The following is a 56,275-nucleotide window of genomic DNA, read 5'->3' on the forward strand; positions in this document are numbered from 1 at the left end:
GAGCGCGCGGTCGAGGTCGGCTACCTCGAACGCGAGCGGCGGAACGGGCGGGACGCCGTGCGCGCCACCGCCCGCTACCCGGAGGACTGGGTCGGCGAGCTGGTCGCCGTCGAGAACAAGCCCGACCTCGGGACGCCCGGCGACCTGGAGGCGCAGTTGCGGTACGACGCGGCGCTCGGCCTGTTCGACGAGGTCGTCCTCGCGACCGCCTCCTACGTCACCCGCGCGCACCTCAACCGGATCCCCGACGCGGTCGGGGTCTGGCGGTTCGACCCCGAGACCGGGGCGCGCGAGGTCGTCCGCGAGCCGACGCCGCTCGACCCGGACGCGCCCGGCGTCGAGATCCGGGCGGAGCGCCCCTCCCGCACGGAGGTCGCCTTAGTCGATCCCGAGGCGAAGGCCCGCAAACGGCGGCGGATCGCCGAGCGCGCGTACGGGAAGGGGTGGCGCCCCGACCCGCCGGCGTGCGCGCACGGCGAGGCGACCGCCGACGGGCGGCCGCGCTGCGCGCACTTCGACCGCGTGGTCGACCCCGGCCGCGAGTGCGGGAGCGGGTGTCCGGCCTTCGAGCCCGCCGACCCGCCGGACGCGGAGCGCGACCGCCTGCGCGACGAGCGCACGGCGTGGGTCGCGGACCCCGACGGGGGCGGACCGCGCCGCCAGTCCGGGCTCTCTCGGTACCTGTGAGAACGCTTATACGGCGAGAGCGGGTCCTTCCGGTATGGACGAGATCGAAGACGTCTTCGTGGCGCGACTGATGTCGACGGACCTCCACACGGTGACCCCGGACACGCTGGTCGAGGACGCGGCCGCGGTGCTGCTCGAGAACGACATCAGCTCGGTGCTGGTCGTCGACGGCGACGGCGACCTCGTCGGAATCTTGACCTCGACGGACTTCGTCGACATCGTCGCGAAGAGCCGGCCGAAGGCCGAGACGACCGTCGAGCGGTACATGACGCGAGACCCGATCACGGCGGGCGCGCAGGACGACGTCGCGGCCGTCGCCGCGACGATGCTCGAACGCGGCTTCCACCACGTGCCGGTCGTCGACGGGGAGACGCCCATCGGCATCATCACCACCTCCGACTTCGCCGCGTACGTCTCCTCGCCGGAGTCGGTCTCGGCGTAGCGCGTCCCGCACCGAACCGGTCGCGGCGGCGGTCGACGCTGCCGCGGCGTCCCCTCGTCCGTCCGCGACAGCGACAAGTGCCGCCACTTCCTGTGTCCGTATTACCCCGGAGCGCGTACCGAGGTCCGTGTCCGATCACCTACATCTCAACCTCTTCACCATGTCCTCGGTCGAGCACGTCTCGCCCGGGTCGTGGCGGTACCCCGGCGACCGGTCGGCGGACTACGCCGACCGCGAGTACTGGACCGAGGTCGCGCGCACCGCCGAGCGGGGCGGGTTCGACGCCGTGTTCTTCGCCGACGTGCGCGGGATCTACGACGTGTACGGCGACGACCGCGAAACGGCCGTCGAGAAGGCGGTCCAGACGCCCGCGAACGACCCGCAGCTCGTCGTGCCCGCGATGGCGGAGGTCACCGACGACCTCGGCTTCGCGGTGACGCGCTCGACGACGTACACCCATCCCTACCAGCTCGCGCGGGAGTTCTCGACGCTCGATCACCTCACCGACGGGCGGGTCGCGCTCAACGTCGTCACCTCCTACCTGGAGTCGGCCGCCGAGAACCTCGGCCTGGACGAGCGGATGGACAAGGAGACGCGCTACGACCGCGCCGACGAGTTCCTCGACGTCTGCTACGAGCTGTGGGAGGAGTCGTGGGACGACGACGCGGTCGAGGCCGACCGCGAGGCCGGCCGGTATTCGGACCCCGAGAAGGTCCACGCCATCGACCACGAGGGCGACCACTTCTCGGTGCCGGGCCCGCACGGCTGCGAGCCGTCCCCCCAGCGCACCCCGGTCATCTACCAGGCCGGGTCCTCAGACCACGGCCGGTCGTTCGCCGCGCGCAACGCCGAGGCCGTCTTCGCCAGCCAGCCGACCGAGGAGGGCGTCGTCGAGTACATGGCGGACGTGAAGTCGCGCGCGGCCGACGCCGGCCGCGACCCCGAGAGCCTCCGCTTCTTTATCGGCGTGGTGCCGGTCGTCGGCGAGACGGAGGCGCTCGCGGAGGCGAAGTACGAGGAGTACAAGCGGCACGTCGACGTGGAGGCGACGCTCGCGCTGTTGTCCGGCTTCCTCGACATGGACCTCTCGGAGCTCGACCCCGACCAGAAGGTCGAACACATCGAGACGGACGCGATCCAGGGGACGATGAACGCGTTCACGAAGGCCCAGCCCGACCGCGAGTGGACGGTCCGCGAGGTCGCGGAGTTCTGCGGGCTCGGTACCACCTCGCCGAAGATCGTCGGGACGCCGGAGCAGGTCGCCGACGAGCTCCAGCGCTGGCACGAGGAGGTCGGCGTCCACGGGTTCAACGTCAAGGAGGTCGTCCGCCCCGACTCGCTCGTCGACTTCGTCGACCTCGTCGTCCCGGAGCTTCGCGAGCGCGGACTGGTCCCCCCGGCCGACGCCGAGCCCCCGGGCGAGACGCTCCGCGAGCGGCTCCTCGGCGAGGGGCAGACGGGGCTCCGCGGGGACCACCCCGCCCGGCAGTAGCGCGCGGAGACCGCTCGGAGTCCGATCCGACCGGACGCCTTCGCGTGGTTTCGCGGCTCGTGTGAGCGAGCTGTTGTGAACGCGTTGCCGCTAACTAATACGACAACGCTGCCGCCCCCGGCACGCTTAAGTGTCTACCACCGCTTGTTTCAGGTGACGCTTCGCTTGGAGGGCCGAAGCGTCAGCGGGGACCTACAGAACGACACGCTCGTGCCATCTTTTCCCGGCACGGGCGTGCCGTTCGTTCCTTTACGCGCGGAGCGATTCGCTCGCGCAGCCGCCGGTAACCGACTACTCTAGGCCGACAGTGCGAAGTCGCTCCCGTTCGAGCCACGGGTATGCCGCTCTTACAGTTCGCGACGACGCTGTCGCTGTCGTCCGCCGAGCGCGAGGCGTTCGTCGCGTTCGTCACCGACCGGTACACCGAGGAGATGGAGACGAGCGCGGGCCACGTCGCGGTGACGATCGCGGAACACGAGCCGTCCGCGATGGCGATCGGGCGGGCGGTCGAGGGACCGCTCCTCTTCTTGGACGCCGAGATCCGCGAGGGCCGGCCCTTCGAGTACAAGCGCGCGTTCGCGCTGGCGGTGATGGAGCGGGCGGTCGAGGCGTTCGGCGTCCCCGAGCCGAACTGTAAGGTCGTCTTCACCGAGCACGCCGGCGAGGACATGATGGGGGTCGACCGCGTCGGCGGCGACTGGGACGGGGCGTAGGCGGCCCGCCGCCCCTCGATCGCTCTCCCGAGCGCGGCCGGCCCGCACCGCCGCTCAGAGGTTCTCTTTCTGGTAGTCGCCCTCGTACGTCCCCTCGTGGTCGGCCTCGGCGAAGACGAGCTGCGCGATCCGCGCGCCCGGCTCGATCTCGATCGGGTGGCCGACGTCGAGGCGTCCCTCGCCGACGCCCTCGTAGCCCGCGTCCCACACCGCGGTGTCGAGGGTACAGGCGTTCCGCAGCAGCGTCGAGCGCGGGAGGACGAACCCGATCCGCTCTTCCGGGATCCGCACCGGCTCGCCGTAGCGGACGACGTAGCTCCCGCGTTCGAGCCGGTAGCAGTCGCCCCGGGGCTCCAGCTCCCGCCGCTCGCCCACGCGCTTCCCGTCGCGCCCGAGCCGGCCCGGTTCGGTCTGTGCGAACACCGCGTCGACGGTGAGGTCGACGCCGTTCGGCTGTCGCTGCTCCTCGTCGAGGTCGGCGCCGGCCGCCTCCAGCGCCGCCGCGACCGCGGCTCCCGAGTCGTACATGCGCGTCCGGAACCGCGGGCGAGGCAAAACGGTGTCGTCCGCGGCGCGCGACGAGACCGGTCGAATCGGCGGGTTTCGCCGTGACCGCTGAGAGGCCCGATTTTGGCCGTTTCAGGCGTTTAATGTCCTAAAATACACTGGACGGCTACGTATTTCACGGTGCGTGGTATCACGCGGGGATCACAGCGAGCGTTGCCGCATCGCGGGATCTAACACGGTCGATCTTCGGGAAACTCGCGGGTTTTATATCCACGGGACGGCCATCTTCGCGTGATATGGGACAGACGATTACGGAGAAGATCCTCGATGACCATCTCGTCGAGGGCGAGCTGACGCCCGGCGAGGAGATCGGCATCGAGATCGACCAGGTGCTGACGCAGGACACGACGGGGACGATGGTGTGGCTGCAGTTCGAGGCGCTCGACTTGGACGAGGTCCAGACGGAGCTGGCCGCGCAGTACTGCGACCACCAGACGTACCAGTTCGACTTCAAGAACACCGACGACCACCGCTTCCTCCGCTCCGCGGCGGGCACGTACGGCGCCTACTTCTCCCGGCCCGGCAACGGTATCTGCCACCAGGTCCACAAGGAGAACTTCGCGGCGCCCGGCAAGACGCTGCTCGGCTCCGACTCGCACACGCCGACCCCCGGCGGGCTCGGCCAGCTCGCGATCGGCGCGGGCGGCCTCGACATCGCCGTCGCGATGGGCGGCGGCCCCTACTACGTCGAGATGCCGGAGGTCGTCAACGTCCACCTCGAAGGGGAGCTGCCCGAGTGGGCGACCGCGAAGGACGTCGCGCTCCACCTGCTCGGCGAGCTGACCGTCAAGGGCGGCGTCGGCAAGATCTTCGAGTACACCGGCCCCGGCGCCGAGAAGCTCACGATCCCCGAGCGCACCACGATCACGAACCTCGGCACCGAGCTCGGCGCCACCTCCTCGATCTTCGCGACCGACGAGAAGACGAAGGACTGGCTCGCGCGCCAGGACCGCGAGGAGGAGTACGTCGACCTCCAGCCCGACGACGACGCGGAGTACGCCGAGACGATCGAGGTCGACTTAAACGAGCTCGAACCGCTCGTGGCCGCGCCCTCGATGCCCGACAACGTCGCCCCCGTCAGCGAGTACGAGGGCACCGACGTCGAGCAGGTCATCGTCGGCTCCTGTACCAACGGCGCCTACGAGGACATCCTCCCCAGCGCGAAGATGCTGGAGGACCGCGAGGTCGCCAAGCAGACCGAGATGATCGTCGCGCCCGGCTCGAAGCAGGCCTCCGAGATGCTGGCCCGCGAGGGCTGGACCGCGGAGATGATGGCGGCCGGCGTCAACTTCTCCGAGGCGACCTGCGGCGCGTGCATCGGCATCGGTCACGTGCCCGCCTCCGACTCCGTCTCGCTGCGCACCTTCAACCGGAACTTCGAGGGTCGCTCCGGCATCGAGGACGACTCCGTCTTCCTCTGTTCGCCCGAGGTCGCCACCGCGGCGGCCATCACCGGCGAGATCGTCGACCCGCGCGACCTCGCGGACGAGCTCGGCGACCTCGAGGCGCCCGGCCTGGAGATGGGGACGAAGTACGGCCCCGGCATGGGCGAGGACGACTCGGACATCATCTCGCCCGACGAGGCGATCGACGACGGCCTCGTCAAGGGCCCGAACATCGGCGACGTGCCGCTGAAAGACGACATCGACGTGGACGGCGGTGAGGCCCTCCTCAAGATGGAGGACAACATCACCACCGACCACATCATCCCGGCGACGGCGGACATCCTCAAGTTCCGCTCGAACATCGAGAAGCTCTCCGAGTTCACGCTCTCGCGCGTCGACGACACGTTCGCCGAGCGCGCGCTCGCCGCCGACGGCGGCGTCCTCGTGGCCGGCGAGAACTACGGCCAGGGCTCCTCGCGCGAACACGCCGCGCTCTGTCCGATGTACCTCGGCATCGAGGCCGTCTTCGCCCAGAGCTTCGCCCGCATCCACAAGGCGAACCTCTTCAACTTCGGGATCGTCCCGCTGGCGATCGACGAGGAGACGTACGAGAAGATCGACCAGGGCGACGACCTCGAGATCGTCGACGACGTGCCCGCGGGCGTCCGCTCCGGGCAGGAGGAGTTCACCGTGAGCGTCAACGGCGAGTGGGAGTTCACCGCCGACCTCGACGCCTCCGAGCGCGAGCGCGACATCCTCGCGGCCGGCGGCAAGCTCTCGTGGGTCAAACAGCAGCACGCCGACGGCGGCTCCGGCGCGGCGCCGGCCGACGACTGAGCGCGCTGTCACGCGAGACTCGACGGTCCGGTTTCCCGATTTTTTCGACGCGTCCGTGCTCGTAGCGGCGGCCGTGCGCATCGGCGGCGCCTCGTCGATATCGACGTGAACGAGAGCGGGAGTGAGTATCGCAGATCGGTGGCGACGAGACAGTATTTAAATAGCCGTGAGCGACGGCGACAAGCGCTTATAAAAAGAGAATGCGGTGGCGCGCCTGCGAGCGGCCGCCATCGGCGGCCGCGAGCCAGCCCGCGAGGGAGTCAGTCGCCGGAGCGAAGCGGAGGCGACTGACGAGGTTGGGGAGGCGTGAGGTGCGGTCGCTGTGCGGTGCGGGTGGGACTCAAAGGGGCAGTCGCGAGGCGGCCGCAGGCGACGGAAGCACCGCAGCGAAGGAGCGCCAGCGACTGAGCGAGGAGCGCAGCGAGCGTGCGCCCGCCTCGCGACTGGGGCTTTGGCGGTCGTCATCCCAGCAGCGTCAGTCATTTATAAACAGCCGACAATGACACCGCGATTCTCCTTATAAACAACTACGCCATCACACTGAGCAACGTACTACACTCACTCCCGCTATCAATCGAGGGTCTTCCAGTCCGATCCACACACCTCAACGCCGAACAGCGCTACCGCTCCGCGCTTGGAGTCGAAACGGAAAACCGCGAAAACGCGACCGGTCGGTCCGAACGCTGAACCGGCGTTAGCGGGCCGCGGCGGCGACGCGTTCGCGCTCCTCCTTCTGCGAGATGGAGTAGGAGCCCTCGACGTCGTAGTCGGCGGCGGCGACGAGCTCGTTCGCGAGCGCCTCGGCGGCGGCGGTCGTCGACTTGTACGTCGCGCTGGCGACGGCGTCGGAGATGAAAAGCAGCGCTTGGTCGACGCGGCGCTGGGGCGCGACGTCGACCGCCTTCGGGACGGAGATGCCGCCGTACTTCAGGCGGACGGTCTCCTCGCGGGGCGCGGCGTTCTCGACGGCCGTCACGAGGACCTGAACCGGGTTCTCCTCGGTCCGATCGTGGACGATGTCGAAGGCGTCGCGGACGATCCGCGTCGCCTGCTGCTTCTTCCCCGTGTTCTCGTCGGTCTGCATCAGGCGGTTGATCAGCCGCTCGACTAAGGAGATCTCGCTTTTCTTGAACTGTTTCGACGCGTGGCGGCCCATGGTGTGCGCGATGGGCGTCACGGTCATGTAGCGCTTCGTCGAGGGGTCCTCGTAGGCGATCTCGGTGACGTCCCAGACGCCGAACAGCTTGGCGTTCTCGTTGGCGGCCTCGCTGGAGGCGGGCGCCTCCGGGTCCGGCTCGTCGGCGGCGACGTCCTCCTCGGACGGCGCCTCGGTCTCTTCGCCGCTCATCTGACCGGCTTCTCCGCGTTGCCGCGAACCAGTTCGATCATCGACACGCCGTTGACCTTCTCGACCTTGTAGTTGACGCCGGAGAGGTCGCCCATCGCGCGGCCCTTCGCACCGCCGATCCCGGCGATGGTGACCTCGTCGTGCTCGTCGATGAAGGAGATCGCGCCGTCACCGGGACAGAACGCGGTGACCTGCTTCCCGTTTTTGATGAGCTGAACCCGAACGCACTTTCGGATCGCCGAGTTCGGCTGCTTTGCCTCGATGCCGACCTTCTCGAGGACGATGCCGCGCGCCTGCGGGGCACCTTCCAGGGGGTCGGACTTCGTCTTGAGCCCGCGCTCGCGCCGAGCGTACTCGGAGTCGGACCAGCGGCGCTTCTGCCGGTCCTTTTTGAGCTTACGGGCCGCGTACTTGCCGTTCGCCATCGTACGCCTACTTCCGAACGGAGCTACTTAAGCGTCGTCTTTCTCCGCCGCGAAACGCCCTCAGATCCCCCGAGCGGTCCCTCTCGACGGATCTGAGGGTGTTTCACGAATCAGTTCGGCCGAAAACGACGGGCGTTCGCTCCCGCTGAGCCGGTAAGCCGGCGAGAGCGCCCGTCGTTTCGTCCGGAAACGATCCGGGCCGCGCTCCGAGAGTCAGGAGCTCGTCTCCTCGCGCGCCGTCTCGACCCACTCCGGCTCCGACACCGTCGCGCCGAGGTCGCGGTAGTCGATGTCGACGTCGACAGTCGCCTCCCCGCCGTCGTGTTCGCCCGCCCACGACTGTTCGAGCCGCGGCACGACGCCGGAGTCGTACACGTGAACCGTCGCCGACGCCGTCTCGACGGTCTCGGGGATATTTCGGTCGCCCTCGAAGGCGTCGGCGACAAACTGCGCGGTCTCCTCGCCGCGCACCTCGCCCGCCCCGTCGCTCGCGGGGTTCCACAGGTTCAGCCCCTCGTACTCCGTCTCGCCGCTCGCGGTCTCGCTCTCGACGCGGATCCCGGTCACCATCTCCGAGCGCATCGCCGACTCGAGCTCGCCAGACGACCGGTCGACCGCTCGACGGGCGTACCGCGTCCCGTCGCCGGTCCGACGGCGGATGAAGGCCATCCCGTCGGCGACGTACAGCTCCGAGACGTCCGGCTCGTCGGTCTCGGTCACCGCCTGTCGCACGTGCTGGCGTCCGTTTTCGAGGTCGTACGCGGCCTCGTACTCCTGGGAGGGGAGCCACGGGCTCGGTTCCGCTTCGCCGGCGTGACTCGTCGCCGCCGTCGAGAACAGCGTAGCGCCCCCGGCGTCGACGAGCGCGTCGGCGTGTCGCTCCGCCAGCGTCTCGACGTCGAGCCCCTCGCCGTCGCGCCACGCGGCGTCGGGGAACGGGCGATCGGCGGTGTCGCCGCCGTCGCTTTCGTTGCCGCCGTCGCCGGAACAGCCGGCGAGTCCGACCGCGGTGACGGTTCCGAGACCGGCGAGGAGGCGTCTGCGGTTCATGGGTCGACAAGCGGGCCGGCGGGCAAAAGGGCGCGGGTTCGGCCTCAGGTCAGTTGGACGTCGTCGACGTCGTAGTGGCGCTCCGCGAGCCGGCGGGCGGTCTCGATGTTGTCGCCGTCCGCACCGATGGCGACGCCGCGGTCCGCCTCCTCGACCTCGACGTACGCCACGCGGTCGTTCTGCTCGGAGATGGTGACGGCGTTGACGGCCGCCGGCGCGAGCGCGCTCGCGACGAATGCCTCGGCCGTGTCGGCGTCCTCGACCAGTTCGATCGACTTGTCGAGCCGCCGTTCGGCCTCCGCGACGGTCTCGCCGCCCTGGCCGATCGCGGCCGCCATCTCGCCGGCGGGCACCACGAACACGAGCCGGTCGCCCTCCACGAGGCAGTCGGTCGGCGTGACGCCGGTCAGCTCGTCGAACCGACCGATGTAGCGCCGCGCCTCGTCGGAGAGCTCGACGCGCATTAGTCGTCGCTCACGACGCGCGACCCCATCCGGAGGTCGACGTCGCCGGTCCCCATCGAGATGGGCTTGCCGGCGATGACGTTCTCGATGACGCCGTCGAGGTCGTCGTACTCGCCGTGGATCGCGGCGTCGAGCAGGTGGTTGACCGTCACCTCGAACGCCGCGCGCGCAAGCACCGAGTCCTTGTTGCCGGAGATGCCGTGCCGGCCGATCGACTCGATCTCGCCGTTGTTCGTCATGATGTCGGCGACGAGCATGAGGTGCCGGACGTTCACGTCGTCGAGCCCCTGCTCTTCGAGCGTGTTCTTCGTCTCGTCGATGATCGTCTCGCGGGCCGCTTCGACCCCGAGGTTGCGGTAGATCTCGTGGATGTTGTTACACGTCGTCCGCGAGGCGTCGACGCCCTCGATGTCGAGGGCGTCGCCGAACGCCGACCCCTCGGTGTAGAGGACGAACTCCTCGTCGCCGTCGATCTCCTCTTTGCGGATGACGACGCGCTCGATCTCCTCGATCCCCTTGAACACGATCTCCCGGAGCCGCTCGACGAGCTGGAGCAGCTCGCGGTAGCTCGGCTCGTTGGGACCGAACTCGATGACGGTGCCGGCCTGCCGGGCGTCGACGCCCAGCGAGTCCTCGATCGTCTCGGCGATGATCTCCGCGACCTCCGTCGGGTCGGAGTGGGTGGGCCACCGCTCGAGCAGGGTGTCGTCGTTCAGGTCGATCCGGACCAGCATGTCCGCGACGTTCGTCGACACGTCGCCGAGCGCGAGGATGCGCGTCGCCTCGATCGACCAGACGACCTCGTGGGCCTTCTCCCGGTCGGTCGCGTACTCCCCGTCGAGGTGGACCGTCATCATCGGCGTGTCCGGCGTCTTCCGGGCGTCCACCAGCTCGATGAGCCGAGGGAGCCCCTGCGTAACGTCGATTTCTGCGACGCCAGCGTAGTGAAAAGTATTCATTGTCATCTGAGTACCCGGTTCACCGATCGATTGGGCAGAAACAGTGCCCACAGGGTCCAAGGGATCAACCCGCGTCTGCTCGTAGCGGTTCACGACGCCGTCGACGATGTCGGTCGCCTGTTCGATGGTGACCTCGCCGGCCTCCTCGGCCTTCCGGTCGATGGCGTCGTACACCTTCGACTTGAGCCGGCGCGGGAGCTCGGTCGCCTCCACGACCGCCTCCATGTCGTCGGTGACGTGGTCGTGCTCAGTCATCGGACTCCACCCCCGGCCCGCCGGCCTTGTTGAGTCCCGGCCCGGCGTGCTCCGAGAGGTTCGTCGGCGGCTCGCGCTCGCCGAGGAACCGCTCCTTCTCCTCGTCGGAGGCGAACTCGGCGTCGACCACGCGGTCGACGATGCCGTCGACGTCGATGCCGTCCTCCTCGCCGGAGGAGACCTTCACCGGCGAGGTGCCGTCCTCGCCGAACTCGAACTGGACGATCCGGCCCGAGGTGTCCCGGACCGTCCCGTCGTACTGCGCCTCCAGCTCGGAGAGCGCGTTGATGAGCCGCCGCTGGAGGTAGCCGGACTTGGAGGTCCGGACCGCCGTGTCGACGAGCCCCTCGCGGCCGCCCATCGCGTGGAAGAAGAACTCCTGGGGCGTGAGCCCGCCGCGGTAGGAGTTCTCCACGAAGCCGTGCGCCTCCGAAGAGAGGTCGTTCGGCCGGTAGTGCGAGAGCGTCCGGTCCTCGTAGCCGCGGTTGATCCGCTCGCCGCGGACCGCCTGCTGGCCGACGGAGCCGGCCATCTGCGTCAGGTTCAGCATCGAGCCGCGGGCGCCGGAGCGGGCCATCACGACCGCCGGGTTGTCGTCGTCGAAGTGCTGGTCGGCGATCTCACCCGCCGAGTCGCGGGCCTTCCCGAGCGTCTGCATGATCTTCATCTCCAGCGTCTCGTCGACGCCGCGGCCGGGCAGCGACTCCAGCTCGCCGGCCTCGTACGTCTCGATGAGCTCCTGGACGCGGTCGTAGGCGCTCTCGATAGCGTCGTCGACCTGCTCTTCGGCCTCCGGCGGGATCGACTCGTCGTCGATCCCGATCGAGAACCCGAAGTTCATGATCGCGCGCATCGCCAGCGACGCGATCTCGTTGATGAACACGCGGGCGCGCGTCTCGCCGTACTCCTTCGTGAGCGTGTCGACGACCTCGCCGCCGAACGCGCCGACCGCGTCCTCGTCGATGGTCCCCTCGATCAGCTGACCGTCCTCGATGACGACGCTGTCGCCGGCCGAGGAGGTAAAGGAGAGGTCCAGATCGTCCGGGAGCAGTTCCGAGAACAGCGTCCGGCCGGTCCAGAACTCGCGGCCGTCGTCGCCGACGCCGTCGGCCTCGGGCAACTCGTCGACTCGGGTGGCGCGCAGCAGGTCCAGCGCCTGCGTCTCCGTGAACTCGGGGTTCGAGTGGGTGAGCAGGTAGGTGCCGGAGATGTGGTCCTGAATGGCGCCGATGATGTTCCCGCCGAACCGCGGCGAGAGGATCTGCTCTTGGACGCGCATGAGGACGCGCGCCTCGGCGCGGGCCTCCTCGTTTTGCAGCGCGTGCATGTTCATCTCGTCGCCGTCGAAGTCGGCGTTGTACGGCGGACAGACGACGGTGTTGAGCCGGAACGTCTTGTACGGCATCACCACGACCTCGTGGGCCATGATGGACATCCGGTGCAGCGAGGGCTGCCGGTTGAAGATCACGATGTCGCCGTCCACGAGGTGGCGGTTCACCTCCCAATCGGCCTCGACCTTCTCGGCGAGCTCCTCGCAGTTCTTCTCGGTCACCTTCAGCCGGCGGCCGTCGGGGCGGCGCACGTAGTTGGCGCCCGGGTGGGCCTCGGGCCCGTTCCGGACGTACTGCCGCGCCTCCTCGACGTTGCGCTCGGTGACGTTGAGCGTCTGGGTCATCTCCTTGGCGACGCGGTCCGGGACGCCGACCTCGTTCAGCGAGAGCGTCGGGTCGGGCGAGATGACGGTACGGGCCGAGAAGTTGACGCGCTTGCCCGAAAGCGAGCCGCGGAAGCGGCCCTCCTTCCCCTTCAGCCGCTGGCTGAGCGTCTTGAGGGGGCGGCCGGAGCGGTGTCGCGCCGGCGGCGTCCCGCTGATCTCGTTGTCGACGAACGTGGTGACGTGGTACTGTAACAGCTCCCAGAGGTCCTCGATGATCAGCTGCGGGGCGCCGGCCTCGCGGTTCTCCATGAACCGCTGGTTGATCCGGATGATGTCGACCAGCTTGTGCGTGAGGTCGTCCTCGGAGCGCTGGCCGTTGTCGAGCGTGATGGAGGGGCGGGTGGTGACCGGCGGCACCGGCAGCACCGTCAGGATCATCCACTCCGGGCGGGAGTGCTCGGCGTCGATGCCGAGGACCTCGAGGTCCTCGTCCGGGATGTCCTCGAACCAGTCGCGGATGTCCGAGGGCATCAGCTTGTTCATGTCCTCCTCGGTGAGGTCGACGTCCAGCGCCGTCTCGATGGCGCGGCGGTCCTCCTTGCGCGGGCGGAACTCGCCGGCCATGATCTCGTTGATCCGGTCGACGGCGATGTCAGTCTCGTCGGCGAGTTCCTGCGGCGAGGTGCCCGGGTCGTCCTCTTCCTCGTCGGGCTGCATCGCGGCCGCGATGCGCTCGGAGTAGTCGCCCGAGAGCACGTCCTGGACCTCGTAGTAGGTGGTCGGCTTCTCGTGTTTGATGTCCGCCTGCGGCTCGCCGCAGAAGGGGCAGGTCGACGCCTTTCGGGCCTGCCGGACGGCGGCCTTCAACACGTCGTGCTCGTCGTCGCCGAGCTCCTTCGCCCGCTCGTAGCGGTCGCGGAACTCGTCGCGCTGCGCCTCGTCTAAGGCGAGCCGACCGCACTCTCGGCACGTCGAGCGGAGCAGCCGCCGGATGAGCTTCGTGAAGCCCACGTGGATGACCGGGGCGGCCAGCTCGATGTGGCCGAAGTGGCCGTTACAGGAGCCGGAGTGGGAGCCGCAGGTTCGACACTCCAGGCCGGGGTCGATGACGCCCAGCCGCGGGTCCATCAGCCCCATGTCGATCGGATAGCCGTCGTCGTCGTACGTGTCGGCCGTGATCACCTTCGTCGCGGACATGTCCCGGTACGTCTCCGGGTCCATGAGGCCGAAGTCGATCCCGCCGAGCACTTTCGGTGTTTGCATTGACATCTAAATCGCGTCCTCCAGTTCGAGTTTCGGTCGGATGCCGAGAGCGATCATCTCGTCGAGCAGCAGCTTGAACGCGTAGCTGACCTCCAGCTCGTGGATGTCGTCCTCGTCGCCCGTCACCGGGTCGTACACGCGGCGCTGCTCGCGGTCCTCGACGGCGACGAGCCCGGTCTCGGCGGAGACGTGGACCGTCTCGGCGTCCGAGGACTCCAGCAGTCGCTCGTTGAGCACCATCGACGCGCCGTGGCCGATGATCGTGTCGCGCTCCATCTCCCCGACGCGCAGGCCGCCCTCGCGGGCCCGCCCCTCGGTCGGCTGGCGCGTGAGCACCTGGACCGGCCCGCGCGAGCGGGCGTGGAGCTTGTTCGACACCATGTGGTACAGCTTGTGGTAGAAGATCGTCCCGACGAAGATCTCGGCGTCGATCTTCTCGCCGGTGACGCCGGAGTACATCACTTCCTTGCCGGAGGACTTGAACCCGTGCTCCTCTAACTGCTCGCGGAGCTCCTCCTCGTCTTCGCCCTGGAACGGCGTGCCGTCGACCCGGGAGCCGCGGAGCGAGCCGACCTTGCCGCCGAGCATCTCCAGCACGTGGCCGACCGTCATCCGCGACGGCAGCGCGTGCGGGTTCATCACGAGGTCGGGAACGACCCCCTCCTCGGTGAAGGGCATGTCCTCCTGGGGCGCGAGGTGGCCCACGACGCCCTTCTGTCCGTGTCGGGACGCGAACTTGTCGCCCAGCTCGGGGACGCGCTGGTCGCGCACCTTCACCTTCGAGAGCTTGGAGCCGTCCTCGCCCTCCATCAGCGTCACCGTGTCGACGACGCCCGACTCGCCCGAGCGCATCGTCACCGAGGTCTCGCGGCGCTTCTGCGGGGAGAGCCCGCCCATGTCGTCGGGCTCTTCGAGGAAGCGCGGCGGGCTGGTCTTGCCGAGCAGGACCGAGGACTCGTCCACCTTCGTCTCGGGGTTGACGAGGCCGTCCTCGTCGAGGTGGGTGTACGCGTCCTCGCCGCGGGCGCCGCGCACGTCCTGTTCTGGGATCTCGAAGCGGTCCTCCTGACCGCCGGGGTAGCGGCGCTCCTCGCCCTCGTACGTCCGGAAGAAGTGCGAGCGGGTGAGCGCGCGGTCGACGGAACCCTGGTTCATCACCAGCGCGTCCTCGATGTTGAACCCCTCGTAGGACATCACGGCGACGACGAAGTTCTGCGCCGCCGGCCGCTTGTCGAAGCTGATCTGGTCGGAGGTCTGCGTCTTCACCATCGCCAGCTGCGGGTAGTGGAGGAGGTGCTGGCGCGTGTCCGGCCGGATGCGGTAGTTCGCCGAGGGGAGCCCGAGCGACTGCTTCATCATCCCCGCGCCCATCGTAATGCGGGGCGAGGCGTTGTGCTCGGGGTAGGGGATCATCCCCGCGCCGATGCCGAAGACGAGCTGCGGGTCGATCTCGAGGTGCGTGTGGTCCTCGGTCACGTCCTCCTCGTCGACGGCGACGAGGATGTCCTCCTCCTCCTCCGCGTCGATGAACTCGACGTAGCCGCGCTCGACGAGGTCCTCGAACTCGACGTCGCCGCGTTCGAGCGCCTCGATCTCCTCGTCGCCGAGGAGCGGCTCGCCGTTCTCGACGACGATGAGCGGACGCCGCGCCCGCCCCGCGTCGGCGTTGACGATGACCTCGCGGGTCCGGTCTTTCACCGAGACGTTCACCATCTCCGAGACGTCGCCGCGGCGGCGCGCCTCGCGGATCTGTTCCGCGAGCTCCTGGGGGTTCTCGTGGGTGCCCACGAGGCTCCCGTTGACGTACACCTTCGCTTCGCGTTCTGCTTGTGCCATGTTAGTCGTCCGCCGTCTGTCGTTCGACGCCCTCGATGCCGGGGATCCCCTCGACACCCATCGACGCCAGTTCTCGTTTGAGTCCCTGTTCGTCCTCGACCGTCTGCGACAGCTCCATCGCCTGCGCGAAGTTCTTCACGAGCCCGCAGTTCGGCCCCTCCGGCGTCTCGGAGGGGCAGATGCGACCCCACTGGGTCGCGTGGAGGTCCCGCGCCTCGAAGTGCGGCTGCGACCGCGACAGCGGCGAGCGCAGGCGCCGGAGGTGCGAGAGCACGCCCATGTAGTCCGTCCGGTCGACGAGCTGGGAGACGCCCGAGCGGCCGCCCACCCAGTTGCCGGTCGCGATCGGGTGTTCGAGCCGCTCGGTCAGCACGTCGGACCGGACGACCGTGTTGACGGTGAGCTGCCGGTTCCGCATGTTGGCGCGTTCGAGCTGGTACTTCACGTCGCGCGCCAGCTTGTTCAGGGCGGTCCGGAACAGGTCGCGCATCAGGTCGCCGGAGACCTTCAGGCGCTTGTTCGCGTAGTGGTCCTTGTCGTCAGCCTCCCGGCGGTCCAAGGCGAGTTCGAAGCACGCCTCGGCCATCCGGCAGAGGTAGTACGCCTTGTTGATGCGGACGTCCTCCTCGTCGACGCCCTCCTCGTGGAGGTGCGGGAGGAGGTAGCGGTCGATGACGTAGTTCGCCCGCTTGAGCTGGTAGTTCTTCCCCTGGCCGCTCGCGACGCGCTCGCCGAGGGTCTCGATGGCCTCCTCGGTCGTCTGGACGTCGGCCTCCTCCAGATTCTCCAGCATGAACTTCACGATCTCGGGGTCGTCCGAGACGCGGTGGACGATCTCCTCGTCGGATTCGAGTCCGAGCGCCCGGACGAGCGTCACGAAGTCGATGGAGCCGGAGACGGAGGGGAACGACACTTCGAGCAGCCCCTCGCGGTTGCGCTCGCAGAGGACCAGCGCGCGGTAGCCGCGGCGCTGGGAGAACGTCTTGGCGACCTGGATCTCGTCGCCGTACTTCGAGTCGTACTCCGCGAGGATCTTGTTCGGCGCCAGGTCCTCCGAGGTCATCAGCACGCGCTCGGAGCCGTTGACGATGAAGTAGCCGCCGGGGTCGACGGGGTCCTCGCCGATGTCGATGAGCTCCTCGTCGGAGAAGCCCGCCATGTTACACTTGTTCGAGCCGACCATGATCGGCATCCGGCCGACCTTGGTCTCGGTCGTGTCGACGACCTCCTCGGGCTCGTCCTCGCCGCCGCGCACGATGGACATCTCCATGAACACGGGCGCCGAGTAGGTGATGTTGCGGAGCCGCGCCTCCTGGGGGTAGAGCAGCTCCTCGGAGCCGTCGGCCTCGCGGACGCGCGGGGTGACCATCCGCACGTCGCCGAGCTCGACGTAGACGGGCTCCTGGCCCTCCTTGTCGCCGATGTCCGTCTCGATCGTCTCCTTCTCGTCGACCACTTCCTGCATGCCGCGGTCCAGGAAGTTGTTGAACGAGCGGAAGTGGTGTTCTGCGAGCCGTTCGTCCGAGAAGTACTCGCGTGAAACCACGCGTCGATCTTGCCTGTTCATGAGACGACCAGTCGGTACACGACCGCCTCGTCGGTCGTGCGGGAGTCGCGAACGATCTTCACCACGTCGCCGACCTCGGCTTCGTCGGGGAGCGCGGGATCCGTGCGTTTGATCTTCGGTAAGTTCGTTTTCTTCACGTCGTACTCCGCCAGGACCTCCTCGACCTCCTCGGGGTCGTCGAGGAGAACGTGGTCCGGGACGAGTTCGTGTTGGCTTACGTCTACCATGGGTGCTGGTGGTGGGGAGAAGCTATCACGAGATACTACAGGTACGTATATACGCCAGCGGCATAAGAGTTACCAAGCGCTGCCGCGCGCGGCTCACGGACCGAGGGCGTTCGACACTCTCACGCACGCGAGGTCGACACAAAAGGATACCGGCCGCGGCCCCGACCGCGCCCCTCGGCGTCCCGGCTCGGACGTCCCGATTCCCTGTCACCGACCCGCACTCCCGTCAGGGATGACAAGCCTTATTTGCCAGACAGGGATACGAACTGATGCGACAAGCCCGGATGGTGTAGTGGCCCATCATACGACCCTGTCACGGTCGTGACGCGGGTTCAAATCCCGCTCCGGGCGTCCCCTCTTTCGGGGCGCTGTCGCTGTTTGCCCGGATGGTGTAGTGGCCCATCATACGACCCTGTCACGGTCGTGACGCGGGTTCAAATCCCGCTCCGGGCGTTCCTGTCGACGCCGACTACGAGCGAGGAGCGCCAGCGACGAGCGAGTCCGGCGTCGACGAACGCAGACTGAAGGGATTTGAACCAGGGAGTGGAGCGAGCGGTGCGAGGCGCGAGCGAAGTGAGCGCCTCGAAAAGCGAGCGGAAAGACTGAGGTACAAATCCCGCTCCGGGCGCTTCTGCTGCCGCAACAACGAACGAGGAGCGCTAGCGACGAGCGCGTCCGGCGGCGGTTCCGATCCCGAGCTACAGCCCCAGTGCCGCCCGGAGGTCGTCGACGAGCGTTTCCGTCTTCTCGTCCGGCTCCTCGTCGGTGTCGACGGGCGTCCGCCCGTCGTACGTCTCGTGGACCATGGAGACCCCCTCGGCGAGCGTGTCGAGACCGTAGCCGCCCTCCAGCACGTACGCGTCGGCGGCGCCGACGTCGTCGGCGAGCGTCCGGATCCGGTCGGTCAACAGCGCGTACCCCTCCGAGGAGACGCGCATCCGCGAGATTGGATCGTGGCGGTGCGCGTCGAACCCGGCCGAGACGATCAGCAGGTCGGGGTCGAACCGGTCGACGGCGGGCGCGATCCCCTCGTCGACCGCGTACAGGTAGTCGGCGTCGCCGGCGCCGGCCGCCAGCGGGAGGTTCGCGGTGGTCCCCTCGCCGTCCCCCTCGCCGGTCTCGTCGAGGTCGCCCGTGTCCGGGTACAGCCCGTCCTCGTGGATCGACGCGTAGAACACGTCGCCGCGGTCGTAGAAGATGTCCTGCGTGCCGTTCCCGTGGTGGACGTCCCAGTCGAAGATCGCGACGCGGTCCGCGAGGTCCTCGTCGAGCGCGGTCTGGGCCGCGACCGCGGCGTTGTTGAAGAAGCAGAACCCCATCGCGTCGTCGGTGACGGCGTGGTGGCCCGGCGGGCGGCCGATCGCGAACGGCGTCCGTCGGCCGGTCGACCCGTCGAGCGCCTCGCGGGCGGCCCACTGGGCGAGTCCGGCGGAGCTGAGCGCGGCGTCCCACGTCCCGTCGCTGGCGACGGTGTCGGGGTCCCAGCTCCCGCCGCCGTCCGCGACGAACGACTCCAGTTCGTCGACGTAGTCCGGGTCGTGGACCGCCGTGACCGCCGCCTTCTCGGCGGGGTCCGCCTCGACGTACTCGACGCCGTGTCGCTTCGCGAGGCCGCGGCGGATCGCGCGGAGCCGGTCCGGGTTCTCCGGGTGTCGCTCGCCGGTGTCGTGGTCGAGACACCGCTCGCTGTAGCCGAACCGCATCTACTCGAACAACGCGAAGTACGTCTCGATATCCTCGGCCTGTACCGTTCGCCGGTCCGCGTGGCGGGCCAGCGTCGCGGCCGCGCTCGCGACGTTGTCGGCGTAGTCCTCCAGAATATCGGCCAGCGCGACCCGCGCGTCGACGCCGACCCGGTATCGGTCGTCGATCCGGAGCCGAGCGATCCGGTCGATCGGCGCGACCGGCAGCGTGAGGTCCTCCCGGCTGACGACCTGCTCGACGCCGAAGTCCGCGGCCATCAGCGTCTTCCGGCCGTCCGCGGTCGCCCGCTCTGCCGCGTCGACGGCCAGCGCCGCGCCGTGGGACTGGATCCGTCGCGCGAGCTCCTCGGCGGCGTCCGCGCTGACGCGGAGTTCCCCCGCGTTCCGCCGGATGATCCCGTCGACCGGCGCGAACGGCAACTCGACACTCATACACACAGTCGCGTCCGTGTATCGTATAACGCTTTCCGTTACCCGCGTCCCCGCCGGATCCGGACGGGGACCGTCGGGGCCGGAAGACGCGTCCGCCTCAGAACACGTCGTCTGCGTCGATGGTCCCGTCGCGCTCCGGCCCGCGGACGGTTACCTCCTCGCCGAGCCGGAGGCTGGCGTCGGTCTCGACCGTCTTCGTCCGCTGGCCGTCGTCGAGGACGACCGGGTCGCCGGTCTGGACGACGGTCCCGGTGAACTCCACGTCCTCGCTCGCCCGCTCCGCCGTCGCGGCCGCGGCGCCGCCGCTCGCGCTTCCCGCCTCGTCCTCGCCGCCCTCGCCGGCGACGGCCTCCGCGGCCGCCTTCTGTCCGTCCTCGGCGAAGGCGCCGAGACCGGTCTCGTCCGCGCCGCGGTCGCCGTCTCCCGCGGTCCCGTCGCTCCCGGCGGAGCCGGAGCCGGACGCCCCGCCAGCGACGCCGGCCGCAGCGTCGCTCCCCTCGTCGAGGACCGAGACCGTCGACCGCCAGTTCGCGGACGCCTCCAAGTCGTCCTGCCAGCCGTCCTGGATCTCGACGTCGGTGAAGACGACGCGGTCGGCCAGTTCGATCTCGCGGTCGGCCTTATCGCCCCACAGCGCGACGCGGATCTCGCCCGTCTCGTCTTTGATCCGGACGTTCCGGACCTGCCCCTCGCTGCCGTCGTCGCGGTCGAACGTCCGCTTCGGGTCGGTCTCGATGACGCCGCCGCCGATATCGACCGTCTCGCCGATTTCCAGGTCGGCGACGTCGGTCGTCTCCGGGACGTACTCGACGTCCTCGTCGACGCGTTCGACCGTGCCGCGGTCGCCGACGTGGAGCTCTAAGTCGCCGTCGCGCTCGCGGACGTAGCCGTCGCCGACCTCGACGACCTCGCCCGCCTCGAACTCCTCGGCGAGGTCGGCCTTGTCGTCCCACAGCGTGACGCGGACGCGGCCCGTTTCGTCGCCGACCGTGAGGTTCGCCACGCGCCCCTCGCTGCCGTCGTCGCGGTCGAACGTCCGGATCGAGTCGGTGTCGAGCACCTGCCCGACGAGGTCGACGTCGGACGCGCCGAGCGTGAGGTCCTCGACGCGGTAGGTGTCGAGCACCTGCACGTCGACCTCGGCGTCCTCGTCCGGCTCGACCTTGTCCGCGCTCACTTCGAGCCCGCTGTACCCCTCCTTCGGGCGGCCCATGACGCGGAGCACCTGCCCGACCTCCAGTTCCTCCTCGGCCGCCGCGGCCATGTCGTCCCACAGCGCGACCCGGACGGAGCCGGAGGCGTCCGCGACGTCGACGTTGCACACGCGGCCCTCGTCGGCCTCCTCGTCGTCGCGCTCGAAGGTCTTGACCTCGCCGATGGCGGTCACCTTCCCGAGGAACTTCACCTCGTTCATCCCCGGTTCGATGTCGGCGATGGTGTCCGCCTCCTCGTCGCGCAGCTCGTGCGCGATGAGCATCGCGGCGGTCTCCTCGTCCGCGAGCCCGCCCATCTGCTCGACCTTGTCCTCGACGGCGGCCTCGAACTCCTCGAACTCGACGTCGGTGTCGAGGTCCTCGTACACCTCCTCTATGGCTCCCATACTCGTTCCTCCGTGGTCGGCGAGGTCACGCATAAGCGTTGCCGTCGGTCCGGGCTCGCGCCGGCGCCCGTCCGATCTGCGGAGCGACCGGTTCGGGTCGCGGTCGCGGCTCGAAGGCGTCTCATAGAGGCGCATGGGGCCCGTCGGTACAAAAGGTGTTCATCCCGCGCCGCGAGTGCGCGTTCGTCTACTCCACCTTCGTCCCGCACCGCGTGCGTGCGGACCGGACGCACGGGACCCGCGGACCGTAACCGTCTTAAGTTCTACCGCGGTACGTGGAGATGAGTCCTGGTAGGGTAGTGGACTATCCTCTTGGCTTGCGGAGCCAGGGACCGGAGTTCAAATCTCCGTCAGGACGTTTTCGGACACACAAAACGGCGAGCGTAGCGAGCCGTGCGTGTGTCCGAAAACTCCGCGGAGATTTGAGCAGGAAAGTCGCAGCGGCCGAGCGAAGCGAGGCCGACCGTCTTTCCGAGTTCAAATCTCCGTCAGGACGTTCATTCATAATTTAAAGAGCGGCGGCGCGCGCCACCGAGCGGCCGCTACCGGCGGCCGCGAGGAGCACGCGCGAGGGAGTCGTTGGCGCCCGGAGCGAAGCGGAGGGTGCCAGCGACGAGGCTGGGGAGGTATGAGGTGCTGTGCCGGGCGGGACTCAAAGGGGCAGCCGGGAGGGCGCCGTAGGCGACGCAAGCACCGCAGGGAGCGAACGGAGTGAGCGACCGAGGAGCACAGCGAGCGTACGGCGCCCTCCCGGCTGGGGCTTTGGCGGTGTCCGCCGCCGATCCGCGGTCAATTATTTATAAATGACCGGCTGGGGCCCAGGCGGCCGTCATCGCCGGTCCTCGGTTCACTATTTATAAGCGGGCAGTCGGAGATTGAGCGGGAATCACTGAATCAGCAACGGTCATTTATAAACGGCTGACCGTCAGTACAACCTTCCATCCCCTCGCTTCGTAGCCGACACGAACGACTCAATCCACCTATTAATCGTGCGGGTGGAAGCGCTCCATCGCGCGGCGGACCGCGTCGGTGTCGCCGATGAACGTCACGTGGTCGCCGATTTCGAGGACGGTGTCCGCGGAGGGGACGTGGTTCTCGCCGTCGCGGCTCACGACCGCGACGAAGGTGCCGTCGGGGATCCGCGCGTTGAGGTCGCGGATGCTCTTGCCCGCGAGTTCCGCCGAGGTCACCTCGACCTCCTGGACGTCGTGGCTGTCGCCGAGCTCGTTCATCCAGTGGGTGAGCGCGGGCCGCTCGATCTCGTCGTCGATGGCGACCGCGGTCGCCGTCGAGGCGTCGATACCGGTGACGCCGATGCTGTCGAAGGCGTCGACGTTGTCCGGGTCGTTCACCCGCGAGTACACCGAGGCGACGTCGAACTTAGTGATCGCGAGCTGGCACGCGAGGAGGTTGATGTCGTCGTCGCTCGTCGTCGTGATGAACCGCTTGGCGTCCTCGATGCGGGCGCCGCGCAGCGCCTCCGTGTCGCTGCCGTCCCCCTCGTAGACGGTGTACCCCTCCGATCGCGCGCGCTGGGCGACGTCCGGGTCCGACTCGACGACGACGACGTACTCGCCCCTGTTCTCCAGTCGCGTGGCGAGCGCCTGGCCGACCCGACCCCCGCCGATGATTATCGTGCGCATTGGTGACACTCCGAGGAACTCACCGATCTGCCGCGCGAGCCCCGCCTCGACGAGGACCGTCGCGAAGATGACCGCGAACACCGTGCCGACGAGCAGTTCGCCGGCGGCGACGCTGCCCGCCAGCTCCAGTTCGATGGCGAACAGCGTCGCCACGCTCGCCGGGATGATCCCCCGCGGCCCGACGCTCGCGATGAAGAGCCGCTCGGGCCGGGTGAACCGCTCGACGCCGACGGTCGCGAGGAAGGCCCCCAGCGGCCGGAGGACGAGCATGATGACGGCGACGAGCGCGACCACGCCGAGGCCGAGCCCCGCGATCGCCTCGACGTCGATCAGCGCCGCCAGCGAGATGAACACGAAGGACAAGACGATCGTGGTGGTGTTTTCCGCGAACTTCTCTATCTCCTCGCGGTTGTCGATCCCGAGGTTCCCGAGGAGGATCCCGCTCGTCGCCGCCGCCGCGATGCCCGCCTCCGCGGCGACGGCCTCGGCGGCCGCGAACGACCCGATCGCGGCCGACAACACGAGGAACTGCGAGGCCTGCACGTCGCGTTCGGGGACGAGGTCGCTCTCCAGCAGCGCGTAGATAATGACGGTGGCGAGCAGCCCGGCGGCGACGCCGACGCCGAACCGCTGGAGGAAGGACAGCACCGTCGCAGGGACGCCGAGGTCGTCGAGCAGCAGCGTCTCGAAGATGACGACCGCGACGATCGCGGCCGTCACGTCGTTGACGATCCCCTCCGTCTCCAGCGCGGTCGCGACGTGGTCCCGCACCCGGACCACGTTGAGGATCGGGGTGATGACGGTCGGGCCGGTCGCCACCAGCAGCGCGCCGATCAGCAGCGCGATCTCCCACGTGCCGTCCGTGAACGCGCGGACCGCCGCCGCGGTGCCGAGAAACATCACGAGGGCGCTGACGGTCACCAGCCGGAGCGACACCGTCGACGCGCGTCGGATCCGGTCGATACGGAGCGCGAACGCCCCCTCGAAGACGATGATCGCCACGCTGAGTCCGACGATTATCTCCAGTCCGTCACCGAACGTCTCCAGCGTGACCAGCCCCAGCAGCTCGGGTCCCAACACCACCCCGATCGCGAGGTAGAAGATGACGCTCGGCACCCGGAGCCGGTGAGCGAGCAGCTGGACCGCGAGCCCCGACACGAGTATCACCGCGATCACCGGCAGCAGGCTACTGGACACGTCCACCGTTGATACGCCCCCGTCCACCCTTAGTGTACTGGTGGGCGCGCCGGTCGACCGAATCGGCGCGACGTGTGACCGCCGAACGAGACAGATGACTGCCGAACGAGACATTGGTTCCCACACACGAGCAACTATTAACTCGGTTCCGTCACTCGGTGAAGGTACGCCCGGTCGGTCCCCCACCGCCGGGTCGAACCCATGACCGTCCGCAGCCCCATCCCGACGTTCGCCCCCCGCCGGAGCGTCCGGAAACGGGCCCGCGGACCGGTCGCCGCTCTCCTCGGCGCCGTCGCCGCGTGACCCCGACGCGGGGACAGCCCGCTCGTCCGCCGTGACGAGCGCCGTCTTCTCCCGAACGCTCCGAGACCCCGCTTCGCCGTCAGTGGCCCGCCGCGCGCGGGCAGAGGCGGCCGAACCGACACCCCGCGAGGCGGACGCCTCGCACCGCACCCACGATCCGACGATGAACGCAGACCGATCCCCGTCCAGACGCACCGACCGTCCCGACCACCCCGACTACCCCGACCCGAACGCGGGCCCGCACCCGTCCGAACCGCTCCCGTCGCGCGGCGCGATGATCGCCTTCGCGGCGCTGCCGGCCGCGACGGTCGTCGCCCTCTCGTTCCCGGCCGCCGCCGCGGTCGCGCTGGCGGCCCTCTGCGGCGCCGTCGCCGGCGCGGCGCTCGGCCGGCGGTACCCGAGCGCGGTCGACCGGACGCTGAGTCTTCCGAACGACGACGCCGGCGTCGGCGAGGTCTGATCCGCCGGCCGCGGCGGCGCTTCGCTCCCCGCTGACGTTTCGCTCCCGCCGACGTTCCGCCCTCCCTTGAGTTTCCGTCTCCCGACGCCGCCGCCGTGATTCCGGTCGCGGCGACTCGGACGTCGCGTTCGCGTAACTCGGCATTTATCAGTCGCCGTCGCCGACCGCGAGGCGTGACCGATCCCGACGACGGCCCGGACCGAGACGCGCGGCCGTCCGCGTCCGTCGCGATCACCGCGGGCGCCGCGCTGTTCAACGAGGGGAGGTTCCGCGCGGCGCGGGACGTCTGGGACGCGGAGGGGCGACCCTCCGCCGACGTCGACCGCGACGGCACTCCCGAGCGACTGCTCCGGGGGCTGGCCGCGACCGCGACGGCGACGCACCGCGCGAGCGACGGCGACGGATCCGGGGCGGCGGAGCGCGCGGACGACGCCGTCGCGGCCCTAGAGGACGTCTCCGATCCGCGGGGAGTCGCGCTGGGTCCCGTCCGGGGGTGGGCGGAGCGACTCGCTTCGGCCCCGGGAGACGCGGACGCGGCGGCCGCGCCGCGGGTCCGGATCGACGACGAGACGCCGGACTTCGACGTCCTGTCGCTCGCCGCGACCGGGCTCGCGGTCCCGGCGCTGGCGAGGGCTGGCGAGCCGGGCGACCCGGCTGCGCTCGCGAGAGCGGCGGACTTCGCCCGCGAGGAGCGCGGGACGGGACGGACCGAGTTCGCCGAACTGCTGTTCGCGTACCTCCGGACGCCGGACGCGCGGCCGCAGGTGGCCGCTCGGCTGGGCGATCACGTCGAGCGCGAGGCGAGGAAGCGGCGCGACGTCGACGGGCTGTTCTGAGCGTGGGGCCGATCAGGCGTCGTCCGGGTCGGCGGGGAAGTTGGGTTCGGCGGGCGACTCCGGGGCGGGCCGATCGGCGTCCGACGCGAACGAGTCCTCGCCGTAGCGACCGCCGTTCGTCTCGGTGTCGCGGTCGGACTTGGGTTTGCCCTCGAAGGTGTAGTCGGCGGAGTTATCGGCGGGGTCGTAGCCGAGCGCCTCGCGGGCGCGCTCGATGGAGTAGTACCGGCGGTCGTTGTTCGAGATGCCGTAGACGACCTCGTAGCCGTACTCCGCGCGGAGGCAGCGGTCGAACAGGTGCGCGCAGTCGCGGTGGGAGAGCCACATCGCCTGCCCGCGCTCGTACTCCCGCGGCGGGTGGTCCTTCGTGAGGTTGCCGATGCGGACGCAGACGACGCTCATGCCGAACTCGTCGTGGTAGAAGCGCCCGAGGGACTCGCCGGCCGCCTTCGAGACGCCGTAGAGGTTGCCGGGGCGGGGGAGCTCGCTGCCGTCGAGCCGGTAGTCGTCCTCGGGGCGGTACAGGTCCGGAGTCCGCTCGTCCGTCTCGTAGCCGCCGACGGCGTGGTTCGAGGAGGCGAACGCGAACTTCTCGACGCCCGCCTCGGCGGCCGCGCGCATCACGACCTGCGTCCCGTCGATGTTGTTCCGGAGGACGGAGTCCCACGGCGCCGTCTTCCGCGGGTCGCCGGCGAGGTGGATCACCGCGCCGACGTCGGCGACCGCCTCGCGGACGGCGCGCTCGTCGGTGATGTCGGCGACGTACCGGTCGGCGTCGGTGACCCCGTCGGGCACCTTCGCGGCCGGGAGCGGCTCGCGGTCGAGGAGCCGCCAGTCGTAGTCGTCGCCGAGACCGCGGAGGATGGCCTGCCCCACCCGTCCGCCGGCGCCCGTCAGGAGGACCGGCTCGTCCATTCGACTCTACGTGGGCGGGAGAACGGCATATATGACACGGTTCGACCGGTGGGACCGAATCCGGGGCCGGAGAAGCGGGACGGCGGCGGGAAAGGCGGGTCGAAACCGCCGATGGTCGGTGCTACAGCTTCTTTCGCGATACCTTCACGCCGGTGGGAGTGACGATGATCTGGTCGTCGCCCTTCTGGACGATGTCGCCGTCGACCTCCTGAACTACCTGGCGGAGCTCGTCGTAGACGTGTTCTATCGTCCGGTCCGACGTGGAGTGGCGGGTGATGTCCGCGATGACGAAGTCGCCGTCGTAGACGGCGTCTTTGATCGGGATGACGTCGCTCTGGTCGCCGATCTCGGCGAAGTGTACCTGCGTGCCCGTCTCCGCGTGCGCGTCGGCGAAGTCGTCCGTGTCGAGCTCGACGTAATCGTCGACGGAGCGGCTCCCACTCCCGCCGAGGATCTTGCTCATGATGCCCATACACACCACACGACGAGGTTAGACATTAGTTCTTACGTCAGACGCACCCGCGTCCGTCCCGCACCGCGGTCAGTCGAGCCGCTCCTGCCACTCTTGGACCCGCGAGAGCAGCTCCACCGGCGGAGTCTCCGCGACGTCGACGTCGCTCAGCTCCTCGATCACGGCGCGGGTCTCGGGGTCGAGCCGGTCGGCTTCGGCGGCCCCCGCGGTTTCGCCGGAGGGCGCCGGTTTCGACTCGGCGCCCGCCCCGTTGCGACCCGCCCCGAGGTCGGGGGCGTCCGCCGCCGTCCCCTCGTCGCCGTCGCCGCCCTCCGCGAACGACCCGGACGAGAGGTCGAACACGACCTGCCGCGTGTCCCCCGCGCCGCCGCCCGGAACCTCGCCGTCGCCGTCTCCCCCGCTTCGCGAGCCGCGGGCCTCGATCGCCTTCTCTTCCCGGAGCCGGTCGAGGACCTCGTCCGCGCGGGAGACGACGGGGTCCGGGACGCCCGCGAGGTCGGCGACGTGGACGCCGTACGAGCGGTTCGTCGGACCGTCCCGGACGGTGCGGAGGAACGTCACCTCGCCGTCGCGCTCGTCGACGGCGACGTGGACGTTCGCGACGCGCGGGAGGTGGTCCGCGAGCGTCGTCAGCTCGTGGTAGTGGGTGGCGAAGAGGGTGCGCGCGCGCACCTCGTTGTGGAGGTACTCCGTCGCCGCCCACGCGATGGAGATGCCGTCGTAGGTGGCGGTGCCGCGGCCGACCTCGTCGAGGATGACCAGCGAGTCCTCCGTCGCCGAGTGGAGGATGTTCGACAGCTCCTGCATCTCGACCATGAACGTCGACCGGCCCTGCGCCAGCTCGTCGAGCGCGCCGACGCGGGTGTAGATGCCGTCGACGAGCCCCACCTCGGCGGCGCGAGCGGGGACGAACGAGCCCGCCTGCGCGAGCAGCTGGATCAGCGCGGCCTGGCGCATGTACGTCGACTTCCCGCTCATGTTCGGCCCGGTGACGATCAGGAAGCCGCGCTCGGCGTCGAGCCGGAGGTCGTTCGGGACGAAGTCGGTCGTCCCCTCGACGACGGGGTGGCGCCCGGCCTCGACGTCGAGCCGACGCTCGTCGGTCAGCTCCGGGCGCGTCCAGTCGCGGCGGGCGGCGTGGGTGGCGAGCGAGGCGAGCGCGTCGAGCTCCGCGACCGCCCGCCCGGCGTCCTGAAGCAGCTCGGCGCGCTCGGCGACGCGCTCGCGCAGCTCCTCGAACAGCTCGTACTCCAAGTCGCCGCGCGCCTCCTCCAGGCGGAGGACCTCCCGCTCCTTCTCCGCTAACTCGTCGGTGACGAACCGCTTCGAGTTCTTCAGCGTCTTGATCTCGCGGTAGCCCTCGGGCACCTGGTCGGCGACCGACTTCCCGACCTGGATGTAGTAGCCGTCCGTCTTGTTGCGGTCGACGGTGACGTGGCTGAGCCCGTGCTTCCGCTTCTCGCGCTCGGCGAGCCCGTCGAGCCACGATTTTACCGATTCGTGGCGCTCGATCAGCTCGTCGAGCTCCTCGTCGTACCCCTCCTTCAGCAGTCCGCCGCCCGTCTTCGCCTTCGGCGGGTCCTCCGCGAGCGCCTCGGCGAGCTCCTCGCGCAGGTCGGCCGCGCGCTCGCGGTCGACGCGGTCGAGCACGGCCGCGGCGGGCGAGTCGGCGAGCGCGGTCCCCCCTATCGCGTCGGCGAGGTCCGGGAGCAGCACGAGCGTGTCGCGGACCGAGAGGAGTTCGCGCGCGCCCGCGCTCCCGCTCGTCGTCCGCGCAGCGAGCCGTTCGAGGTCGTACGCGTCGCCGAGCACCTCCCGGATCCGGTCGCGCGCGAGCGCCGCGGACGCCAGCGCCTCGACCGCGTCGAGCCGGTCGGCGAGCGTCTCGCGGTCCCGGCGCGGGCGGGTGAGCCACTCTCGGAGCAGCCGGCCGCCGGCGGCCGTGACCGTGTGGTCGACCGTGTCGAACAGCGAGCCGTCGGCGTCGCCTCGCATCGTCTCCGTGATCTCCAGGTTGCGCTGCGTGGTCGCGTCGACGTCGACCCGGTCGTCGGCGCCGTAGGCGGTGAGGCGGGTCATCGAGGCGAGCACGCCCGCGCCCGTCTCCTCGACGTACGAGAGGACCGCGCCCGCGGCCCGGACCGCGAGATCCGAGTCGAGCCCGACGCTGTCGGTCGTCTCCCGGCCGAACTGCTCGCGCACGGCGTGTCTCGCGCGGCCGGTCGCGAACGCCTCCGCGTCGAACGCCGTCACGCGCCCCGAGAGGTCCTCGCGGACCGCCCCGAGCAGGTCGTCGTCGTTGCGGACTTGGGGCCCCGGCAGGACCTCCGCCGGGTCGAACCGGTACAGCTCGGCGCGTAAGTCGCCGCCGTCGTCGACCGTCGTCGCGAGGAACCGCCCCGTGGTGACGTCGGCGAACGCGAGTCCGTAGGGGCCGTCGGCGTCGGAATCGCCCCCCTCCTCGCGCACCACGGCCGCGAGGTAGCGCGCGTCGTCGTCGCTCGTCTCCAAGACCGTGCCCGGCGTGACGACGCGGACGACTTCGCGGGCGTGGTCGCCGTCGTCGGTCTCGTACTGGTCGGCGACCGCGACCCGGTAGCCGCGCTCGACGAGGGCGTTCACGTACGGCGTCAGCTCCGACAGCGGCACGCCCGCCATCGGGTACGACGAGCCGTGAGAGGACTTCTGCGAGATCGAGAGATCGAGCTCGTCCGCGACTAACTCCGCGTCGTCCGCGAAGAACTCGTAGAAGTCGCCGCACTGCATCGCGAGGACGTCCGCGTCCGTCTCCGCCTTGAGATCGAGGAACTCCCCGACGATCCCCGTTGCCATATGTCCGTACTCCCGCCGTGTGAGGGTAAAACCCTGCGGGTGTCGGGCCGAGCCGGAACTACCCGACCCGGTTGCGGCGCGTCACCGTTCGGTGGACCAGACCGGAGACGCCGAACACGAGCGCGAAAAGCGTCGCGTACGCGTACCCCGAGACCGCGCCGAACGGGACGGTGCCGACCCACGCCGCCGTCGCCAGCAGCCCGCACACGACCGCGAGCCCGACGTAGTACTCGCCCCAGAGGATCTCGTTGTCCGAGACGATCTCCAGGTACACCTCCAGCTGCCGGCTCTCCTCGGTGAGCGAGACCAGTCCCCGGTCGGACTCGTAGTCGATGAAGCCGCTGGCGGCCAGCTTCGGGAGGTGTGACTGGTGAAGCGCCGTGTACACTCGCTTGCGCTGCTTGTACGTCACTTCGGGGATCTCGAGGTCGTTCTCCCACGCCGCCAGCTGCTCGGCGATGTCGCGGACGCGCGCCTCGGTGCCGTTAGCCTTCAGATACTTGATCACGTTCCGACGTCGTCGGTTGCTCAGGGCCGTGAACACCTCGTCGCGCGACGGACTCTCCGCGTCGGCGGGCGAGGGCTCGTCCGACCCAATGAGTTGCGGTGTCATGACTCACCCATTTGAATTGAGAACACATTGTCCTGACATTACATATCACTTTCTATTAATACAGCAGTAGCGGCGGTCGCAATAAATTTCGGGTCGAAAAAGACACAAAAACTATTTTGGAGCCCATATAATGGATATTTATAAATGGATATTCTATCGGGAAAAGATTTTGTCAATAAAATTATTTTTCTATGACAATCAGATCGGGATGAGACCCGCGGCGTCGGTGGCTGATCCGCGGCAGCAGTAGGGGGCGCACGCGGCGGTAGGCGGCGCATACATACGCGGATAGGCGCCGTTCGAGCGGTATGAACGCGTCACGAAACACGATCACCGATCGCCTCCGACGACCCGCGCGCGTCGCCGTCGACCGACTCCGACAGCCCGAGTACACCGGAGAGAACCGCTGTCTCCCCTGTACGATCGTCAACGTCGGGATCGCGGCGGTCGGGGCGACCGCGGTGGCCGCAGTCGGTGCGCCGCTCCTCGGCGCGGCCGGGTTCGGCGCCGCGCTCGCAGCGATCTGGCTTCGCGGCTACCTGGTACCGGGTACGCCCGAACTCACGAGGCGGTACCTCCCCGAGCGCGTCCTCGCGCTGTTCGGGAAAACGCCCGGTTCGAGGGTGACAGCCGCCCGTCAGTCGGGCGAGGTCGATCCGGAGACGTACCTGCTCGACGCCGACGTCCTCGTCGAGACGCCCGCCGGCGACGACTTCGCGTTCGCGCCCGACTTCGCGTCGGCGTGGCGGGCGGCGGCGACGGGCGAGCCGAGGGACGCTGGCAGCGACGGGAACCGAAGCGACCGCGACGACGTGGCGGCGCTCGCGACGCTCACCGGGATCGACACCGACGAGCTGGCGATCGACTGGTACGAGGGCGTCGGGCTCGCGTACGCGGGCGACGAGAAGATCGGCCACTGGGAGTCGCGCGCGGCGTTCCGGGCGGACGTCGCGGCCGACCGCGTGCTGACGGCGACCCGCGACGACTGGACGACGCTGGCGCTCGCGGACCGCAGCGCGGTGCTCGGCGCGCTCAGGCTGTTCGTCGATGAGTGTCCGAGCTGCGCCGGCGAAGTCGGGCTGGAAGAGCGCGTCGTCGAGTCCTGCTGTTCGAGCTACGACGTGGTCGCCGGACGATGCGCCGGCTGCGACGCGCGGCTGTTCGAGCTGCGGCTGCCGGAGTCGGTCGCGGCCGCCGCCGAGTAGGGAAGGCCGACAGTTCGGATAGGAGAGCGGAGTACGACGGAGAGGGAGTCAGTTTTTCGAGCCCAGTCACCGGAGCCGAAGCTGCCGCAGCACCGAGAAGCGGTTGACCCACAGCTGGACCGCGCTGGCGGCGGCGAAGGCGCCGAGACCGAGGCTGGTCCAGAGGACCGGGTCGACGGCCGACACGAGCGGGACGTCGAGGAGCGCCGCGAGCACGACGAGCAGCGAGCCCACGGCGAGCGCGCGGTAGAGTTCCGACCACGTCGCGCCGCCGGGCGCGAGGACCTCCGTGTAGAGCCGCACGTCGCGCGCGCGGCGAGAGAGCTCGATGGTCTGCGTCTCGCGGTCGTACGCTATCACGCCCGCGTCCGCCAGCTTCGGCAGGTGCGTCTGGACGAGCGACGTGTACACGCTCTCGCGACAGCGCTTCGGCGGGGGCGTCTCGCCCGTCTCGCGGCCCGCGACGAGCGTCGACAGCTCGTTGACCGAGACCGTCCCGCCGACGGCGCCGAGCTGTTCGATGGCGCGCCGTCGGCGCTCGTTCGCGAGGATGGTATACACCTGCTCGGCCGGAAGTACGTCGTTGCGGAGTTTCATGGAGTGGGATCCGGGCGGCCGCGCTCGGCGGCACCCGAGTTCTGTCGTCCACTGCGTCGGACGGAGGTATATGTATGCGCTCGCTACCCGGGACGATCGCCGATCGCGGGGCGACGGTACGAGGTTCCTGTCGGATTCGACCCGTCGAGTGCGGCCTTCGTGCCGCGTTCGGCGGCGGCGGTACGGGGGACATACCGGCAATAACCACTGGAGTAGGGGTGGCGGACCGCCGATCGAACGAGACCGTTGACCGGTTTCGTGAGACGTTCTACCGGCTGGAATCGTCCGTTCGACGGTGACGTGGGAACGCGTAACTAGGTGGGTGTCCCTCGGAGGAGGAAGTAACCGATTCGGTCAGCCCATCGCGGACGGGGGGCGAGTCGGGGGAGAAACCATGAGCCAAGACACAAACGACAAAATCGGACTCTCGCGGCGCAAGGTGCTGGCCGGCCTCGGCGCGGTCGGCGTGGCCTCCGCGGGCGCGGGACTCGGCACCACGGCGTACTTCAACGACACGGAGACGTTCGAGGGCAACACGCTCACCGCGGGCGAGCTGGACCTGAAGCTGGACTACAAGTCGACGTACCTCGGCGGTCCCGGCCGCCTAGACGACATTCGGGCGATGGGATACGGCGGCGAGGACGAGGGCGACGAGACTTTGGCGCAGGACCTCGGTGACGGACGCTACCTGCTCGGGCAGGCGCCCACCACCGCCGAATGGCAGCAGTGGGAGGACGTGGTCCAAGGCCAGGAGTTCGACTTCTGTTCGCCCGGGGCGGACGAGTTCCTCGTCAACGGCGACGGGATCCCGGTGTTCACGCTCGACGACGTGAAGCCCGGCGACTCCGGCGAGGTGACGATCAGCATTCACATCTGTGACAACCCCGCGTTCCTCTACCTCGCGGGCGAGCTGACCGAGAACGCGGAGAACGGGCAGTCCGAGCCCGAGCAGGAGGCCGAGGGCGAAGACACCGACGGGATCGGCGAACTCGCCGATCTCATCGACGTCTGCGTCTGGTACGACGAGGACTGCGACAACGTGTACGAGCCCACCGGGACGGGTCAGCAACAGGAACTGGAGGTCGCCCTGGTCAGCGACACCTCCGGCTCGATGAGCCAAGAGATCGGTGACCTGAAGACCGCCGCGAACAACTTCGTCGACAACCTCTCCTCGCCGGACGAGGCGGCGGCGATCTCGTTCTCCGACGGCGCCAATCTCGATCAGGAGCTGACGACGGACTACCAAGACGTCAAGGACGCGATCGACCAGTACAGCGCCAACGGGGGGACAGACATGGACGACGGCATCTCCGTCGCCGAGGACGAACTCCTCACCGGCACCAACGCGACCCCGGGCGCCTCGAAGGTGATGATCGTCCTCTCGGACGGCGTGCCCAGCGACGCGGACGACGCCGAGGACGCCGCCGACAGCGCGAAGGACGCGGGCATCCGCCTGTTCACGATCGCGCTCGGCAACGGCGCCGACACGGCGTTCCTCGAGGGCATCGCCTCCTCGTCCGACGACGCCTTCGTCGCGCCCGACCCGTCCGACCTCGATACCGTCTACGGCGAGATCGCGCAGATCGTCCTCGCGGGCGAACAAAAGATCCTTGAGGAGGGTTCGATGGCCGAAGTCTTCAGCAAGCTCGACGACGGCGTCGCACTCGACGGTAACCGGCAGGAGGAGGGTCGCCAGCCGTACCCCGGCGCGACCACCCAGTGCATCGGTTTCGAGTGGACGCTCCCGGCGGAGGTCGGCAACGAGATCCAGACCGACTCCGTGAGCTTCGATCTCGCCGTCTACGCCGAGCAGTCGCGGCACAACGACAATCCCCAGGTGGCGTTCAACGGGACCGACGTGAACAGCACCAGCCCCGGTCCCGCACCCAACGGCACCGGCAACATGAGCGGTCAGAACTAGCTCCTCGGAGCGACGCGGCCCCGGACGACGAGACACGTCCGGTTCCCGGCTCGGCGCCTTCGGGCGGCCGACGCGGCGGTTCGCGACCGCCGCCGGGAGTTCCCTTCGGGGATGATACACAATGAACGACGACAAAATCGGACTATCGCGGCGCAAGATGCTGGTCGGACTCGGTGCGGTCGGCGTGGCCTCGGCGGGCGCGGGCCTCGGCACCACGGCGTACTTCAACGACACGGAGACGTTCGTGAACAACGAGCTGACGGCCGGCTCGCTCGACCTGTTCGTCCACGTCGACTACTCCGAGGACCAGGGCAGCTACGCGCAGTACTCCACGGAGCCCGGCACCTACGTCGACGGGAACGTCGTCGGGATCGAGGGCCAGCAGATCGAGGGCGAGCCCCTCAGCATCCAGGTCTCCGACCTGAAGCCCGGCGACTCCGGCGAGGGCGAGTTCTGCTTCTCGATCGTCGACAACCCCGCGTACATGTGGATGTGCGGTGAGCTGACCGCGAACGACGAGAACGGAATGACCGAACCCGAGATGGACGACGACGACACGCCCGACGAGGGCGAACTCGCCGACGCGATGCAGGTGACCGTCTCGTACTGTACCGACGACGGCGACGGCGGCAACGAAATCGGCGACGAGATCGTCTCCGGCTCGCTGGCGGAGGTCATGCTCGCGCTCCAAGCCGGCGTCCCGCTGTCCAGCGACGGTGACGCGAACGCGCCGCTCGCGGACCGCCCCACCTTCGATGGCGTCACCGAGGCGTTCACCGACGGAGAACCGAACGTCGACGAGCAGTGCGTCTGCTTCACCTGGGAGGTACCGACGAGCGTCGAAAACGAGATCCAGACGGACTCGGTCATGTTCGACTTCGAGTTCTACGCGGTCCAGGCTCGCCACAACGACGGGGCGCACAACCCCTGCGTCGACGAGACCGTCGTCACGGCGTACGACAACAGCTGGAAGGGCCAGACGCTCGGCAACCCCACCGAGGGGAACGTCTACACCAGCGTCTCGTTCGGCCAGAATCAGACCGTTCTGAGCTTCGCGTTCGCCGACGACGGCGACGGGGTCGACTTCCTCGACACGGCGGACTACTCCAGCACGAATCTCCCCGTGGCGGTCGACGCGGACGACGACGGCACGCACGACTGGCAGGTCATCTGGCAGCCCAACGCCGGGTTCCCGGACGCCCCGTTCGGATACAAGGAGAACAACAGTGGCAGCTACGGTCCGGCTCAGCCGCTTCCGGCCGGCTTCTCGGCGGCGAAGGTCGGGAACACGATCGTGTTCGGGATCCCGAATAGCGAGATCGGCTCGACGTTCCGGCTGCTCGGATACGGCAGCACCGGCGGCGAGGGACCCATCGCGGAGGTCAACGTGGACCCCTCGCTGGGCCCGGACTTCTACAACAGCGCGAACGCGATCGAGTTCAGCGACTGATGTGCTGACGACGCCGCTCGAAGCGGCGTGACCGCCTCCCACCCCGGACCCGCGCGGGCGGCCGGGACGACGGTTCGACCCCGTCGGTGGGACTCCCTTCGGGGAATTACACTCATGACAGACAACGACGACATCGACACGATCGGACTGTCGCGGCGAACGGTGCTGGCCGGCCTCGGCGCGGTGGGCGTCGCCTCCGCGGGGGCGGGCCTCGGTACCACGGCGTACTTCAACGACACCGAGTCGTTCGAGGGCAACCAGCTAACCGCCGGCCAGCTCGACCTGCTCGTCGACTGGCAGCAGACGTACGACTTCGGCGACGGCCACCAGTTCGTCAACGCGCACCCCGACCACGACGGCGACGGCGAACAGTCGATCCTCGATCCCGAGACGGAAGAAGTCATTAAGTACAGCGACTTCCCGGACGAGGACGACGAGGACAGCAACGGGGCGAACATCACCGGCCTGAATTGTGAGAACATCCCACCGCTCTCGGAGGCGAACTTCAGGCACGACCCCGTCACTGGTGAGGAGATGGACAGGCTCGTCCAGTTCACCGACGTAAAACCCGGCGACTCCGGCGAGATCACCTTCTCGCTCCACCTCTGTGACAACCCCGGCTACATCTGGATGCAGGCGGACAACGTCAGTGACAACGGCGGCACTGCCACCGAGCCCGAACTGATCGTCGACCCGGACAACCTCGGCGACCTCGGCGACGCGATCCAGGCGACGCTCTGGTACGACGAGGACTGCGACAACGTGTACGACGGCGCGGAGCCGGTCGACATCATGCTGACGCTCGACTTCTCGGGCTCGATGCTGTACGAGCAGTACGGCGGCCTCGTCAGCGAGGACGATATCACGGTCGGCGGGACCACCTACACCGAGACGACGAAGATCGACCTCGTCGAGCTCGGCACCCGCCAGTTCGTCAGCTACCTCCAGTCACAGGGGTCGGACGTTCAGGTCGGTGTGGCGTACTTCGACGGCGAGGGGAGCGACGACTCCGTGCCGCGGACGGGGATCCTCCAAGGCCTGACGAGCGACCTCTCCGTGGTGGACGCGCAGCTGACGGATCTCCGGCAGAAGCTCGCGGACGTGGTGACCGGTCCCAGCCCCTCGACGCCGGGCGACGGCGACGGCGACCCCGATCCGTTCGCGAACGCGAACGGTATCGCGACGGGCACCTACATCGGCGAGGGCGTCGACGACGCGCAGGCCGAGCTCGACGCGAACGGACGTAGCGGCGTCGAGTACCGGAACATCGTCCTATCCGACGGCGAGTCGTTCAACGGGGACGGCAGCACGTCGTTCTCATCGCCGACCGGCGCGGCGGCCGACGCCCGCGCGGCGTCGCCGAACCCCGCGACGAACGTGTACACGATCAACGTCGACGGCAGCGCGAGCACGCTCCAGGCGATGGCCGGCGCGGCCGGCGGCCTGGGTGGTGACCCGGCGTTCTTCAACGACGTCAGCGATCCGTTCAACATCCCGACGGTGTTCGGTAACCTCGCGGCACAGACCGCACAGGAGAAGAAGATCATGGAGGACTCGCTCGGCAACGTCCTCACGGCGCTCGCCGACGGGAACGGCGTGCCGCTCGACGCGATCCGGACGACGACGTACGACGAGCTCTCGGATCCGGCGAACGACCCGGACCGCGAGCCGTTCCGCGGCGACGGCGTGATGCACTGCGTCGCGCTCTCGTGGGAACTGCCGTTCGACGTGGGCAACGAGGTCCAGGGCGACACGCTCGGCTTCGACCTCGGCTTCTACACCGAGCAGGCGCGCCACAACGACGGCGCGGGGCCGTCCCAGACGGCCTGAGCGATCGGAGCGACCGAGTCTATCGGACGACCGCGGGGGGGTACGGCGCCCGTACCGCCGGGTACGGTCACCGGACCGGCCGGGTAGGGCGCGCATACATACGGGCGCGGTCGGCGTGGTAAGGGGTATCGAGGGGCGGGGACGCATCGACGAAACGGCCGTTCGGAGCCGCGACGACACACAATGACACAGAAAGAATCGGGACTCACGCGGCGGGAGGCACTCGCGGGCGCCGGAGCCGTCGGCTTCGCGACCCTCGGGGCCGCCTCCGGACGGCGGACGGGGACGGACAACTGGGACGAGTACTCGGACTACACGTACGCCCAGTCGGACACGCCGTGGGACCTGCTCGTCGGGTGGCGGCGCACGGAGAACGGGACGGTCGTCGGTTCGAGCCCGACCGATAGCTTCGACGACGTCGAGGCGGCCGGAATCCGGCTCGTCGACATCGACAACGCGCTGCCGGGCGACTACGGCACCGCGAGCGTCGGGCTCCGGCTCGACGACCCCGCTGAAACCGCGCCGGACGGGGTCCGCGTGTGGCTGCGGATCGATCCCCACCTCGACGGCGCCGACGCCGCGAGCGCGGCGCTCGCCGAGCGTATCAGCCTCGAGGTCCGGTACGACACGGGGATCCTCGGGATCGGCGGCTGCGCGGGCGCCGAGAGCGACTTCGCGGGCTACGGCGAGCGGATCGCCGACGGCACGCTCGCGGAGCTCGACGGCTCCGGGCTCGCGACGGGCGTCGAACTTACCCCCGATCTCCTCGGAAACGGCTGTCTCCGGACCGACGAGCGGCGCTGTCTGATATTCTCGTGGGCGTTCGACGAGGAGGGCGGCAACGCCGGACAGGGCGGCGCGATCGACTTCGACGTGGAGTTCGCCGCGGACGACTGCGCCGCCGAGGGGAACCCGTTCGACATGAACGGCGAGGCGAACGAGACCGATTCGACCGGCATCGGCAGTTCGGTCGACGCCGGCGGTTCGACCGACGGCGGCGGTTCGACCGACACCGGCGAGGGGTCCGTATGACCCCCGGAGACGGGACGCGGCGCCCGAGCGGTCTGAGTCGGCGGCGGCTGCTCGCCGGCATCGGCGGCGTCGGCGCCGTCGGGATGGCGAGCGGCCTCGGAACCGGCGCGTACCTGTCCGACCGCGCGACGTTCGCTGACAACGCGTTCGGCGCCGGCTCCGTCGAACTGATCGTGAACGACGCGGTCTCCGACGGGACCTTCGCGGTCGACGTGTCGGGGATACGGCGGGGCGACTCCGGCCACAAGAAGTTCGAAATCGACGTGCGAACGAACCCCGCCCGGGTCTGGATCGCGACCGACTGTCCGGACGACGGCGCGCTCGCGCGCGCTCTCGAAGTCGAGATCTCCGTCCTCGGCGGACCGTCGCTGACCGACGGCTACCGCTCTCTCGCGGACGTCGAGCGCGACCTCGTCGCGGGCGAGCGGATCGACGCGGACTGTCTCGTCCCCGAGGAGCCCGTGACCCTCGAGGTGGCCTGGCGGCTGCCCGCCGACGCGCCCGACGAGGCGGCGGACGAGGCGACCGACCTGCGGTTCCGGCTGTACGCCGAGCAGTGTCGCCACGTCAGCGAGACCGACGCGGCGGAGTCGAACCCCTTCGCCGACCGGGTCTGTGAGGAGTCGGGGAACGAGTGCCTCGCGTGCGTCGAGTTCGGGAAGGCCGAATTCGGCGACTCTCCGGTCGCGGTCGGGGACGCGCTCTCGCTGATCGAACTCCCCGACGGCGTCGGTGAATACGAGATCGCGATTACCGCGGTCGAGACGAAAGACGAGGGGGGCAACGCCGAGACGGTCGGCGTCGAGTTCACCCTCCAGGACGCCGACGGGAATCCCGGACCGGACATGTGTAAGGTCGAGATCAAGGGCGGGCCAGGGACCGAGTCCTACGAGATCGACCCGGTCTCCACGGAGACGGGCGAGATCCTGTTCGCGCCACTGAAGCCCGACAAGGACAAGCGACACGGGATCAGCAACATCGTCGTCTTCGTCTGTTCCGATTCGGGCGACGGCGACGACCCCGACGAGGACGAGACGGTCGACTGCGTCGTCTGTGACGACGAGAACGCCTCGCTCGCGACGCTCGACGTCCTCTACCGCGGCGACGACGAGCCGTCGATCACCGTCGTCTCGACGAAGGGCGGCACCAGCGGGACGCTGTTCACGGGAACGGTCGCCAACGGCGACGTGTTCACTCTCGACGGGAGCGACGTCGAACACCAAGGGAAGGGGAAAGGCCCCGACAAGCTCGGCCCGGAGGTCGAGATACGGGTCGACGACGGAGCGACGACCCCGATCCACGTGAGCTGCTCGGAGCCGCTCACGGTCGGAATGCGGTTCGGACCCGAAGACGAGTTCGAGATCGACGGCGGCACGACCACGAAGGGCGCGCGGCTCTGCGGCGCGGAGGACAACTGATGAACCACACACTCACATCACCACGGATCAGGAAGGCGGCGAACGTACTCGGGATCGTCCTGTTGCTCGCGCTCGTCGCGCCCTTCGCGGTGTACGCCGCGCCGGAAATCGTCGGCGCCGACGAGAGCTTCGTCGTGCTCACGGCGAGCATGACGCCCGCCATCGCGCCGGGCGACGTGGTGATCGTGGCCGAGCGCGACCCGACGACGGTCGTCGACGGCGACGTGATCACGTTCATGCGCGGCGCGAGCGAGGTGCCGGTGACGCACCGCGTGATCGACGTCGTCGACGAGGGCGGGACACTCGCCTTCGAGACGATGGGCGACGCGAACGAGGGGCCGGATCCGGGGCTCGTCCCCGCCGGGAACCTCGTCGGCGTGGTCGCGCTGACGATCCCGTACATCGGGTACGTGATCCAGTTCGCGGGCACCCAGGCCGGGTTCGTCACGCTGGTGTTGCTCCCGTTCGGCCTGCTCGCGGTCACGGAGGTCTGGTCGATCGTTCGCAGCCGCGAGGAGACGCACACGGGCGCAGACACGGGCTCGGACACGCCGGAAGCGACGGCCGACGGATTCGTCGGCCCGGACGCGATCGCGGCGCCCGGCGCCGTGGCGTCCGACGGGACCGACGCGGCACCCGCGGAGACCGCCGAAGACGACGTTGCTTCCGCGGAGACCGCTGCGACCGGTTCCGGGGGAATCTCCGTCGACGCGGTCGGCGGCGCGGCGGCGGTGTTGCTGGCGTTCGCGCCGTACGCCGCCTACGTGGCGTTCGAACTCCGCACCGCTGCGACTATCGCGGTCGCGGTGGCGGCGGCGACGCTGCTGCTCGGCGCGCTCGCGGCGTGGGTTCCGGCCAGCGGCGTCCTCGACCGGAACCGACCGAGCGCTGAGCCGGCGACGGTCAACGACGCGGCGAGCGACGACGCGGTAATCGATGACGCCGCGGACGGCGCAGCGGACGACCACGCCGCGGGCGACGACATCGCGGCCGACGCGGCGGGCGACGACCACGGACCGGAGTACGCCGAGCGAGCGAGCGATTCGGTCGAACCGTCGGGTTCGGCGGCGGTGACGGACGGATCCGGGGGGGTTCAGTCGGCAACGGCGCCGGCCTCGTCGCCGTCGACGACCCCACCGTCACAGCCGGACCGCGCCGGGGAGGTGGACTGATGGCCGTGAACCGCGGCCTCGTCGGCCTCGTCGCCGTCGCGGTGCTGGTGTGGGGAGTCGCCTTCGGCGGCGGGCTCACGCTGGCCGTGCTCACGTCGAGCGCGAACGTGACGACCACGTTCGAAACGGTCGAGGAGTTCGATCCGATCGTCGAGGAGACGGAGGGGGATTTCAGGATGGCGACGCTCCCAGTTGAGAGCGGAACGAACGCGACGACGCCGGGCAACGCGACGATGCCGGGCAACGCGACGACGCCGGACAACGCGACCGTGTCGGCTCCCGAGAGCGCCTCGGCGCCGCCGGGCAACGCGACCGCGTCGGATAACGAAACTGCGCCGGACAACAAGCCCGCACCTGACAACGCGACGCAGCCGGACAACGGGCCCGCACCGCCCGAGAACGCCTCGGCATCCGACGACGAACCCGCGCCGGACAACGAGCCCGCGCCGCCTGAAAGCGAAACTGCGCCGGACGACGAGACGGAGGAGGACGAATCGACTCCGGACAACGACGAGGCGACCAACGACGAGACGACGCCTCCCGAGAACGACTCGAAGCCGGCCGGGGACGCGTCTGATCCGAGCGGCTCGGAGCCCGCCGCGTTCGTCCCGACCGGGGTGTGAGTATGAACTCGCCGATCCGGCCGCGAGGGTCCGCGTCAGAATGCGGCGGCGAGGCGTGCGCCCGTCAGCCCCCGCTCGTGACGAAGCTCAGGGTGCTGCTGTTGTTCCTCGCGCTGTTTCTGTTCGTGCTCCTCGCCGGTCTCGTTCGCAGTCTCGGGTGAGTCCTCCCGGATTCCGGGCATCGTCGGCGGGATTATGTACCGCACTGACGAAGCCTCACGCGAGAGATGGTCGCGCTCGACGCCTACGCGTTCGTCTTCGTCGCCGGCCTGATCACGGCGCTTGCGACGGGGATCGGCGCGTTACCGTTCTTCTTCTTCGAGACGATCAGCGACCGCGGGAACGTGGCGCTGTGGGGGTTCGCGTCGGGGATCATGCTCGCGGCGTCGCTGTTCGGACTGGTTCAGGAGGGGCTCGCGGAGGGGACGCCGGTCGAGATCGGGGTCGGCATGCTCGCGGGGGTCGCCCTCGTCGTCCTCGCGCACGACGTGCTGATGGACGCCGAGATCGACCCCCGGGAGTACGCGGAGGCGGACTTCAAGAAGCTGATCCTGATCCTCGGGGTGCTGACGGTCCACAGCTTCCCGGAGGGGATCGCGGTCGGCGTCTCCTTCGCGGACCTCGGCGTATCGGGCGGCACCGCGCTGTTCGGCTTCACGGTCCCGCTGTTGGCCGTGTTCATGACCGTCGCCATCTCGATCCACAACGTCCCCGAGGGGACGGCCATCTCGATCCCGCTGCGGGCGATGGGCGTCTCGAAGTGGAAGATGGTGTGGTGGTCGGTGTTCTCCAGCCTCCCGCAGCCGATCGGCGCCGTCGTCGCCTTCGCGTTCGTGCGGTACGCCCGCGAGTTCCTCCCGTACGGCTTCGGCTTCGCGGCGGGCGCGATGATCTACCTCGTCCTCACCGAGTTCGTCCCCGAGGCGCTCGAAACGGGCGCCGACCTCCCGCACGGCGGCAAGCGGGTCCTCGTCGGCGGCGTCGCGCTCGGCGTCGCGCTGATGATCCCGCTCGCGTATTTATAAGCGACCGAAGGCGACGACGAGGTATTTTAAACGAGAGTGACCGGCTGCGACGATCGTTTATAAAACGCAGTGCGGTGGCGCGTGCCGACGAGCGCCCGGTAGGGCGCGAGTCGCAGGCGCGAGGGACGCGGCGAGCGAGGGGGCGACCGAAGGGAGCCCCGAGCGAGCCGCGAGGCTGGGGAGGTGTGAGGTGCGGTCGCTGTGCGGTGCGGGGTGGGACTCAAAGGGGCAGTCGCGAGGACGGCGCAGGCGACGCGAGCACCGCAGGAGCGAGTGGAACGAGCGACGAGGAGCGCGGCGAGCGTGCGCCGTCCTCGCGGCTGGGGCTTTGGAGGTGTTCGTCGCCGATCTTCCGGAAACCGTTTATAAATAAGCGACTGGGGCTTTGGAGGCGTTCACCAGCTGTCATCCATTTATAAACAACCACCCGATTCGACGGCTCACTCGCCACCCAACACGGTCGGGTTGACCGCACCCGAGCCCTCGCCAACGTCGTAGCCGCGGCGGACCGCCTCGGTCATCTCCTCGACCGCGGCGCCGACCGCCTCGGGGAGCGACTCTCCCCGCGCCAGCCGCGCCGCGATCGCGCTCGATAACGCGCAGCCGGAGCCGTGGGTCGCGTCGGTGTCGATCCGGGGCGTCTCGAAGCGGTCGACGGTCGGCTCGCCGCGCTTCGCGGTTTCGCCCCCACCCGCACCTGCTGCGCGAACGAGCGTGTCGACGACGACGCCCTCCTCGACCGATTCACCCTCGGTCAGGTGCCCCCCTTTCACCAGCGCCGCGTCCGCGCCGAGCGCGACGAGCTCCCGCCCGGCCGCCTCGGCCTCGGCCGGGGTCTCGACCGGTTCGTCGGTCAACACCGCGGCCTCGTCGGCGTTCGGCGTGACGAGCGTCGCGGCCGCGACCAACTCCTCGTAGGCGTCCTCGGCGGCGGGCGAGAGCAGCCGGTCGCCGGTCGCCGCGACCATCACGGGGTCGACGACGAGGGGCGCGTCGGCGTCCCCCGCCAGCTCCGTCACCGTCTCGACGATCTCGGCGGTCGCCAGCATCCCCGTCTTGACCGCGCCGAGGTCGAAGTCGTCGGCGACCGCCGCGTACTGGCTCGCGACGTGATCGGCCGGGAGCGGGTGGACGTCCTCGACGCCGCGGGTGTTCTGTGCGGTCGTCGCCGTCACGACCGACGCGCCGAAGACGCCGTGCGCGCGCATCGCCGTCAGGTCCGCCTGAATCCCCGCCCCGCCGCCGCTGTCGCTGCCGGCGACCGTCAGCGCGACCGGCGAGTCGACCGGGTCGTACTCGGGCATACGCGGCGATACAACTTGATGATATTAATCGGTGGTGGTTCACTCACCCTCGACGCTCCCGAACGCCGCCTGCCGTCGCCGAACGACCTTTTCGGCTCGGGGCCGTACCCCGGATCATGGCAACCGACTCCGACGCCGCGACCGGCGCCGACGAGGCCGAGGCGATCACCGTCTACTCCGACTACGTCTGTCCGTTCTGCTTCCTCGGGCGGCGGTCCCTCGCGAGCTATCAGGAGACGCGCGAGGAGCCGCTCGACATCGACTGGCACCCGTTCGACCTCCGCGCGGGCCAGCGCGGGCCGGACGGCGAGATCGACGGCGACGCCGACACCGGGAAAGACGAGGAGTACTACGAGCAGGCGCGCGAGAACGTCCGCCGGCTTCAGGAGGAGTACGGCGCGGAGGAGATGGAGCTCGAGCTCGCGACCGACGTCGACTCGCTGCCCGCGCAGGTCGTCTCGGTCCGCGTGCGCGAGACCGCGCCGGACGCGTGGCTCGCGTTCGACGAGGCCGTCTTCGACGCGCTCTGGCTGGAGGGGCGCGACATCGGCGACCGCGACGTGCTCGCCGACATCGCGGCCGACGTCGACGGGCTCGACGCAGCCGTGGTCGACGAGGCGCTCGGCGACGACGACCTCCGCGAGCGCGTGACCGACATGTTCGACGCCGCGAGGCGGCAGGGCGTCACCGGCGTCCCGACGTTCGCGTACGAGGGCCACGCCGCGCGGGGCGCGGTCCCGCCGGAGCAGCTCGAACGGCTCGTCGAAGGCGTCTGATCGCGACGGACTCGGGAGCGCCGATCAGCCGTCCGCGTCGGGAGCGGAGCCGGAACGTCTTCCGTCCCCCGCGGCGCCCGATTCGGCGGCGTCGGCGCGGGAGCCCACGAATCGGTGCGCGAGCGCGACGCAGCCGAACGCGAGCGCGAAGCCGGCGACGACGTCGGTGAGCCAGTGGATTCCGAGGTACATGGTCGCGATCACGACCGACAGCGAGAGCGGGACCGCGATCAGCGTCCACAGCGGGTACTCCTCGCGGGTCAGAATCGCGAACGTCCCGACGGTGACCGAAAGCGAGGTGTGCAGCGACGGGAAGACGTTCGAGGCCTCGTTCACCTCGCTCGCGAGCAGTATCACGTCCGGCTGGTTGGTGAACAGCAGCGGCGTCACCATGTCGGGTATCACGTTCCGCGGGCCGTGCGCGAACACCAGCGTGTAGAGGACAAGTCCGACCCCGTAGTTGAGCGCGTACGCGACGAGCAGTCGCCTGACCGGCGTGGTACGGGGTAACGCGAGGTACGCGATCACCGGGAACGCGAGGAGGAACGCGTACCCGTACACGTACACCCGCGAGAAGTAGGCGGTCAGTGCGGGCGACGCGAACGTCGCCTGAACCCACGCGACGAAGCCGCCCTCCAGCCCGTAGATGAGCGCCGTCGCTTGGATCCCGAAGAGCCTGGAGACGTCCAGCAGCGCCGGGCGGCCGACCGCGCTGGCGAGAAGCACCACGCAGACGAGCGCGACGGCCCGACGCGCGTCCCAGATCCGCCCGCGAACTCCGCCCCACGTCTCCCGAAGTCGAGCCGGACCGATTACCACGACGCTCGCGACGGCCAGCATCGCCCCGACCCACGCCACGACCGACGTGAGGACGGACAGAAGCGGCGTCATTGCCCCCGCGAGAGCAGCCGGCCGTCCTCGTCGAATCGATACCCGATCTCTCGGAGCGCCGCGCGGGCCGCCTCGACGTCGAGCGACCCCGCGTCGTCGAAGAACGGGTGAACGGGGTCGGTTCCGTCGTCCCACGCCAGCGAGTCGGGGACCGCGTCCGGCGACGCCGCGAGCGGCGAGGCCGCCGCCTGCGCGTACCCGTCGAACGTCTCGTCGACGACCGCGGACTTGTCGATCAGCCGCGCGATAACCGCCCGGAACCGGGGGTTCGACAGCGGGCTCTCCCGCACGTTGTACCCGACGTGGTAGAACGCCGCCGACCGACCGCTCACGAGCCGGGTGTCGCCCGAGCGGCCGATCCGCGGGACGGACTCGGGGCCGAGGTTCGAGACGGTCGCGTCCGCGAGCCCCTCGGCGACAGCCTCCACGGCCGAGATGTCCGACGGGGACACCTCGACTCGGAGCCGGTCGAACGCCGGCTTCCCGTGGTACCGCGGCGGGATTCCCGCTCGCGGGTCAGTCGTCTCCCCCGAGGTCTCCGAGTCGGCGTCGGGCGCCGGACGGACGAGGAAGTGGTCGGGGTTGCGCTCGAAGACGACCGACTCGCCGGCGGTCGCCTCGACGAACCGCAGCGGGCCGCTCCCGACCGGGTCGGGGTTGTTCGTGACGACCGCCTCCGTCGTCTCGAAGTCGAACTCGAAGCCGGCGATCGTCGCCGCCTCGGTCCGCTCCGACCAGACGTGTTCCGGGAGGATCGGCACCTGGAGCGCCCGCGTGACGACCGTCTCGTTGACGTCGGGCACGGTGAGCCGGACCGTCGCGTCGTCGAGGACCCGCTCGTCCTCGACGAGGGAGCTCCGCCCGCGGAACCGCGGTGTCGGCACCGGCGTCTCGACGCTCCCCAGCGAGGTGTCCCGGAGGAACCGATAGGTGAACGCGACGTCGCTCGCCGTCACGGGTTCGCCGTCGTGCCACCGAGCGTCGCGGACGTCGACGTCGACGGTGTTCGCGCCGGGGCGCTCCCAGTCGGCCGCCAGCCACGGGACGGTCGACTCGCCGTCGGTGCGGACGAGCGGGTCGTACAGCAGCCCGGTGAACGTGCCGTGCTTCCGGTACTCCGCGGCGATCGGGTTCCAGTTCTCCGTGATCCGGTCGTCGGTCGTCACCAGCCGGAGGGCGGTCCCCCCCTCGCCGTCGGCGTCCGCGCCGCCCGCCGTCGCCGACGAGGTCGTGTTGCCGCCGTCCGCCGTCGCGTTGCCCCCGTCCGACCATCCGTCTCCCGACGCGTCGGCGTCGGGGGCGCCGTCAAGGCCGAGGAGTCCGGTGACCGACACCGGCTGGCGGTCGGCCGTCCACCCCTCGAACCGGTCGCCCCGGACGGCGGTGAGCGCGTCGGGGAACGCGACGACGGAGAACGGCTGGAGGTCGCACACCGTCTCCTGAAGCGCCTCGACGGCGTCCGATCGGTCGCTCCCGGTCGCGCGGCGCTGTCGCTCCAGCAGGTCGTCGATCGCGATCTCCGTGAGTCCGAAGGGGTTCTGCCACCCCGGCTCCGCGACGAACTTCGAGTGCGTCAGCCCGTACAGCGCGTCCGAGTCGAACGGGTCCGTCTCCACGAACTGGCCGACGTAGATGTCGAAGTTCTGGTTTATGAGCACCTTCCGCCAGAGGTCGGTCTGTCCGACGGTGTTGAGCCGGACGTCGATGCCGACGGCGGTCAGGTGCTCTTCGAGCTGTCTCGCGATCCGGATCCCGTTCGGGTCGCCGTCCGCCGGCGTGGCGTTGATCTCCAGGGTCAGCTGCGAGTGCGGGTCCCGCCCGGCGATGTTCTCCGTGCGACCGAGACAGCCGGCGCTGGCGGCCGCGAGGCCGAACCCTGCGAGCGCCGCTCGTCGACTGATGGGTCGCGTCATCCGTTCGTTTTTCCCTGTTTTCCGTCACCGGATATATCTCTTCTGTGCCGTCACCGCACCGAGAGGTCGTCGTCGCCGGCGATCGACGCGGCCTCGTCCGGAGGGGTCTCCTCCCAGTCGGTGCTCGGGTCGCCCTCGATGGCGGTCCGGGTCGCCGCCGCGTCGGCGTGGAACACGACGTTGATCGCGAGGGTTCGACCCTCGACACCCCTCGTTCGGCTCGTGTACGGCCAGAGCCGGTAGTTCCCGTCGACCTCGATGAGGCGGTCGTCCGTCACCTCGTCGACCGTCGGCTCCTCGGCGATATCGACGAAGAAGCCGGAGAGGACGAGGCCGGCCCCGACGACGGCGAGGAGGGCGACGACGACCGCGATCCGCTTCGTGCGGTCCAGCAGAACCCCGGAACACAAACGTTTTCGGCCTGTCAGCCGCGTTACCGCCGAAATATCTCACGGATTGCGGCGGTCACCACGTCTCGACGACGCCGTCGCGGACGTCCTCCGCGCACCCCTCGCAGTCGGGGTGACCGGACTCGAAGCAGGCGGGGCGCCCCTCGGCGTCGACCGGCACGGTCCGGCGCTCCGCGTGGCGGCGACAGACGATGCGGGCCGCGCCGGCGTCGTCGGTCGGGAGGTCGAACCGGGCCGCCGCGGCCGCGTCGCCCTCGGGGTCGTCGCGGCCCTCGGCGTAGGCGCGTCTGGCCTCCTCGAACTGCTTGCCCGCCTTGCGGAGCTGCTGGCGGATGACGCGTTCGAGCCGGTCGTCCATACCGCCCGTTTCGGCGCGGCGGATATAGGTCCGTTGGCGGTCCGCGTCGTCAGACCGCTCGGCACTCGCGACCCCGGGAAACGCCGACCCCGGGAAACCTTGATGAGACGCCCGAGCGATCGCTCGGGCATGTCCGACGACTGCATCTTCTGTTCGATCGTCGCCGGGGACATCCCCGCTCGGACCGTCTACGAAACCGATTCCGTGCTGGCGTTCCTCGACGCGAACCCCCTCGCGCGCGGACACACGCTCGTAATCCCGAAGGAGCACGCGCAACACGTCGGCGACCTCGACGCCGACCTCGCGAGCGACCTGTTCGACGCGGTCGCGTCGCTCACGCCGCGGATTGAGGCAGCGGTCGACGCCGACGGCGCCAACGTCGGCGTCAACGACGGCGAGGCGGCCGGTCAGGAGGTCCCGCACGTCCACGTCCACGTCGTCCCGCGGTTCGAGGGCGACGGCGGCGCGCCGATCCACGCGGTGGCGGGCGCTCGACCGGACCTCTCGGACGACGAGCTCGACGCCGTCGCGGACGAGGTCGCGGCCGCGATCGAGGGGTAGGAACGCGACGGACCACGCGACGCGACGCGATACCGCGCCGCTCAGCTTCGGTCTTTTTACAAACGACCTCCAGCGAGAGCGGCACATGCAGGCGACGACGCTCGCGCTCGTCGGGGCGACCGGCGGCGCGGGAACGACGCGGACCGCTGTCGAGCTGGCGGCGATGGGCGCGCGCGACGGCGACGACGTCGCGGTCGTCGACGCCGCGTTCACGACGCAAGGCCTCTCCGAGTACGTGGCCGGACGGATCGACCCCGACCTGACCGCGCTCCTCACCGACGACCCGGACGCGGCGCTGTCGGCGGCGGCGTACCCCGTCGCCGGGACCGGCGCGGGCGCCGAGCGCCCCGGGACCGGCGGTGCCCGCGACGACGATCGCGACGCGCCGGACCTCCCCGGACGCGTCGACGCGATTCCCGCGAGGGCGCCGTTCGAACGCGTCGCGCGGGCGAAGACCGCGGAGGCCGCCCGGAAGCTGGAGCGGCGGATCGACGAGGCGGCGACGACGTACGACGCGGTGGTCGTCGACGCCGCGCCGGTCGGGTCGAACGAGGCGGTCGCGGCCGCGACGACCGTCGACCGCGCGGTCGCCGTCAGACCGGCGACGGCCCACGGGCGCGACGCGGCCCAGCGGCTCCGCGGGCGGATCGCCGACGTGGGCGGAAGCCTCGACGCGACGCTCGCGGTCGAGCGGGCGGGGGCCGGCGGCGGTGGCGACGAAGACGAGCGCGACGACGGCGACAGCGGCGTCGTCCGCGTTCCGGCGACCGACCCCGACGTGGCGGCCGCGCCGACCGCGGCAACGGGAGACGACGCGTACGCGCGGGCGGTCGCGACCGCCTACGAGACCGCGTTCGACGCGTCCATCCGCGTCGAGTTCCCGGAGCCGGGGCTCGTCGAGCGGTTCACGCCGTAAACGGGGGTCGCGGCCGGACGGGGTCGGGAAGCGAGGCGGACTCAGCGGATCCCGTCGCCGGCGCCGAGCGCGTCGCCGAGGGGGTCGTCGGCGCCGAGTTCCTCGCCGAGCGGCGCGGAGCCGGCGACCTGCGCGTCGACCGCCGCCGCGACGGGCTCGACCGGCTCGTGCGTCTCGACGTACGTCGCCAGCGCGAAGTCCGCCTCGTCGCCGCCGGTGAGCTCGACGGCCTCGCTGCGCGAGGTCCGGCCCGCGAGCCAGTCGCGGACGACGTCGCGGCCGGTCGGCGAGAGCGGGCAGACGCCCGCGACGCCGCACCGGTGGAGCGCCTTCGCGGCCGTCATCGGGGAGACGTTCGCCTCGCGGGCGGCGTCGCCGACGCTCCGCCCGGCGGTGTAGGCGTCGACGAGCGCCGCGGTGGCCTCGGGCGTACACGGAAGCGACTCGGCGTGGGGCGACAGGCGGTCGACGAGCGGCGTCTCGGTGTCGTCCGCGAGCGCGACCCCCCGATCGCGCTGGCGCGAGGTCACCTCGACCCCGGCCGCGATCTCCGACAGCGTCATGCGAACCGATGGCTCGGGTAGAGGGTTAAAACCACCGTACTGCGGCGCCCTCGACCGCCCGATCACCGACCGATAACCGGTCAGTTCGGGCGACGCGATCCGACCGATCGACCGCCGATTCGCCCGGGTTTAAGTAAGGCATCGGGCCGGAGTTCGACGTGTGATGAGTGACGCACGCTCGACCCGCGTTCGTTCGCCCCGGACCGAGACCGACGACGCCGCGACGACGGAGCACGCGGCGACCGCCGACCGCGCCGCGACCGCCGACCGCGCCGCGTCCGCGGAGCGCCCCGCGGCAGCCGACCGCACCCCCGCGGCCGAGGAGAAATCCGAGGCGGGTGACGCCGAGGAGACCGGCGACCGCGAGACGTGTCCCGAGTGCGGCGGCCGCACCCGCGTCGACGGCGCCGAGCGCGTCTGCGCCGACTGCGGGCTCGTCGTCGAGGCCGACCGGATCGACCACGGCCCCGAGTGGCGGTCGTTCGACGACGACGACACGAACCCGAAGCGGACCGGCGCCCCCCTCACGCGCTCGCGCCACGACCGCGGCCTCTCGACGGAGATCGGCCGCTCGACGAAGGTGAAGGGCCGCAAGCGGCGGCGGCTCGCCCGGATGCGGACCCAGCACAACCGCGCGCAGATCTCGACGAAGCGCGACCGCAACAAGGTGTACGCCTACACCGAGATCCGGCGGCTCACCGGCGTCATGGGGCTGCCCGACAGCGTCCGCGACGCCGCCTGCGCGCTGTTCGACTCCGCGCAGGAGGAGAGCCTGCTCCGCGGGCGCTCGCTGGAGGGGTTCGCCGCGGCCTGCGTCTACGTCGCCTGCCGCACCGCCGACGTGGCCCGCACCGTCGGCGAGGTCTGCGCCGAGGCGAAGGCGACCGAGGCCGAACACCGGGCCGCCTTCGACGCGATGAACCGCGAGCTCGGCCTCCCGATCGCGCCGAGCGGCCCCGCGGAGTACCTCCCGCGGTTCGCCAGCGACCTCGGCTGCGACCCGGCCGTCGAGCGCCGGGCGGGCGAGCTGGCCGAGCGCGCCGTCGAGGAGGGGATCGCGAACGGCCGCAACCCGGTCGGCGTCGCCGCCGCCTGCCTCTACACCGCGGCCCGCGAGCTCGACGCCGAGTGTACCCAACAGGCGGCCGCGGACGTCGCCGACGTGACGCCGGTGACCGTCCGCCGGACGTACGTCGACCTGACGGAGGAGTGACCGATCCGAGGGCTGATGAGCCGCGGCCGTCTGGCCGGGCACATGGATCTGGCCGTCGACGTGACGCCGAGCGGTATCGAGTGGTTTCGCGAGCGCGGCGAGGCGCCGGCGATCGTCAGTGTCAGCGACGTCCACGGATACCTCAAGGCCGCGCGGAACGCGCTGACGGCCGTCGGCGACGCGGAGGCATTTCCGCCGCTCGTCACCTTGGACGACGACGGACGCCTCCACTGGGCCGGGAACGACTACATGCTGGTCATCAACGGCGACCTGATCGACCGCGGGGACCGGAACCGCGAGTGTCTGGCCCTCGTCGAGCGTCTCGCGGCGGAGGCACCGGACGGACGCGTGCGCTACCACCTCGGGAACCACGAGATGGCCGCCCTCTTCCCCGACCGGTTCCGGTGGCCGGGCGTCTATAGCGTCGAAATGGACGATGACGTGCGGCGGTCGTTCCTCGAACACGTCGCCGACGGGCGCATCGCCGTCGGGTTCGACGGGTACGAGTACGCGTACTCGCACGCGGGCGCGAACGATTCGTTCGATACTAAGGCCGTGAACGGACGGGCCCGCGACGCGGGTCGACGGCTGGTCGAGATGTGGCGCGACGGACGGTACGAGACGAACCACCTCGACGTGCTCCCGGAGTACCAGCGGATCTTCGGCGTGGGCGGGGAGTTCGGGCGAGGTCCGTCAGCGGGACTACTCTGGATGGATTTCAAACACATGGAGCCGGACGCACCGCCGCAGGTCGTCGGTCACTCGCGACAGCAGCGGCCGACGCGGACCGGGAACGTGGTCTGCGAGAACGTAATCCGGGACAACCTCGGGCTGCCCGGCGGCGAGGCGGTCCTTATCGAGCAGCCCGACGGGATCGTCGCGGTCACGAAGACCTCGGACGGGGCGACGGTGACCGAGGTGTAGACGGTTCCCCTCGCGGGAAGACGTGACACTCTCGCGTGGCGAGAACGCACGCGACGACGCGAGAGGCGAGGATTCGCGCGGCGACGCGGGAGGGGAACGCGCGTGGCGACTGACCGCAGCCACCATCGAAACGACGGAAGGCCGTACTCCGTGACGTCCGCCGGACGGCCGCAACGCGTCAGCGGGAACCGATCTGCGGCGGACCACGACGGCAGCGGTCCGCCTCGATCGATAGCAGGCGGGGGAATGGAGGGCAGGGAAGGCGCCCCGACCGCCCGGCGGGCGTCACGCATCTGAATCGAGGTGCGGGGGGTAGTTCTACGTTCGCCGTCGACAGTACGGACGGACCGAACAATACGAGCCGGTCGGACGAATCGCAGCGCGCGTCTCGACCGGTTCCCGTCCTCCGGCCGGTTCGGGGCTATCTGTCGAGCTTGTGTTTGAACGCGAAGAAGACGCGGCGGCCGGTCTCGGTGAGCCGGACGGTGTCGGAGCGGCCGACGTCCTCCAGTTCGACGTAGCCGCGGTCGCGCAGCGGTGAGAGCACGTGCGTCTCCAGCGCGCGGTACTTCGCGGTCCGGCTCTCGCCCGCCTCGCGCAGGAACGCGAGGTCGCGCTCGCGCGCCCACTCGATCAGGTTCCACTTGTCGGTGGTCAGGTTCTCCTCGGCGCGCTCGTGGAGCCGACCGAGGACGGCGACCTGGTCCGCCGTCGGCGCGTCCATCGGGTAGATCGGGAGGTCGACGGTGCGCTCGACGCCTTCGGTGAGGGGCGCCTCACGTCGGTCGTGGCGGTGGCGCTCGGGCTCGACGCTGTAGGGGCGCGCGCCGACGATCATACACGCCAGCGCGACGCCGACGGCGGCGATCCGCGGCCCGGTCGAGACGTTCCCGAAGAGGCGGTCGCCGTCCGCCGCGCTCGCCTGATGGCGGGCGGCGACCGTCGTCGTCACGCCGAGCACGTCGTACACGTCCGCGAGCGCGACGGGGATCGGTCGGACCTCGGCGAACTCGGCGGCGGCCGTCCACGCGTCGCGCTGGTAGTCGGTGAGCCCGTCGGGGTCGATTCGGGTGTCCGCGGGGTCGGCGGCGCTCGCGGCCTCGAAGTCTACGTCCCCGCGGGCCCCCTCGCGGTCGGGCGCGTCGACGAGGAGGTAGGCGACGTCGGCGCCGTGGCGGCGGAGGGGCTCGACGATCCGGTCGCGCTCGTAGCCGAGCGGGACGACGTGGACGCGGCGTTCGGCGACGCTGGGGACCGAGGTGTCCATACGGTCGTTGTCCGCGGCGGTCGGTTAAATAGCCCGCCGGAGCGCTCCCGGGGAGTTAGGGCCGGTCACGAGTTGTGGGGTCACGTACCACGAAAACCGTTAAGCCGAATCCTCGCCTACGAACGGGCATGAGCGCTGACCGGTCCGCCCTCAGGCGGGCCATCGAGCGCGGCGAGCGGGACGGCGGCGCCATCGAGTTCAAAGAGCGGCTGACCCGCGAGGTCCACCTGGCCGACGGGCGCATGGAGTCGCTCGTCGCCCAGCTCCGCCACCGGATCCTCTCCGGCGACGGCGAGGCGACCTACGTCCTCGGCGTCACCGACGACGGGGGGCTCGCCGGGATCTCCCCGGAGGCGTTCTCCGAGACGATGGACGTGCTCTCGCTTTTGGCCGACGAGGCGGACGCCCACATCGCGGACGCCGAGACGTGGAGCGCCGGCTCCGGGGGAGACGGCGACGACGCGGGGCTGGTGGGGCTCGCGACGCTCCGCGACGGCGGCGTGTTCGAGGCCGACGAGGACCACCTCGTGGTCGGCACCGCGGGCCACGTCGACCACGGGAAGTCGACGCTGGTCGGCACGCTCGTCACCGGCCGGGCGGACGACGGAGAGGGCGGCACGCGCGGCTTCCTCGACGTTCAGCCCCACGAGGTCGAGCGGGGGCTGTCGGCGGACCTCTCGTACGCGGTGTACGGGTTCGCGGACGACGCCGAGGAACCGGTCCGGATGGACAACCCCCACCGGAAGTCCGACCGCGCGGGCGTCGTGGAGGCGGCCGACCGGCTCGTCTCCTTCGTCGACACCGTCGGCCACGAGCCGTGGCTGCGGACGACGATCCGCGGGCTCGTCGGCCAGAAGCTCGACTACGGGCTGCTCGTCGTCGCCGCCGACGACGGCCCGACGAAGACCACGCGTGAGCACCTCGGGATCCTCTTGGCCACCGAGCTGCCGACGATCGTCGCGGTCACGAAGGCGGACGCCGTGAGCGACGAGCGGCTCGCCGAGGTGGAGCGCGAGACGGAGTCGATGCTCCGCGACGCCGGGCAGACCCCCCTCCTCGTCGACCGCCACGGGGTCGACACCGCGGTCGCGGAGGTCGGCGGCGGCGTCGTCCCGCTCCTGCGGACCAGCGCGGTGACGAAGGACGGGATCGGGACGCTCGACCGCCTGTTCGAGCGCCTCCCCAAGCGCGCGACGCCCGACCGCGAGACCTTCCGGATGTACGTCGACCGCAGCTACCAGGTGACCGGCGTGGGCGCGGTCGCGTCCGGCACGGTGAACTCGGGGACCGTGGAGACGGGCGACGAGCTCCTGCTCGGCCCCATGCCCGACGGATCCTTCCGCGAGGTGGAGGCGCGGTCGATCGAGATGCACTACCACCGGGTCGACAGGGCGAGCGCCGGCCGGATCGTCGGCATCGCGCTGAAGGGCGTCGACGAGGCGGAGATCGAACGCGGGATGGCCCTCGTTCCCCGCGACGCGGAGCCGGATCCGGTCCGCGAGTTCGACGCCGAGGTGATGGTCCTGAACCACCCGACCCGGATCCAGGAGGGGTACGAGCCGGTGGTCCACCTGGAGACCGTCTCCGAGGCGGCCGCGTTCTTCCCGGCCGAGGGACGGCTGCTCCCGGGCGACACGGGGGAAGCGCGGGTTCGGTTCAAGTTCCGGGAGTACCTGATCGAGGAGGGGCAGCGGTTCGTCTTCCGCGAGGGGTCGAGCAAGGGGGTCGGGACCGTGACGGGCACCGGAGACGCGGCCGAGGACCCGCCGCCGCGCGGTCGCTGACTCGCGACTCGCCGCTACTTCGCGACTCGCCGGTGACTCGTGACTCGCCGGTGACTCGGACGCCCCGACGATCCGACCGCTCGGCGCGCGAGAGCGTCAGGTATTTTATTTTATGATTTCGGCCGCGGATCGATTGGTGAATTTCGGATCGCGGCAGTCGTTTCTTCCTGATTCGGACGACGTTCGGGGTGAGGGTGCGCACAAAAGGACAACGAAGCGACCAGATGTGACCGTACGGACACGGTGACCCAAAATACTTATTAGAGTGAAACAAGAGGTCGGCTGTATGCGTCGACAACACACACAACGCATTTCGCGACGGAAGGTTCTCGCCAGCGGGGCAGCCGGCTCCTCCCTCCTGCTCGCCGGGTGTGCCGGCGGGGGAGACGGCGGTGACGGCTCCGACGGCTCCGACGGCGGCGACGGCTCCGACGGCGGCGACGGCAGCGACGGCGGCGACGGCGGGAGCGCCCCGACCCTGTACTTCTCGCAGGTGAAGGGTCCGCTCGACCTCGACCCGGTCGTCCTGAACGACGTGCCGTCCGCCCAGATCGCCGGGCGGATATTCGACGGGATCTACGAGTACGACGACGCGCTCGGGATCGAACCGAAGATCGCCGCCGAACAGCCCACCATCGAGCGCGAGGGCACGCGGTACATCGTCCCGATCCGCGAGGACGCCCAGTTCCAGAACGGCGACCCCGTCACCGCGGAGGACGTCATCCACACGATGCGGGCCCCCGTCACGGAGGAGACGGCGAACGCCGCCGAGGTCGACATGGTCGAGTCGGCGGAGGCGATCGACGAACACACCGCGCAGTTCGACCTGTCGTACCCCTACGGCGCGTTCCAGATCGCGATGATCCGCAACGTCGTCAACGCCGAGGTCCGGCAGGAGGACACGGACGCGTACAACGAGGACCCGGTCACCTCGGGGCCGTT

At 69.8% G+C, this 56,275-nt stretch carries 50 protein-coding genes and 3 tRNA genes (2 of these 53 cut by a window edge); 26 read left to right on the plus strand and 27 right to left on the minus strand.

Annotation, left to right across the window (positions count from 1 at the left end; translation table 11 throughout):
- The 4 genes from AC4NMM_RS04425 to AC4NMM_RS04440 form a co-directional block, all read left to right on the plus strand.
- Positions 1-687, plus strand: the 3' portion of a protein-coding gene (locus AC4NMM_RS04425) for a DUF5787 family protein (RefSeq protein WP_096394121.1). Its footprint begins 270 nt before the window's first position; only the last 687 of its 957 coding nucleotides appear in the window; the start codon falls outside the window, past its left edge; the stop codon is at positions 685-687.
- A gap of 34 nt (positions 688-721) precedes the next feature.
- Positions 722-1,129: a CBS domain-containing protein gene (locus AC4NMM_RS04430; RefSeq protein ID WP_491923630.1), complete on the plus strand. Its 408-nt coding sequence runs from the start codon at positions 722-724 to the stop codon at positions 1,127-1,129.
- Positions 1,130-1,256: 127 nt separating this feature from the next.
- A complete protein-coding gene (locus AC4NMM_RS04435) occupies positions 1,257-2,621 on the plus strand; it encodes an LLM class flavin-dependent oxidoreductase (protein ID WP_491923631.1) in 1,365 nt (454 codons plus the stop codon).
- Positions 2,622-2,959: 338 nt separating this feature from the next.
- On the plus strand, positions 2,960-3,334 hold the full coding sequence (locus tag AC4NMM_RS04440; protein ID WP_096394124.1) for a tautomerase family protein: 375 nt from the start codon (positions 2,960-2,962) through the stop codon (positions 3,332-3,334).
- Positions 3,335-3,388: 54 nt separating this feature from the next.
- Here AC4NMM_RS04440 and AC4NMM_RS04445 read toward each other — a convergent pair whose 3' ends face one another.
- Positions 3,389-3,862: a deoxyuridine 5'-triphosphate nucleotidohydrolase gene (locus AC4NMM_RS04445; protein WP_096394125.1), complete on the minus strand. Its 474-nt coding sequence runs from the start codon at positions 3,860-3,862 to the stop codon at positions 3,389-3,391.
- A gap of 275 nt (positions 3,863-4,137) precedes the next feature.
- Between AC4NMM_RS04445 and AC4NMM_RS04450 the strand changes: the two genes are divergently transcribed.
- Positions 4,138-6,123: an aconitate hydratase gene (locus AC4NMM_RS04450; RefSeq protein WP_096394126.1), complete on the plus strand. Its 1,986-nt coding sequence runs from the start codon at positions 4,138-4,140 to the stop codon at positions 6,121-6,123.
- A 694-nt stretch (positions 6,124-6,817) separates the two neighbouring features.
- Here the strand turns inward: AC4NMM_RS04450 and AC4NMM_RS04455 are convergent.
- From AC4NMM_RS04455 to AC4NMM_RS04495, 9 genes are all read right to left on the minus strand, one after another.
- Complete coding sequence (locus AC4NMM_RS04455) at positions 6,818-7,471, minus strand: 30S ribosomal protein S7 (protein WP_096394127.1); 654 nt, start codon at positions 7,469-7,471, stop codon at positions 6,818-6,820.
- Complete coding sequence (locus AC4NMM_RS04460; protein ID WP_006111505.1) at positions 7,468-7,896, minus strand: 30S ribosomal protein S12; 429 nt, start codon at positions 7,894-7,896, stop codon at positions 7,468-7,470. Before AC4NMM_RS04460 ends, AC4NMM_RS04455 begins: the two co-directional genes overlap by 4 nt.
- A gap of 213 nt (positions 7,897-8,109) precedes the next feature.
- Positions 8,110-8,946 (minus strand): DUF7537 family lipoprotein, encoded by an 837-nt coding sequence (locus AC4NMM_RS04465; RefSeq protein WP_491923632.1) that lies wholly within the window; start codon positions 8,944-8,946, stop codon positions 8,110-8,112.
- Between the two features lie 44 nt (positions 8,947-8,990).
- Positions 8,991-9,410 carry a NusA-like transcription termination signal-binding factor gene (locus AC4NMM_RS04470; RefSeq protein ID WP_096394129.1) on the minus strand — a complete coding sequence of 140 codons (420 nt, stop codon included), beginning with the start codon at positions 9,408-9,410 and terminating at the stop codon, positions 8,991-8,993.
- Positions 9,410-10,624, minus strand: a complete 1,215-nt coding sequence (rpoA2, locus tag AC4NMM_RS04475; RefSeq protein WP_491923633.1) for a DNA-directed RNA polymerase subunit A'' — start codon at positions 10,622-10,624, stop codon at positions 9,410-9,412. The genes AC4NMM_RS04470 and rpoA2 overlap by 1 nt, the downstream gene beginning before the upstream one ends.
- A complete protein-coding gene (locus AC4NMM_RS04480; RefSeq protein ID WP_096394131.1) occupies positions 10,617-13,544 on the minus strand; it encodes a DNA-directed RNA polymerase subunit A' in 2,928 nt (975 codons plus the stop codon). Before AC4NMM_RS04480 ends, rpoA2 begins: the two co-directional genes overlap by 8 nt.
- A 6-nt stretch (positions 13,545-13,550) precedes the next feature.
- Positions 13,551-15,380 (minus strand): DNA-directed RNA polymerase subunit B, encoded by a 1,830-nt coding sequence (rpoB, locus tag AC4NMM_RS04485; RefSeq protein WP_096394132.1) that lies wholly within the window; start codon positions 15,378-15,380, stop codon positions 13,551-13,553.
- A 1-nt stretch (position 15,381) separates the two neighbouring features.
- Entirely contained in the window at positions 15,382-16,947 is a 1,566-nt protein-coding gene (locus tag AC4NMM_RS04490) for a DNA-directed RNA polymerase subunit B'' (protein WP_096394133.1), read from the minus strand.
- Complete coding sequence (locus AC4NMM_RS04495) at positions 16,944-17,174, minus strand: DNA-directed RNA polymerase subunit H (RefSeq protein WP_004599097.1); 231 nt, start codon at positions 17,172-17,174, stop codon at positions 16,944-16,946. The genes AC4NMM_RS04490 and AC4NMM_RS04495 overlap by 4 nt, the downstream gene beginning before the upstream one ends.
- A 278-nt stretch (positions 17,175-17,452) precedes the next feature.
- Between AC4NMM_RS04495 and AC4NMM_RS04500 the strand changes: the two genes are divergently transcribed.
- A tRNA-Asp gene (locus AC4NMM_RS04500) sits at positions 17,453-17,525 on the plus strand.
- A gap of 29 nt (positions 17,526-17,554) precedes the next feature.
- Positions 17,555-17,627, plus strand: a tRNA-Asp gene (locus AC4NMM_RS04505).
- Positions 17,628-17,872: 245 nt separating this feature from the next.
- Here the strand turns inward: AC4NMM_RS04505 and AC4NMM_RS04510 are convergent.
- From AC4NMM_RS04510 to AC4NMM_RS04520, 3 genes are all read right to left on the minus strand, one after another.
- Positions 17,873-18,877: a histone deacetylase family protein gene (locus AC4NMM_RS04510; protein WP_096394134.1), complete on the minus strand. Its 1,005-nt coding sequence runs from the start codon at positions 18,875-18,877 to the stop codon at positions 17,873-17,875.
- On the minus strand, positions 18,878-19,309 hold the full coding sequence (locus AC4NMM_RS04515) for a histone family protein (RefSeq protein WP_491923634.1): 432 nt from the start codon (positions 19,307-19,309) through the stop codon (positions 18,878-18,880).
- 97 nt (positions 19,310-19,406) lie between these two features.
- On the minus strand, positions 19,407-20,909 hold the full coding sequence (locus AC4NMM_RS04520) for a single-stranded DNA binding protein (protein WP_491923635.1): 1,503 nt from the start codon (positions 20,907-20,909) through the stop codon (positions 19,407-19,409).
- 285 nt (positions 20,910-21,194) lie between these two features.
- Here AC4NMM_RS04520 and AC4NMM_RS04525 point away from each other — a divergent pair.
- Positions 21,195-21,267: transfer RNA gene (locus AC4NMM_RS04525), tRNA-Arg, on the plus strand.
- A gap of 625 nt (positions 21,268-21,892) precedes the next feature.
- Here AC4NMM_RS04525 and AC4NMM_RS04530 read toward each other — a convergent pair.
- Positions 21,893-23,728: a cation:proton antiporter gene (locus AC4NMM_RS04530; protein WP_096396183.1), complete on the minus strand. Its 1,836-nt coding sequence runs from the start codon at positions 23,726-23,728 to the stop codon at positions 21,893-21,895.
- Positions 23,729-24,215: 487 nt separating this feature from the next.
- Between AC4NMM_RS04530 and AC4NMM_RS04535 the strand changes: the two genes are divergently transcribed.
- Together AC4NMM_RS04535 and AC4NMM_RS04540 are read left to right on the plus strand one after the other, a co-directional pair.
- Positions 24,216-24,512 (plus strand): hypothetical protein, encoded by a 297-nt coding sequence (locus AC4NMM_RS04535; RefSeq protein WP_231899156.1) that lies wholly within the window; start codon positions 24,216-24,218, stop codon positions 24,510-24,512.
- 173 nt (positions 24,513-24,685) lie between these two features.
- On the plus strand, positions 24,686-25,348 hold the full coding sequence (locus AC4NMM_RS04540) for a hypothetical protein (protein WP_491923636.1): 663 nt from the start codon (positions 24,686-24,688) through the stop codon (positions 25,346-25,348).
- 12 nt (positions 25,349-25,360) lie between these two features.
- Here the strand turns inward: AC4NMM_RS04540 and azf are convergent, their stop codons facing one another.
- From azf to AC4NMM_RS04560, 4 genes are all read right to left on the minus strand, one after another.
- On the minus strand, positions 25,361-26,263 hold the full coding sequence (azf, locus tag AC4NMM_RS04545) for an NAD-dependent glucose-6-phosphate dehydrogenase Azf (RefSeq protein ID WP_096394137.1): 903 nt from the start codon (positions 26,261-26,263) through the stop codon (positions 25,361-25,363).
- 121 nt (positions 26,264-26,384) lie between these two features.
- Positions 26,385-26,735: a cell division protein SepF gene (locus tag AC4NMM_RS04550; protein ID WP_096394138.1), complete on the minus strand. Its 351-nt coding sequence runs from the start codon at positions 26,733-26,735 to the stop codon at positions 26,385-26,387.
- A gap of 69 nt (positions 26,736-26,804) precedes the next feature.
- A complete protein-coding gene (mutS, locus tag AC4NMM_RS04555; RefSeq protein WP_491923637.1) occupies positions 26,805-29,567 on the minus strand; it encodes a DNA mismatch repair protein MutS in 2,763 nt (920 codons plus the stop codon).
- A 58-nt stretch (positions 29,568-29,625) separates the two neighbouring features.
- Positions 29,626-30,180: a DUF7344 domain-containing protein gene (locus AC4NMM_RS04560; protein WP_096394140.1), complete on the minus strand. Its 555-nt coding sequence runs from the start codon at positions 30,178-30,180 to the stop codon at positions 29,626-29,628.
- Between the two features lie 308 nt (positions 30,181-30,488).
- Between AC4NMM_RS04560 and AC4NMM_RS04565 the strand changes: the two genes are divergently transcribed.
- Positions 30,489-31,385: a DUF8054 domain-containing protein gene (locus tag AC4NMM_RS04565; protein WP_491923638.1), complete on the plus strand. Its 897-nt coding sequence runs from the start codon at positions 30,489-30,491 to the stop codon at positions 31,383-31,385.
- 66 nt (positions 31,386-31,451) lie between these two features.
- Here AC4NMM_RS04565 and AC4NMM_RS04570 read toward each other — a convergent pair whose 3' ends face one another.
- Positions 31,452-31,982 carry a DUF7344 domain-containing protein gene (locus AC4NMM_RS04570; protein ID WP_096394142.1) on the minus strand — a complete coding sequence of 177 codons (531 nt, stop codon included), beginning with the start codon at positions 31,980-31,982 and terminating at the stop codon, positions 31,452-31,454.
- Positions 31,983-32,376: 394 nt separating this feature from the next.
- On the opposite strand from AC4NMM_RS04570, the gene AC4NMM_RS04575 reads away from it, so the two are divergent.
- From AC4NMM_RS04575 to AC4NMM_RS04605, 7 genes are all read left to right on the plus strand, one after another.
- On the plus strand, positions 32,377-33,903 hold the full coding sequence (locus AC4NMM_RS04575) for a vWA domain-containing protein (protein WP_491923639.1): 1,527 nt from the start codon (positions 32,377-32,379) through the stop codon (positions 33,901-33,903).
- Positions 33,904-34,024: 121 nt separating this feature from the next.
- Entirely contained in the window at positions 34,025-35,353 is a 1,329-nt protein-coding gene (locus AC4NMM_RS04580) for a SipW-dependent-type signal peptide-containing protein (RefSeq protein WP_096394144.1), read from the plus strand.
- A gap of 114 nt (positions 35,354-35,467) precedes the next feature.
- Positions 35,468-37,183, plus strand: a complete 1,716-nt coding sequence (locus AC4NMM_RS04585; RefSeq protein WP_096394145.1) for a SipW-dependent-type signal peptide-containing protein — start codon at positions 35,468-35,470, stop codon at positions 37,181-37,183.
- 183 nt (positions 37,184-37,366) lie between these two features.
- A complete protein-coding gene (locus AC4NMM_RS04590) occupies positions 37,367-38,215 on the plus strand; it encodes a hypothetical protein (RefSeq protein WP_491923640.1) in 849 nt (282 codons plus the stop codon).
- Positions 38,212-39,633 (plus strand): DUF7467 domain-containing protein, encoded by a 1,422-nt coding sequence (locus AC4NMM_RS04595; RefSeq protein WP_491923641.1) that lies wholly within the window; start codon positions 38,212-38,214, stop codon positions 39,631-39,633. The genes AC4NMM_RS04590 and AC4NMM_RS04595 overlap by 4 nt, the downstream gene beginning before the upstream one ends.
- Complete coding sequence (locus AC4NMM_RS04600; RefSeq protein WP_491923642.1) at positions 39,633-40,805, plus strand: signal peptidase I; 1,173 nt, start codon at positions 39,633-39,635, stop codon at positions 40,803-40,805. The genes AC4NMM_RS04595 and AC4NMM_RS04600 overlap by 1 nt, the downstream gene beginning before the upstream one ends.
- Positions 40,805-41,428 carry a hypothetical protein gene (locus tag AC4NMM_RS04605; protein WP_491923643.1) on the plus strand — a complete coding sequence of 208 codons (624 nt, stop codon included), beginning with the start codon at positions 40,805-40,807 and terminating at the stop codon, positions 41,426-41,428. Before AC4NMM_RS04600 ends, AC4NMM_RS04605 begins: the two co-directional genes overlap by 1 nt.
- Before the next feature lie 35 nt (positions 41,429-41,463).
- On the opposite strand, the gene AC4NMM_RS04610 is transcribed toward AC4NMM_RS04605, so the two are convergent.
- Entirely contained in the window at positions 41,464-41,634 is a 171-nt protein-coding gene (locus AC4NMM_RS04610; RefSeq protein ID WP_491923644.1) for a hypothetical protein, read from the minus strand.
- A 21-nt stretch (positions 41,635-41,655) separates the two neighbouring features.
- Here AC4NMM_RS04610 and AC4NMM_RS04615 point away from each other — a divergent pair, with 21 nt between their 5' ends.
- Entirely contained in the window at positions 41,656-42,453 is a 798-nt protein-coding gene (locus AC4NMM_RS04615; RefSeq protein ID WP_096394150.1) for a ZIP family metal transporter, read from the plus strand.
- A 440-nt stretch (positions 42,454-42,893) separates the two neighbouring features.
- Here the strand turns inward: AC4NMM_RS04615 and thiD are convergent, their stop codons facing one another.
- Entirely contained in the window at positions 42,894-43,757 is an 864-nt protein-coding gene (gene thiD / locus AC4NMM_RS04620) for a bifunctional hydroxymethylpyrimidine kinase/phosphomethylpyrimidine kinase (RefSeq protein WP_096394151.1), read from the minus strand.
- 116 nt (positions 43,758-43,873) lie between these two features.
- Here thiD and AC4NMM_RS04625 point away from each other — a divergent pair, with 116 nt between their 5' ends.
- Positions 43,874-44,533 (plus strand): DsbA family oxidoreductase, encoded by a 660-nt coding sequence (locus tag AC4NMM_RS04625; RefSeq protein WP_096394152.1) that lies wholly within the window; start codon positions 43,874-43,876, stop codon positions 44,531-44,533.
- A gap of 24 nt (positions 44,534-44,557) precedes the next feature.
- Here the strand turns inward: AC4NMM_RS04625 and AC4NMM_RS04630 are convergent, their stop codons facing one another.
- From AC4NMM_RS04630 to AC4NMM_RS04645, 4 genes are read right to left on the minus strand one after another with little or no spacing between them, the layout of a single operon-like run.
- Positions 44,558-45,424 (minus strand): phosphatase PAP2 family protein, encoded by an 867-nt coding sequence (locus AC4NMM_RS04630; protein ID WP_491923645.1) that lies wholly within the window; start codon positions 45,422-45,424, stop codon positions 44,558-44,560.
- A complete protein-coding gene (locus AC4NMM_RS04635; protein WP_491923646.1) occupies positions 45,421-47,337 on the minus strand; it encodes an ABC transporter substrate-binding protein in 1,917 nt (638 codons plus the stop codon). Before AC4NMM_RS04635 ends, AC4NMM_RS04630 begins: the two co-directional genes overlap by 4 nt.
- A 50-nt stretch (positions 47,338-47,387) precedes the next feature.
- Positions 47,388-47,747 carry a hypothetical protein gene (locus tag AC4NMM_RS04640; protein ID WP_491923647.1) on the minus strand — a complete coding sequence of 120 codons (360 nt, stop codon included), beginning with the start codon at positions 47,745-47,747 and terminating at the stop codon, positions 47,388-47,390.
- A gap of 55 nt (positions 47,748-47,802) precedes the next feature.
- Positions 47,803-48,105, minus strand: a complete 303-nt coding sequence (locus AC4NMM_RS04645) for a DUF7091 family protein (RefSeq protein WP_096394155.1) — start codon at positions 48,103-48,105, stop codon at positions 47,803-47,805.
- 129 nt (positions 48,106-48,234) lie between these two features.
- Between AC4NMM_RS04645 and AC4NMM_RS04650 the strand changes: the two genes are divergently transcribed.
- Positions 48,235-48,666, plus strand: coding sequence for an HIT domain-containing protein (locus AC4NMM_RS04650; RefSeq protein ID WP_096394156.1), 432 nt, complete (start codon positions 48,235-48,237; stop codon positions 48,664-48,666).
- A gap of 85 nt (positions 48,667-48,751) precedes the next feature.
- Positions 48,752-49,582 (plus strand): P-loop NTPase family protein, encoded by an 831-nt coding sequence (locus AC4NMM_RS04655; protein ID WP_491923648.1) that lies wholly within the window; start codon positions 48,752-48,754, stop codon positions 49,580-49,582.
- A 41-nt stretch (positions 49,583-49,623) separates the two neighbouring features.
- Here the strand turns inward: AC4NMM_RS04655 and AC4NMM_RS04660 are convergent, their stop codons facing one another.
- A complete protein-coding gene (locus tag AC4NMM_RS04660; RefSeq protein WP_096394158.1) occupies positions 49,624-50,145 on the minus strand; it encodes a DUF7858 family protein in 522 nt (173 codons plus the stop codon).
- 163 nt (positions 50,146-50,308) lie between these two features.
- Here AC4NMM_RS04660 and AC4NMM_RS04665 point away from each other — a divergent pair, with 163 nt between their 5' ends.
- Together AC4NMM_RS04665 and AC4NMM_RS04670 are read left to right on the plus strand one after the other, a co-directional pair.
- Positions 50,309-51,358: a transcription initiation factor IIB gene (locus tag AC4NMM_RS04665; RefSeq protein ID WP_096394159.1), complete on the plus strand. Its 1,050-nt coding sequence runs from the start codon at positions 50,309-50,311 to the stop codon at positions 51,356-51,358.
- 42 nt (positions 51,359-51,400) lie between these two features.
- Complete coding sequence (locus AC4NMM_RS04670; RefSeq protein ID WP_096394160.1) at positions 51,401-52,282, plus strand: metallophosphoesterase; 882 nt, start codon at positions 51,401-51,403, stop codon at positions 52,280-52,282.
- Between the two features lie 421 nt (positions 52,283-52,703).
- Here AC4NMM_RS04670 and AC4NMM_RS04675 read toward each other — a convergent pair whose 3' ends face one another.
- Positions 52,704-53,549 carry an HFX_2341 family transcriptional regulator domain-containing protein gene (locus AC4NMM_RS04675; protein ID WP_096394161.1) on the minus strand — a complete coding sequence of 282 codons (846 nt, stop codon included), beginning with the start codon at positions 53,547-53,549 and terminating at the stop codon, positions 52,704-52,706.
- 128 nt (positions 53,550-53,677) lie between these two features.
- On the opposite strand from AC4NMM_RS04675, the gene AC4NMM_RS04680 reads away from it, so the two are divergent.
- Together AC4NMM_RS04680 and AC4NMM_RS04685 are read left to right on the plus strand one after the other, a co-directional pair.
- A complete protein-coding gene (locus AC4NMM_RS04680; protein WP_096394162.1) occupies positions 53,678-55,333 on the plus strand; it encodes a GTPBP1 family GTP-binding protein in 1,656 nt (551 codons plus the stop codon).
- A gap of 286 nt (positions 55,334-55,619) precedes the next feature.
- Positions 55,620-56,275 carry the 5' end (the start) of an ABC transporter substrate-binding protein gene (locus tag AC4NMM_RS04685; protein ID WP_096394163.1) on the plus strand. Its footprint extends 991 nt past the window's final position, so 656 of the gene's 1,647 nt are visible here — the first part of the coding sequence; the start codon lies at positions 55,620-55,622; the stop codon falls past the right edge of the window.

This window comes from Halorubrum sp. SD41, assembly GCF_058630335.1.

Excerpts from the sequence above, each read along its gene's own strand:
- AC4NMM_RS04430 (WP_491923630.1), top strand. The coding sequence starts at position 722 with ATGGACGAGATCGAAGACGTCTTCGTGGCGCGACTGATGTCGACGGAC.
- AC4NMM_RS04440 (WP_096394124.1), top strand. The coding sequence starts at position 2,960 with ATGCCGCTCTTACAGTTCGCGACGACGCTGTCGCTGTCGTCCGCCGAG.
- AC4NMM_RS04445 (WP_096394125.1), bottom strand. The coding sequence starts at position 3,862 with ATGTACGACTCGGGAGCCGCGGTCGCGGCGGCGCTGGAGGCGGCCGGC.
- AC4NMM_RS04450 (WP_096394126.1), top strand. The coding sequence starts at position 4,138 with ATGGGACAGACGATTACGGAGAAGATCCTCGATGACCATCTCGTCGAG.
- AC4NMM_RS04455 (WP_096394127.1), bottom strand. The coding sequence starts at position 7,471 with ATGAGCGGCGAAGAGACCGAGGCGCCGTCCGAGGAGGACGTCGCCGCC.
- AC4NMM_RS04460 (WP_006111505.1), bottom strand. The coding sequence starts at position 7,896 with ATGGCGAACGGCAAGTACGCGGCCCGTAAGCTCAAAAAGGACCGGCAG.
- AC4NMM_RS04465 (WP_491923632.1), bottom strand. The coding sequence starts at position 8,946 with ATGAACCGCAGACGCCTCCTCGCCGGTCTCGGAACCGTCACCGCGGTC.
- AC4NMM_RS04470 (WP_096394129.1), bottom strand. The coding sequence starts at position 9,410 with ATGCGCGTCGAGCTCTCCGACGAGGCGCGGCGCTACATCGGTCGGTTC.
- rpoA2 (WP_491923633.1), bottom strand. The coding sequence starts at position 10,624 with ATGACTGAGCACGACCACGTCACCGACGACATGGAGGCGGTCGTGGAG.
- AC4NMM_RS04480 (WP_096394131.1), bottom strand. The coding sequence starts at position 13,544 with ATGCAAACACCGAAAGTGCTCGGCGGGATCGACTTCGGCCTCATGGAC.
- rpoB (WP_096394132.1), bottom strand. The coding sequence starts at position 15,380 with ATGGCACAAGCAGAACGCGAAGCGAAGGTGTACGTCAACGGGAGCCTC.
- AC4NMM_RS04490 (WP_096394133.1), bottom strand. The coding sequence starts at position 16,947 with ATGAACAGGCAAGATCGACGCGTGGTTTCACGCGAGTACTTCTCGGAC.
- AC4NMM_RS04495 (WP_004599097.1), bottom strand. The coding sequence starts at position 17,174 with ATGGTAGACGTAAGCCAACACGAACTCGTCCCGGACCACGTTCTCCTC.
- AC4NMM_RS04510 (WP_096394134.1), bottom strand. The coding sequence starts at position 18,877 with ATGCGGTTCGGCTACAGCGAGCGGTGTCTCGACCACGACACCGGCGAG.
- AC4NMM_RS04515 (WP_491923634.1), bottom strand. The coding sequence starts at position 19,309 with ATGAGTGTCGAGTTGCCGTTCGCGCCGGTCGACGGGATCATCCGGCGG.
- AC4NMM_RS04520 (WP_491923635.1), bottom strand. The coding sequence starts at position 20,909 with ATGGGAGCCATAGAGGAGGTGTACGAGGACCTCGACACCGACGTCGAG.
- AC4NMM_RS04535 (WP_231899156.1), top strand. The coding sequence starts at position 24,216 with ATGAACGCAGACCGATCCCCGTCCAGACGCACCGACCGTCCCGACCAC.
- azf (WP_096394137.1), bottom strand. The coding sequence starts at position 26,263 with ATGGACGAGCCGGTCCTCCTGACGGGCGCCGGCGGACGGGTGGGGCAG.
- AC4NMM_RS04550 (WP_096394138.1), bottom strand. The coding sequence starts at position 26,735 with ATGGGCATCATGAGCAAGATCCTCGGCGGGAGTGGGAGCCGCTCCGTC.
- mutS (WP_491923637.1), bottom strand. The coding sequence starts at position 29,567 with ATGGCAACGGGGATCGTCGGGGAGTTCCTCGATCTCAAGGCGGAGACG.
- AC4NMM_RS04560 (WP_096394140.1), bottom strand. The coding sequence starts at position 30,180 with ATGACACCGCAACTCATTGGGTCGGACGAGCCCTCGCCCGCCGACGCG.
- AC4NMM_RS04565 (WP_491923638.1), top strand. The coding sequence starts at position 30,489 with ATGAACGCGTCACGAAACACGATCACCGATCGCCTCCGACGACCCGCG.
- AC4NMM_RS04570 (WP_096394142.1), bottom strand. The coding sequence starts at position 31,982 with ATGAAACTCCGCAACGACGTACTTCCGGCCGAGCAGGTGTATACCATC.
- AC4NMM_RS04575 (WP_491923639.1), top strand. The coding sequence starts at position 32,377 with ATGAGCCAAGACACAAACGACAAAATCGGACTCTCGCGGCGCAAGGTG.
- AC4NMM_RS04580 (WP_096394144.1), top strand. The coding sequence starts at position 34,025 with ATGAACGACGACAAAATCGGACTATCGCGGCGCAAGATGCTGGTCGGA.
- AC4NMM_RS04585 (WP_096394145.1), top strand. The coding sequence starts at position 35,468 with ATGACAGACAACGACGACATCGACACGATCGGACTGTCGCGGCGAACG.
- AC4NMM_RS04590 (WP_491923640.1), top strand. The coding sequence starts at position 37,367 with ATGACACAGAAAGAATCGGGACTCACGCGGCGGGAGGCACTCGCGGGC.
- AC4NMM_RS04595 (WP_491923641.1), top strand. The coding sequence starts at position 38,212 with ATGACCCCCGGAGACGGGACGCGGCGCCCGAGCGGTCTGAGTCGGCGG.
- AC4NMM_RS04600 (WP_491923642.1), top strand. The coding sequence starts at position 39,633 with ATGAACCACACACTCACATCACCACGGATCAGGAAGGCGGCGAACGTA.
- AC4NMM_RS04605 (WP_491923643.1), top strand. The coding sequence starts at position 40,805 with ATGGCCGTGAACCGCGGCCTCGTCGGCCTCGTCGCCGTCGCGGTGCTG.
- AC4NMM_RS04615 (WP_096394150.1), top strand. The coding sequence starts at position 41,656 with ATGGTCGCGCTCGACGCCTACGCGTTCGTCTTCGTCGCCGGCCTGATC.
- thiD (WP_096394151.1), bottom strand. The coding sequence starts at position 43,757 with ATGCCCGAGTACGACCCGGTCGACTCGCCGGTCGCGCTGACGGTCGCC.
- AC4NMM_RS04625 (WP_096394152.1), top strand. The coding sequence starts at position 43,874 with ATGGCAACCGACTCCGACGCCGCGACCGGCGCCGACGAGGCCGAGGCG.
- AC4NMM_RS04630 (WP_491923645.1), bottom strand. The coding sequence starts at position 45,424 with ATGACGCCGCTTCTGTCCGTCCTCACGTCGGTCGTGGCGTGGGTCGGG.
- AC4NMM_RS04635 (WP_491923646.1), bottom strand. The coding sequence starts at position 47,337 with ATGACGCGACCCATCAGTCGACGAGCGGCGCTCGCAGGGTTCGGCCTC.
- AC4NMM_RS04645 (WP_096394155.1), bottom strand. The coding sequence starts at position 48,105 with ATGGACGACCGGCTCGAACGCGTCATCCGCCAGCAGCTCCGCAAGGCG.
- AC4NMM_RS04650 (WP_096394156.1), top strand. The coding sequence starts at position 48,235 with ATGTCCGACGACTGCATCTTCTGTTCGATCGTCGCCGGGGACATCCCC.
- AC4NMM_RS04655 (WP_491923648.1), top strand. The coding sequence starts at position 48,752 with ATGCAGGCGACGACGCTCGCGCTCGTCGGGGCGACCGGCGGCGCGGGA.
- AC4NMM_RS04660 (WP_096394158.1), bottom strand. The coding sequence starts at position 50,145 with ATGACGCTGTCGGAGATCGCGGCCGGGGTCGAGGTGACCTCGCGCCAG.
- AC4NMM_RS04665 (WP_096394159.1), top strand. The coding sequence starts at position 50,309 with ATGAGTGACGCACGCTCGACCCGCGTTCGTTCGCCCCGGACCGAGACC.
- AC4NMM_RS04670 (WP_096394160.1), top strand. The coding sequence starts at position 51,401 with ATGGATCTGGCCGTCGACGTGACGCCGAGCGGTATCGAGTGGTTTCGC.
- AC4NMM_RS04675 (WP_096394161.1), bottom strand. The coding sequence starts at position 53,549 with ATGGACACCTCGGTCCCCAGCGTCGCCGAACGCCGCGTCCACGTCGTC.
- AC4NMM_RS04680 (WP_096394162.1), top strand. The coding sequence starts at position 53,678 with ATGAGCGCTGACCGGTCCGCCCTCAGGCGGGCCATCGAGCGCGGCGAG.